Source organism: Paenibacillus puerhi, assembly GCF_009846885.1.
Taxonomy (GTDB): Bacteria; Bacillota; Bacilli; order Paenibacillales; family NBRC-103111; genus Paenibacillus_G; species Paenibacillus_G puerhi.
Window position 1 is genome coordinate 1 of sequence record NZ_WUWM01000022.1, and the last position, 57,671, is coordinate 57,671.

General features: G+C 55.3%; 40 protein-coding genes. 28 read left to right on the top strand and 12 right to left on the bottom strand.

The features are described 5' to 3' along the window. Positions 1–292 precede the first annotated feature (292 nt). Complete coding sequence (locus GSF01_RS19115) at positions 293–2,170, top strand: glycoside hydrolase family 97 protein (RefSeq protein WP_159886879.1); 1,878 nt, start codon at positions 293–295, stop codon at positions 2,168–2,170. A gap of 96 nt (positions 2,171–2,266) precedes the next feature. Here GSF01_RS19115 and GSF01_RS19120 read toward each other — a convergent pair whose 3' ends face one another. Both GSF01_RS19120 and GSF01_RS19125 read right to left on the bottom strand, forming a co-directional pair. Further along, complete coding sequence (locus tag GSF01_RS19120; RefSeq protein ID WP_159886881.1) at positions 2,267–3,022, bottom strand: alpha/beta hydrolase family protein; 756 nt, start codon at positions 3,020–3,022, stop codon at positions 2,267–2,269. An 80-nt stretch (positions 3,023–3,102) separates the two neighbouring features. Continuing rightward, positions 3,103–3,972 carry an AraC family transcriptional regulator gene (locus GSF01_RS19125; protein WP_159886883.1) on the bottom strand — a complete coding sequence of 290 codons (870 nt, stop codon included), beginning with the start codon at positions 3,970–3,972 and terminating at the stop codon, positions 3,103–3,105. An 87-nt stretch (positions 3,973–4,059) separates the two neighbouring features. Here GSF01_RS19125 and GSF01_RS19130 point away from each other — a divergent pair, with 87 nt between their 5' ends. The 10 genes from GSF01_RS19130 to GSF01_RS19175 all read left to right on the top strand — a co-directional run bounded on the left by GSF01_RS19130 (position 4,060) and on the right by GSF01_RS19175 (position 26,390). Then, positions 4,060–5,217: a glycoside hydrolase family 88 protein gene (locus GSF01_RS19130; protein WP_159886885.1), complete on the top strand. Its 1,158-nt coding sequence runs from the start codon at positions 4,060–4,062 to the stop codon at positions 5,215–5,217. A 48-nt stretch (positions 5,218–5,265) separates the two neighbouring features. Next, complete coding sequence (locus tag GSF01_RS19135; protein ID WP_201305434.1) at positions 5,266–7,191, top strand: beta-L-arabinofuranosidase domain-containing protein; 1,926 nt, start codon at positions 5,266–5,268, stop codon at positions 7,189–7,191. Positions 7,192–7,503: 312 nt separating this feature from the next. Then, positions 7,504–9,288, top strand: coding sequence for a cache domain-containing sensor histidine kinase (locus tag GSF01_RS19140; RefSeq protein ID WP_159886887.1), 1,785 nt, complete (start codon positions 7,504–7,506; stop codon positions 9,286–9,288). After that, positions 9,281–10,870 (top strand): response regulator, encoded by a 1,590-nt coding sequence (locus tag GSF01_RS19145; protein ID WP_159886889.1) that lies wholly within the window; start codon positions 9,281–9,283, stop codon positions 10,868–10,870. Before GSF01_RS19140 ends, GSF01_RS19145 begins: the two co-directional genes overlap by 8 nt. A 304-nt stretch (positions 10,871–11,174) precedes the next feature. Continuing rightward, on the top strand, positions 11,175–12,512 hold the full coding sequence (locus GSF01_RS19150; protein ID WP_159886890.1) for an ABC transporter substrate-binding protein: 1,338 nt from the start codon (positions 11,175–11,177) through the stop codon (positions 12,510–12,512). A gap of 79 nt (positions 12,513–12,591) precedes the next feature. Continuing rightward, on the top strand, positions 12,592–13,530 hold the full coding sequence (locus GSF01_RS19155) for a carbohydrate ABC transporter permease (protein WP_159886891.1): 939 nt from the start codon (positions 12,592–12,594) through the stop codon (positions 13,528–13,530). Position 13,531: 1 nt separating this feature from the next. After that, on the top strand, positions 13,532–14,362 hold the full coding sequence (locus tag GSF01_RS19160) for a carbohydrate ABC transporter permease (RefSeq protein ID WP_159886892.1): 831 nt from the start codon (positions 13,532–13,534) through the stop codon (positions 14,360–14,362). 118 nt (positions 14,363–14,480) lie between these two features. Further along, on the top strand, positions 14,481–16,091 hold the full coding sequence (locus GSF01_RS19165; protein WP_159886893.1) for a glycoside hydrolase family 43 protein: 1,611 nt from the start codon (positions 14,481–14,483) through the stop codon (positions 16,089–16,091). A gap of 181 nt (positions 16,092–16,272) precedes the next feature. After that, positions 16,273–24,306 carry a cohesin domain-containing protein gene (locus GSF01_RS19170; protein WP_159886894.1) on the top strand — a complete coding sequence of 2,678 codons (8,034 nt, stop codon included), beginning with the start codon at positions 16,273–16,275 and terminating at the stop codon, positions 24,304–24,306. Between the two features lie 92 nt (positions 24,307–24,398). Further along, positions 24,399–26,390 carry an S-layer homology domain-containing protein gene (locus GSF01_RS19175; protein WP_159886895.1) on the top strand — a complete coding sequence of 664 codons (1,992 nt, stop codon included), beginning with the start codon at positions 24,399–24,401 and terminating at the stop codon, positions 26,388–26,390. A gap of 4 nt (positions 26,391–26,394) precedes the next feature. Here GSF01_RS19175 and GSF01_RS19180 read toward each other — a convergent pair whose 3' ends face one another. After that, positions 26,395–27,009, bottom strand: coding sequence for a hypothetical protein (locus tag GSF01_RS19180; RefSeq protein ID WP_159886896.1), 615 nt, complete (start codon positions 27,007–27,009; stop codon positions 26,395–26,397). Between the two features lie 126 nt (positions 27,010–27,135). Then, complete coding sequence (locus GSF01_RS19185; protein WP_159886897.1) at positions 27,136–28,380, bottom strand: acyl-CoA dehydrogenase family protein; 1,245 nt, start codon at positions 28,378–28,380, stop codon at positions 27,136–27,138. Between the two features lie 133 nt (positions 28,381–28,513). On the opposite strand from GSF01_RS19185, the gene GSF01_RS19190 reads away from it, so the two are divergent. After that, a complete protein-coding gene (locus GSF01_RS19190) occupies positions 28,514–29,071 on the top strand; it encodes a TetR/AcrR family transcriptional regulator C-terminal domain-containing protein (protein ID WP_159886898.1) in 558 nt (185 codons plus the stop codon). 68 nt (positions 29,072–29,139) lie between these two features. On the opposite strand, the gene GSF01_RS19195 is transcribed toward GSF01_RS19190, so the two are convergent. The 6 genes from GSF01_RS19195 to GSF01_RS19220 all read right to left on the bottom strand — a co-directional run bounded on the left by GSF01_RS19195 (position 29,140) and on the right by GSF01_RS19220 (position 34,861). Next, on the bottom strand, positions 29,140–29,493 hold the full coding sequence (locus GSF01_RS19195) for a 4Fe-4S dicluster domain-containing protein (RefSeq protein ID WP_159886899.1): 354 nt from the start codon (positions 29,491–29,493) through the stop codon (positions 29,140–29,142). Next, positions 29,490–31,100, bottom strand: a complete 1,611-nt coding sequence (locus GSF01_RS19200; RefSeq protein WP_159886900.1) for an FAD-dependent oxidoreductase — start codon at positions 31,098–31,100, stop codon at positions 29,490–29,492. Before GSF01_RS19200 ends, GSF01_RS19195 begins: the two co-directional genes overlap by 4 nt. 60 nt (positions 31,101–31,160) lie before the next feature. After that, positions 31,161–32,201 carry an ABC transporter substrate-binding protein gene (locus GSF01_RS19205; RefSeq protein ID WP_235941617.1) on the bottom strand — a complete coding sequence of 347 codons (1,041 nt, stop codon included), beginning with the start codon at positions 32,199–32,201 and terminating at the stop codon, positions 31,161–31,163. Positions 32,202–32,251: 50 nt separating this feature from the next. Then, complete coding sequence (locus GSF01_RS19210) at positions 32,252–33,106, bottom strand: ABC transporter permease (protein ID WP_159886901.1); 855 nt, start codon at positions 33,104–33,106, stop codon at positions 32,252–32,254. A gap of 99 nt (positions 33,107–33,205) precedes the next feature. Further along, the gene (locus GSF01_RS19215) at positions 33,206–34,054 is read right to left on the bottom strand and encodes an ABC transporter permease (protein WP_159886902.1); all 849 of its coding nucleotides are present in this window, start codon (positions 34,052–34,054) and stop codon (positions 33,206–33,208) included. A gap of 30 nt (positions 34,055–34,084) precedes the next feature. Beyond that, a complete protein-coding gene (locus GSF01_RS19220; protein WP_159886903.1) occupies positions 34,085–34,861 on the bottom strand; it encodes an ABC transporter ATP-binding protein in 777 nt (258 codons plus the stop codon). 494 nt (positions 34,862–35,355) lie between these two features. Here GSF01_RS19220 and GSF01_RS19225 point away from each other — a divergent pair, with 494 nt between their 5' ends. The 10 genes from GSF01_RS19225 to GSF01_RS19270 all read left to right on the top strand — a co-directional run bounded on the left by GSF01_RS19225 (position 35,356) and on the right by GSF01_RS19270 (position 48,850). Further along, the gene (locus tag GSF01_RS19225; RefSeq protein WP_159886904.1) at positions 35,356–36,255 is read left to right on the top strand and encodes an SDR family oxidoreductase; all 900 of its coding nucleotides are present in this window, start codon (positions 35,356–35,358) and stop codon (positions 36,253–36,255) included. A 213-nt stretch (positions 36,256–36,468) separates the two neighbouring features. After that, positions 36,469–37,080 (top strand): SRPBCC domain-containing protein, encoded by a 612-nt coding sequence (locus GSF01_RS19230; protein ID WP_235941618.1) that lies wholly within the window; start codon positions 36,469–36,471, stop codon positions 37,078–37,080. A 338-nt stretch (positions 37,081–37,418) separates the two neighbouring features. Beyond that, complete coding sequence (locus GSF01_RS19235; RefSeq protein ID WP_159886905.1) at positions 37,419–39,134, top strand: sensor histidine kinase; 1,716 nt, start codon at positions 37,419–37,421, stop codon at positions 39,132–39,134. Continuing rightward, positions 39,131–40,564 carry a response regulator transcription factor gene (locus tag GSF01_RS19240; protein ID WP_159886906.1) on the top strand — a complete coding sequence of 478 codons (1,434 nt, stop codon included), beginning with the start codon at positions 39,131–39,133 and terminating at the stop codon, positions 40,562–40,564. The genes GSF01_RS19235 and GSF01_RS19240 overlap by 4 nt, the downstream gene beginning before the upstream one ends. Positions 40,565–40,791: 227 nt before the next feature. Continuing rightward, positions 40,792–42,438, top strand: a complete 1,647-nt coding sequence (locus GSF01_RS19245) for an extracellular solute-binding protein (protein ID WP_159886907.1) — start codon at positions 40,792–40,794, stop codon at positions 42,436–42,438. 27 nt (positions 42,439–42,465) lie between these two features. Next, positions 42,466–43,356, top strand: a complete 891-nt coding sequence (locus GSF01_RS19250) for an ABC transporter permease (protein ID WP_159886909.1) — start codon at positions 42,466–42,468, stop codon at positions 43,354–43,356. A gap of 17 nt (positions 43,357–43,373) precedes the next feature. Continuing rightward, the gene (locus tag GSF01_RS19255; protein ID WP_159886911.1) at positions 43,374–44,264 is read left to right on the top strand and encodes a carbohydrate ABC transporter permease; all 891 of its coding nucleotides are present in this window, start codon (positions 43,374–43,376) and stop codon (positions 44,262–44,264) included. A 118-nt stretch (positions 44,265–44,382) separates the two neighbouring features. Beyond that, complete coding sequence (locus GSF01_RS19260) at positions 44,383–45,267, top strand: SMP-30/gluconolactonase/LRE family protein (protein WP_159886913.1); 885 nt, start codon at positions 44,383–44,385, stop codon at positions 45,265–45,267. Between the two features lie 189 nt (positions 45,268–45,456). Continuing rightward, positions 45,457–47,259 carry a sensor histidine kinase gene (locus tag GSF01_RS19265; RefSeq protein ID WP_159886915.1) on the top strand — a complete coding sequence of 601 codons (1,803 nt, stop codon included), beginning with the start codon at positions 45,457–45,459 and terminating at the stop codon, positions 47,257–47,259. Beyond that, positions 47,252–48,850, top strand: coding sequence for a response regulator transcription factor (locus GSF01_RS19270; protein WP_159886917.1), 1,599 nt, complete (start codon positions 47,252–47,254; stop codon positions 48,848–48,850). The genes GSF01_RS19265 and GSF01_RS19270 overlap by 8 nt, the downstream gene beginning before the upstream one ends. Here GSF01_RS19270 and GSF01_RS19275 read toward each other — a convergent pair. Then, positions 48,804–49,820: a hypothetical protein gene (locus GSF01_RS19275; protein ID WP_159886919.1), complete on the bottom strand. Its 1,017-nt coding sequence runs from the start codon at positions 49,818–49,820 to the stop codon at positions 48,804–48,806. The genes GSF01_RS19270 and GSF01_RS19275 overlap by 47 nt on opposite strands. A 14-nt stretch (positions 49,821–49,834) precedes the next feature. Then, positions 49,835–50,596 carry an RNA polymerase sigma factor gene (locus tag GSF01_RS19280; protein ID WP_159886921.1) on the bottom strand — a complete coding sequence of 254 codons (762 nt, stop codon included), beginning with the start codon at positions 50,594–50,596 and terminating at the stop codon, positions 49,835–49,837. Between the two features lie 294 nt (positions 50,597–50,890). Here GSF01_RS19280 and GSF01_RS19285 point away from each other — a divergent pair, with 294 nt between their 5' ends. The 6 genes from GSF01_RS19285 (at position 50,891) to GSF01_RS19310 (ending at position 57,648) form a co-directional block, all read left to right on the top strand. Further along, positions 50,891–51,799 (top strand): carbohydrate ABC transporter permease, encoded by a 909-nt coding sequence (locus GSF01_RS19285; protein WP_159886923.1) that lies wholly within the window; start codon positions 50,891–50,893, stop codon positions 51,797–51,799. 13 nt (positions 51,800–51,812) lie between these two features. Further along, the gene (locus tag GSF01_RS19290; protein ID WP_159886925.1) at positions 51,813–52,700 is read left to right on the top strand and encodes a carbohydrate ABC transporter permease; all 888 of its coding nucleotides are present in this window, start codon (positions 51,813–51,815) and stop codon (positions 52,698–52,700) included. Positions 52,701–52,849: 149 nt separating this feature from the next. Continuing rightward, positions 52,850–54,205, top strand: a complete 1,356-nt coding sequence (locus tag GSF01_RS19295; protein ID WP_159886927.1) for an ABC transporter substrate-binding protein — start codon at positions 52,850–52,852, stop codon at positions 54,203–54,205. A 110-nt stretch (positions 54,206–54,315) separates the two neighbouring features. Continuing rightward, positions 54,316–55,971: an MGH1-like glycoside hydrolase domain-containing protein gene (locus tag GSF01_RS19300; protein ID WP_159886929.1), complete on the top strand. Its 1,656-nt coding sequence runs from the start codon at positions 54,316–54,318 to the stop codon at positions 55,969–55,971. Between the two features lie 44 nt (positions 55,972–56,015). Continuing rightward, positions 56,016–56,909, top strand: a complete 894-nt coding sequence (locus GSF01_RS19305; RefSeq protein WP_201305435.1) for a glycoside hydrolase family 43 protein — start codon at positions 56,016–56,018, stop codon at positions 56,907–56,909. A gap of 313 nt (positions 56,910–57,222) precedes the next feature. Further along, positions 57,223–57,648: a MarR family winged helix-turn-helix transcriptional regulator gene (locus GSF01_RS19310; RefSeq protein ID WP_159886930.1), complete on the top strand. Its 426-nt coding sequence runs from the start codon at positions 57,223–57,225 to the stop codon at positions 57,646–57,648. Positions 57,649–57,671 lie beyond the last annotated feature (23 nt).

Below are 57,671 nucleotides of genomic sequence, written 5' to 3' on the forward strand. Positions count from 1 at the left end.
TCCATAAGTTTTATGTGATTCGTTCTCATGTCGCTGCTTTCATGAAACGGATCAATAAATCGCCTCTTGAAGTCATAGACCGTCTGCTTGTTCAGGTATGAAGTTTTTCAGTTCAATCTATATAGTACTTTATTTTCTTTGGACAAAAAAACGCACATCGTCCTTAAAAAAACGCATTCCCCTCGGAGCGATCCTATGATATGAAGGAGTAGATGCCTCGAAGCAGTGGTTGCAGCCGTGCGAAAGGATGCGGCTATAGGGCGATTCTAACTTGGAAAAGAGTGAATGACGAGTGAAGGTATCTAAAGCCGTATCACCTAACGGGAGTATTGAGCTGGAGTTTTGGCTCACCGCCGACAATCGAAAGCCGTCCTATCGGGCAAGCTACAAGGGAAAAGCCTTGCTGCTTCCGTCCTCATTGGGACTCGAGCTTGAGGGGGACGAGCCGCTTCAGGAAGGGTTCAGCCTGCTGGACGCGGAAAGCTGGTCCTGCGATGAAGCATGGACGCCGGTCTACGGCGAGCGCGATCGCATCGTGGACCGGTTTCAAGCGTTGACGCTCAGGCTGCAGGAGAGAGAAGGACGGGAAAGGCAGCTCGTTGTGGAATTCAGAGTATACGACGAGGGCATTGCCTTCCGGTATGGGATACCCGTGCAGCCGCATGTAAGAGCTCTGGTCATAGCGGGCGAACGTTCGCAGTTTCACTTTCCGCAAGGCTGTGAAGCATACGAGGAGCATGGGGCAGAGGGAGAGTACCACTTGGTGCCGATCAAGGATATCCGGCCGAACTGCGAGCGTCCGCTGACCGTTGTGTACCCGGCTGGCATATATGCAGCCTTGACGGAGGCGGCTCTGCATGATTACTCCCGCATGCTGCTGTCCGTGAACGAGGACAATCCGTGGATCGTGGAAAGCACGCTGAGCGGGCTGCTCGGCGGATGGGTCGGCTATGGTCTGATGGCCGACAAGACGGAGGGCGATGAGAAGGTGTCGGGAACGGTGCCTTTCGCGACCCCGTGGCGGGTGCTTATCGTCGGCGACCGGCCGGGCGATCTGCTGGAGCGCAACTCGATCATCCTGAACCTCAATGAGCCATGTCGGATCGAGGAAACGTCCTGGATCGTTCCGGGCAAGCTGATTCGCGAGGTGACGCTTACCCCGGAGGGGGGACGGGCATGCGTTGATTTTGCGGCGGAGCACGGTCTTCAGTATGTGATGCTCGATTGGGGCTGGTACGGGGACCCGTTCGATTCGGCCTCGGTCTGCACGAATCCCGTCAACGAGGTGTGGTTCTACAACCAACAGGCAGGCGTTCGCACCCATACGCTGGATATTCCGGAGCTGGTGCGCTATGGCGAGTCCAAGGGAATCGGCATCATTCTGTATCTGGATCGCAGAGCGGTCGAGGAGCAGATCGACAGCTTCCTGCCCGTGTTCAAGGAATGGGGGATCAAGGGGCTGAAGTTCGGCTTTGTCAATACGGGCCCCCAGGCTTGGACAGCTTGGCTGCATGACTGCATACGCCGGTGCGCGGATTACGGGCTCCTCGTGAATGTACACGATGCGTACCGGACGACCGGCTATTCACGAACTTATCCGAATCTGCTTACCGTGGAAGGCATTCGCGGCAATGAGCATTTTCCGACAGCCCGGCATAATGCTACGCTGCCGTTTACCCGATTCATAGCCGGCTGCGGGGACTACACCATCTGTTATTACGACTCCCGCCTGAAGACGACTCATGCCCATCAGTTGGCCATGTCGATCCTTGTGTATAGTCCGCTGCAGTCGATTATGTGGTATGACAAGCCTTCGGCGTATCAGGGAGAGCCGGAGATCGAGCTCTTTGAGAGGCTGCCTACCGTTTGGAGCGAGACCAAGGTGCTGGACGGAGAGATCGGGGAATTCGCGGTTATTGCCCGTCGCCGCGGGGATGAGTGGTTTGTCGGCGCGATTACGAATGAGGAGCGGCGAGAGCTTGCGATCCGGCTTGATTTCCTGGACGCGGGGCTGGATTACGAGGCGCGCATCTATAGCGACGACAGCCCGGCAGCCGCTTCCCGCACAGGGGTAGCGGTGTCGATCCAGGAGGTCTACGCGGACAGCGAGCTGCGGGTTGCTATGTTGCCAAGCGGGGGCCAGGCGATGTGGATTCGGCCTGTACGCTGATTCCTGTCACGCGCCGCGGCAGGCACTGAAAGGCGAATAGCCTGACGGCAGGGGAGCCGTCAGGCTATTTGTCGTGGTACGCCCAGCATGGGCGAATTAAAGAAAAGTATGAAACCATCGGATGACCCGTTCGAACATTTCCTCCGTTATCTTGTGCTCCGCATCCTCGTACTCGATGTAGGCATATCGTTCTTCCATATCGGCGTACAGCTCTACCATCTTCTCATGAAGCCTTCTTGTGCCGGTGATCGGGATGATATCGTCCTTCACTCCATTCTGAACAAGCAGCGCGGCGGGTTTGAGCTTCTGGTAATTCAGCAGGGCGTCTTTAAGCGCCACCCGTTCATTGAAGGCCCGATCGTTCTGCAGCTCCTCGCTGGATGCCAGCACATCCCAGGCAGGAGAAGCGATCAAGGGAGCCAATGCCTTCACCCGCTTGTCCTCGCAAGCCAGCATAAAGCTGGTAAAGCCGCCCATGGAAATACCGGTGATGCCGATACGCTCCGGATCTATGCGCGGGTCCTCCTGAAGAGCATCCATAATCGTCCGGATATCCTCCACATTGCCGCATACCATCTCAAAGCAGCTTTTTTTAAAATTATCCCCCGGCTGGAAGATCTCATCGAACCGGTCGGGCTTTCTTTCGCCATGCATCCGAGCGTCAATCAATACGGCAAAAAAACCTTCTTCAGCCAGTCGAATGCCATAACCGACATCGCCCATCTTGGAGCCGGTAAAGCCATGCATAAAGAAGACGAGCGGGGCATTCCGAACGCCCGGGGGGTAGCAAAACAGGGTGGGAATATGCCGGTCGGTAATAGTTTCATGCTCAACGACGATCGTTTTTTTCAAAGCCGGTCAACTCCCGATTGGTTAGTCATAAAGCTAGTTTAACACAGCCAAGGATAAAACTTCCATGGGGGAGTGCTCGGCTACTTGCTACCGGACTTTCGGTACTGCAGCGGAGTGAGGCCGGTCGCTCTCTTGAAGCTGTGGATGAAATGAGAGGTATTCGCAAGCCCCACCTCGGCTCCGATCAGCTCGACCGGCAGGGTGGTAGTTTCCAGCAGGTGGCAGGCCTGTCGAATTCGCCGGGCGCTCAAATACTCGGTCATGCTGCTCCCGGTTTCTTCCCGAAAAAGTCGGGATACATAATATTTGGACAAGTGAAGCTCTTCCGCCAGCTGGTCGAGAACGAATGTGTCGGCATACCGGGCATCCAGCCAGGCCATGATCCGTTCCGAGTAGCGCCTGGGCATCATCCTTTGTCGGCCGTCTCCGAGCTGCCGCTCAACGGCCTTCATGGAGCTGAGGAGCTGCAGCAGGAGCAGGGAGATTTCTTCCCGGCGATCCCCGCCGCCCTGCATGACCGTTTCCTCGTACTGCAGACAAACGTCGTTCACGCGGCCGGCCTCCTGTCCCAAGTCAAAGCAGCGGGTGCCCTGCGGGGATTTCCACAGGCTCAGGAACAAGTCCCGTCTGCTCGGAAAAGCCTGGAGATCGTTAGCCAGAAGCTCCGGCTCCAGATGAATGACGGTACGTACATAGGGCCGGTCCCGGTCGATCTGAACATGAACCTTATGCAGCTCGAAAGGCGGGAAGAAAAACAGCCTCCCCCGCTCCAGCGTATAAGTATGGCTGTTGACGGAAACCATCCCGCTGCCTTCATGGACCAGCAGCAGCTCACAGCAAGGGTGCCAATGATAAAAGCCTGCGATCGGCTCCCGGGAAATTCCTTTATAGTTCCATACGATCGGGGTACCGCCGAAGCGGATGCGCTCGAAAAATAGTCTTTGCTGCATGGCGATGCCCTCCCTCCTGCCAAAAGCGCAATTGAACGGTATTTTCAGATATTGTAGCACAATTGCGAAGGGCGGGAGGACTTTATAATGAGGAGGACTAGGCAAGGGGGGACTGACTTGGAGCAAACTATCATCGAAGAAACATTATCCAGAATCGAAAGTAAAATCGAACGCCTGATCGAGCATGCCGGAAGCAGCTATCCGGATCATGCCGGGCCTGACGGCATCTATAAGTTCCGGCAAGCCGACTGGTGGACGAGCGGATTTTTCCCGGGCATGCTGTGGATCTTGTACGATCTGACCGGCAGGGAGCGCTTCAAAGCAGCGGCTTGGGGACGCGACGCGGATATCGCAGGCTGGTTCGGCAGGCCGACGGTAGAGCTTAACCATGATGTCGGGTTCCAGTTTCTGCCTACGGCTGTCATCAAGCACACGCTGACCGGGGATGGTGAAGCTCTGCGTCACGGCTTGACCGCTGCGAACTTCCTGGCCTCCCGCTTCCATCCGGCCGGAGGCTTCATCCGGGCCTGGAATCTCGGACCCGACGGTCAGCCGAGGCCTGGCTGGGCCATCGTCGATTGCCTGATGAACCTGCCCCTGCTGTTCTGGGCGTCTGGCGTAAGCGGGGACCCGCGCTATAAGCAGATGGCTGTCATCCATGCGGATACGATCCTGAAGCACGGCTTGCGGGAGGACGGCTCCGTGAGCCACATCTGCTCTTTCGATCCGGAGAGCGGCCATTTTATCGAAACGCTCGGCGGCCAGGGGGCCGCTCCGGATTCCGCCTGGAGCCGCGGGACGGCCTGGGCGCTGTACGGCTATGCGCTCGTCTACCGGGCTACCGGCGAGTCACGCTACCTGCATGCCGCCAAGCGGGCGGCTCACTATTTTCTCGCTGCGCTGCCGGAGGACGGCGTTCCTTATTGGGATTTCCGTCTGGTCCGCCGGGAAGGCGAGCCTCGCGATACGTCGGCTGCCGTGATCGCTGCTTCGGGATTGCTGGAGCTGGCGGAATCGGTGCCTGATCCGGAGCGGAGGCTGTACGAGGATGCGTCAAAGCGCTTGCTTCGCGTCTTGACCGGTGCTTGGACGACATGGAACGATGACTCCCATCAAGCGCTTCTTACCGGAGCGACCGGTAATCGTCCGCTTGGGCATCATGTGGACTTCTCGCTGATTTTCGGCGATTACTTCTATCTGGAAGCATTCGCCAAGCTGGCCGGCTGGAAGCACCGGATATTTTAAATTCCGATAGCATATTCGGATAAAACATCTATTAAAGGAGGCGCTGGCATGTTGGCGGAACGAGGGCCAAGGCGGGCGGTAGGGCTGCAGGAGTACGATTACGGAAAGGTGAGGCTGTCCCCCGGACCGCTGCAGGCAAGGTTTGAGGTGAACAAGCAGTATGTCATGAGTTTGACGAACGCGAATTTGCTGCGCAGCTTCTATCTCGAAGCGGGGCTGTGGAGCTATAGCGGCAATGGAGGAACGACCAGCGCATCGACGACGAGCATGGACGCTCCCGAGCACTGGCACTGGGGCTGGGAATCGGTCACCTGCGAGCTGCGCGGCCACATGATGGGCCACTGGTTGTCGGCCGCTGCCCGCATCTACGCCCATACAGGTGATGAGATGGTGAAGGCCAAGGCGGACCATATTGTGGCGGAGCTGGCCAAGTGCCAGGAAGCGAGTGGAGGCGAGTGGCTTGCAGCATTCCCGCAATCCTACATGCATCGGATTGTTCAGGGGAAGTGGGTATGGGCGCCGCATTATACGATTCATAAGTTGTTCATGGGTTTGCTGGATATGCATACGGCAGCAGGCAACGGCCAGGCGCTCGGGATCATCAAGCGAATGGCGGACTGGTTCACCCGCTGGACGGGCGAATTCAGCCGGGAGCAGATGGACGAGCTGCTTGATCTTGAAACCGGCGGCATGCTGGAAGTCTGGGCGGACCTGTACGGAATAACCGGCGATGAGCAGCATCGAGAGCTTATTCGCCGCTATGACCGCCGCCGGTTTTTCGATGCTTTGCTTGCCGGAGAGGATGTATTGACCAACAAGCATGCGAACACTCAGATTCCCGAAATACTGGGCGCGGCCCGAGCATGGGAAGTGACGGGCGAGGAGCGATACCGGCGTATTGTGGAGGCTTTCTGGCGCTGTGCCGTTTCGGATCGCGGCTATCTGGCGACGGGGGCGGGGGATGACTCGGAGCTTTGGATGCCCGCGGGCGGGATGGCTTCCCGGCTGAACACGGGCCAGGAGCATTGCTGCAACTACAATATGATGCGCCTGGCCCAGGTGCTGCTTCGATGGACGGGAGATGCCGCCTACGCCGATTATCTGGAGCGCCGCTTCGTGAATGGCGCGCTGGCCCATCAGCATGGAGACACCGGCATGATCTCCTATTTTCTTGGTCTGGGGGCAGGCAGCCAGAAGAAATGGGGATCGCCTACCGGGCATTTCTGGTGCTGTCACGGCACGCTGGTTCAGGCACATTCCGACTATGAACAGCTGATTTATCTGGAGGAGCCGGAGGCCGGGGCGATAACGGTCAGCCAGTGGCTTCCCTCCGAGCTGTCCACCCGGATCGGGGACGTGGGGATCAACATCCGCTTGGCCCAGGAAGGGCAGCACGGCGTATATCCGCTGAACGGCTGGTCGGTGGACGGCATGATAGCCATCACGAAGGTAGATATGGCGCCGATCCCGACCCATCGCCCGGACCGGTTCGTCTACAGCCTGACCGTAACCTGCTCGGAAGAGAAGGAGCTTGCTCTGAAGCTCCGACTCCCCTGGTGGATAAAGGGGAAGCCGCAAATCAGCGTGAACGGCGTGGTAGAAGCAGGGCCGTTCACATCTTCGACGTTCTATGAGATCAGACGGACATGGCAGAACGGCGATATCGTGCGCGCGGAGCTGCCCAAAGGGCTGACTGCCGAACCGCTGCCGGGCGATTCGGATACGGTGGCATTCCTGGATGGTCCGGTAGTGCTTGCCGGACTCGTGGAGGAAGAACGGAGGCTGTACGGCGACCCCCAGGAGCCGGAGCTTCTCCTCGTGCCGGACCGCGAGAGGCAGCACAGCTGGTGGAACACGGGATATTACCGGACTCGTGGTCAGGAACGGGGCATTCGATTCATTCCGCTGTACGAAGTGAAGGACGAGCTCTACACGGTGTATTTCCCGGTTGCCAACGGCATATCCAGGACATAGCAAAACCCTCAAGACCCTGCTGGACAAGGTCTTGAGGGTTTTTGGCATGTTGAAAGGACCCCGGGCAATGGGGGGACGGCTGAAGCGGCCCGATGGCGCGTTTCATGCACGCTCCTTGCGCTCTTTTTACCAAGTGCTGAAAAAAATGCTTATATTGCTTAAAAAACCTCCATCCCTATCCGGCGAAAGTATGATACAAAGAAGGTAACGCCTGGGGCAGCGGCAGGAACCTTGTAAGAATTTGACAAGTGTAGATAAGAGCGGGGAGACTCTGCTAAGATTAGATGTAATCGTTTGCTGAGGGGGATTCGTATGAGCAGGACCGGCTTTCTCTGGTTGCGCAAAAGTATTTTCGCCAAGTTCTCCTTATCGTTCATAAGTGTCGGCCTGGTCCCGCTATTGATCTTGAGCTACTTTTCCCTCAACACCTTCAGCAGTTATCTGGAGCGGCATACGATCAATAATTTTGAACAGATGCTGCTGTTCGCGGGGAAGAACGTCGATGATCTGGTCCATAAATACAACGAAATGACTAAGCTCATGTATGCTTACAGTGTGGACGGAAAATATCTTCAGCTGGGCGAGGCGATCATAGACCAGTCTTTCAACAAGGATATTCGGCTAACGGCAACCGTGGACGACTTTTTGAAAAATGTGCTCTATACGGATACGCATATGAAAAATACGATGTTTGTTTTCCCTGACGGAAGCTATCAGGCGGCTAATAAGGAAGGCAAGCTTTTTGACAGCAGCTATGCCTATCCCCCGGAGGAGTGGAAGCAGCAGTTATACCGGAACCGTAAGGAGCTGGCAATATTCCCCACGCATCCTGAAGACTATTACGTCGGCTCCCGCAACCTGGTGATGACCTTTGGCCGCAATCTGATCGATATTCAGAGCACGGGAAAAAGAGATCAGGATCTGGTCGGCAGCCTTTATATCGATGTCAGCGTCAGTGCTTTCGACGAGATTTTCCAGCAGCTGCTGCTTAATCCGCAGGATGCCGTTTACTTAACGGACGAACAGGGCAACATTCTGTATGCCAGCAACAAGGAAATGATAGGAACAACCTATCAAGGAAAGCCATCGAAGGATTATATTCATCTGTCTCATCCCCTGAGCCGCGCGGGCTGGAATGTCGTAGGGGAGGTTTATCAGGATGAGATGTTCAGTAAGATCAAGCAGATCAAAAATACGATCGCTTCGGTAATCGCTCTATGCATAGCCTCGCTTGTGGCGGTGGCGATCTGGTTTTCCAGGCGATTTTCTTATCCGATCCGCAGCATTATGAAGCAGATGACTTTAGTAGAATCGGGGAAGTTCGATTCGAGCGTGGAAGTCCGCACCTCCGATGAAATCGGGATGCTGGCCCGCGGCTTCAACCGGATGACCAACAGGCTGCAAAGCTATATCGACGAGGTGTACGTAGCCCAGATCAAGCAGAAGCACGCGGAGCTCCATGCGCTGAAAAGTCAAATCCGGCCGCATTATTTGTACAACACGCTGGAGGTCATCCGCATGAGCGCCGTTGCCAACGACGATAACGAGGTAGCCGATATGATCCTGTCCTTGTCCCATCAGCTTAAGTATGTGCTGGATTACGGTCAGGAATCGGTGGCGCTGCTGGAAGAGAAGGCGAACCTTGAACAATATTTCCGGCTGATGCAATTCCGCTACGGGGAGCATCGGCTGGCGATGGACCTTCGTATGGAAGGGGACGTGCTGGGATGCCTGGTGCCTAAGCTGTCCCTGCAGCCGCTTGTTGAGAATGCGATCTACCATGGCATCATGCCGAAGTCCGGCAAGGGAACGATCCGGATTATAGCGGAAAAAGGCCACGCCGGTCAGCTGCTCATCACGGTTGACGACGATGGGGTGGGCATGACCGCCGACAAGCTGGAGCTGCTGCGCGGCCGATTAAGCGGCCAAGTCCCGGGCGACGGAGGAGGCGGAGGGATCGGTGTGAAAAATGTACATGACCGAATCGTCGCTCTATACGGCCAGGAATTCGGGATCGGGATCAGCAGTACTCCGTTGATCGGTACATCCGTCCGGATGATTATACCTTACATGAAAGAGGTGGACTCGGATGATTAACACCATACTTGCTGACGACGAGCCGATCATCATACGGGGCCTGAGGAAGCTTATTCCCTGGGAAGAGCTAGGTATCACCATCGTCGGGGAGGCCTGGACGGGCAAAGGCTTGCTTGAGCTCATCGAGAAGGAGAGACCGGGGCTTGTCGTAACGGATATCAGCATGCCCGACGGGACCGGCATCGACGTCATCAAGGAGATTGAAAAACGCGGGCTGAACACGAAGGTTATTTTTATTAGCGCCTACCAGGAATTTTCCTATGCGAAGGATGCGCTCGCTTTTGGAGCGCTGGATTATCTGGTGAAGCCGGTGGAGAAGAAGCTGCTGCTGACCGCGGTCAAGCGGGCCGTGACGGAGCTGCAGGTGGAATCCGAGGAGCAGACCTTCAAGAGCAAGCTGGCCGCTTATGAGAATAAGGATAAGAAAACGCAGCTGGAGGAGCTGTTCGATCGTCTGATCGAAGGCGATATTCGCATCGAGGAAGCGAGCCGCAGACTGCAGTCCCTGGAGACGGGTCACAAACATTCGCATTATTCCATCCTGCTGATCGAGCCGGAGGAGCTGGAAAACGATAACCGCTGGGGCGAGCATGAGAAGCGGCTGCTGTTGTTTGCCGTGTCTAATCTAAGCGAGGAGCTGATCCAGAGGCATGCCGCCGGGCTTGTTTTTCGGAGGGCGGATCAGTTATGTGCGATAGTCAATCATCCTCCTTTGCTGGATTCGCTCGGACTGGCGGATGAGATCATCGATAATGTACAGGTGTACTTAAAAATCCCTCTGACGATCGGCGTCAGCCGTCCCGAGGAGGGGCTCGCAGGGATCAGAACCGCGTACCGTACCGCGGCAGAGGCCTTGAGAAGAACCTTTTTTCTGGGCGGAGGCGTCCCGGTTCTCTGGTCGGAGGAGCCGGGAGAAGCGGCGGTCTCGGAGCGCGAGCTGGATGAGAGCCGCCAGGTCGTCCTCCAGGCTCTGCTGGGCAAGGACCGGCATAGGCTCTCCCAAGGGCTGGAAGCTTTCTTCGATCGGGTCAGCAGCTTTGCCCGCGGAAGCAAGGACTCTGCTGTCACGTCCTGCTACTCGTCGGTCACCGGCTGGTCGGAAGGGCTGCGGGAGGTCGGCATCACACCGGTCGAGCCTTGGCAGGAGCAGCAGGAGCTGTTGTTCACGATGCAGGGCTTCCGTCATTTTGGAGAGCTCAAGCGATATGTTGAAGCGCTCACTGCCGACTATCTTCACCAGCTGGAAGCGGGGGGAGCCGGCAAGGAAGGGCAAGAGCTTCAGAAGGTGAAGGAATATATCGAGCAGCACTACAACGAAAACATAACGCTGGAGAGCATGGCAGCCATTCTATATATGAACCCGTATTATTTCAGCAGCTTCTTCAAGAAGCATACGAAAATGAACTTCAAGCAGTATTTGACGGAGGTCCGTATGAAGCAAGCTCTGAAGCTGCTGCTCCAAACCGATCTGATGGTTTATGAAATCGCGGAGCAGGTTGGGTATAATAATGCCCGGCAGTTCAGCGACATGTTCAAAAAGCACTTCGGCAAGCTGCCTCAGGAATACAAACTTCCTAAGTAATTCATCTTACATGGCGCGGGAGCAAGCAGAACCTTCTATCCCTTCGAGCGGATTCGAATGGAGAGAAGGTTTTTCAGATTCTCGAATGCCAGCCAGTACCCATACGTTTGCCTTATTTCCCCAACGATTTCGAAGGTGTTGATGCAAACACGGCTCTCCTTAAAATACTGCATATAGATCTATAAAAACCGCATTCTCTTGTTTTTAGAGGTATGTTAGTCTAGGTACACAGAGAGGGAACGCACCGAATACGTGCTGATTCTTCCAGGCTTTTGTCATGATTGATATAGGGAGGGTTTACTAGATGACCAAGAAGAAAGTGTCTACGATTGTGGCTAGTGCCATGGCGATGTCTCTTATGCTTAGCGCATGCGGAGGCGGCAATTCGGGCTCCGCTCCGGCGGACAACGCGGGAGCTGGCGGAACCGAGCAGAAGAAGCCGGTCTCCTTCACCATCGGATACGCAACCGGCGATCCGGCGGGGAAGCAAGCGATGGTTGAAGCTATTGCCGCTTTCACGAAAGCTAACCCGCATATTAAGATTACGGATTTGAGCGAAGGCGGCTCGCAGGCCTACCTCGATTGGCTAAAGACCAAGGACGCCGTGAATGAGTTTCCTGATCTGGTTGAAATGCGTGATACGCAGCTGTTTGCCGATGCCGGAAAGATTGCCGAGATGCCGAGCGAGATCCTGGAGCTGTTCAAGGATGCTCCGAAGATCAACGGCAAAAACTATACGGCTCCGATCTACGGCACGTCCCCTCAGGGCATTATTTACAGCAAAAAGGCTTACACGGATGCGGGGATCACAGCGGAGCCGAAAACCTATGACGAATTTCTCGCCATTCAGGAGAAGCTGAAGGCAAGCGGTATTACACCGATCACCTTCGGTGGCAAGGATATTTTCCACTGGGGCTTCTGGGTGAACAAATTCCTCATTGACGAAGTGTTCGCGGATGATCCGAACTGGAACTCTAAGCGGACCAAGGGGCAAGCAAGCTTTACAGACGCAGGTCCGAAAAAGGCGATGGAGAGCTTGAATGAGCTGTTCACCAAGGGCTACGTCGATAAGGGCTATCTCAGCACCGCGGATAATCAAACCGCTTCCATGCTCGTAACGGGCAAAGCAGCGCAATTGTTCTCCGGACCGTGGATGTTCGGGCAAATCGCTCAAGCCGATCCGAAATTCGAATTCGGCTGGTATCCGCTTCCGGACCGTAAGGGCCGAATCGTTGTCCACGGGATGAACAGTCCTCAAGGCTGGGCGCTCTCGACAAAAGCTGCGGCGGATCCGGGCAAGAAGGCTGCGATCGTGGAGTACCTGAAATTCTTCTTCTCCAAGGAGCAGTACGCCAAGTCACTGAAGATCGGCAGCGCCATTCCTTCTACGAAGGAAGCGATCACGTACGAATCCAGTCCGCAAATGCAGCGGGTGCTGGAGGTTATGAACGATCCGAAGACGATCAAATCGCTGCAAATCAACGTGTACTGGGGCGAAAATCAAATGCCTTCGCAATGGCGCAACTGGTATTACAAGCTGATCCAGGAGTGGCTGGCAAAAGGCGACTTCAGCGATGAATATTTGAAGAAAATGGATGCGGAATGGGATGCCAATATTAAGGCCAACGCAGCCGCGAAATAAATAGAAAGAGTCAAGGATGGACCTTTGCTCCGATATGGGCAAAGGTCTCCTCCTTACTGTGTCGGGAGGAGAGAAACTTATGAAAACTGTACATGCTGCAAACGGCTATGACGCTTCGGGAACAAAGACTGCGGCGAAAAAGAAAAAAATTGGGTTATCCTTTTCCGTCCTGTTCATCCTTCCTTCCTTTCTTTTGTACTCCTTGTTCGTTATTTATCCTACCTTAAACAGTGTGAATTTAAGCTTTACCTCATGGGACGGGGTAAGCACGCAGATCAAGTACATCGGATTCGACAATTTTATTGAAATGTGGCACAGCGAGCGGGTGCACAATGCGCTGAAGAATACGCTGATCTTGTCCGTTTCACTGGTCGTATTGGAAAACGTCGCAGCCATTGTGCTGGCGATGCTGGTAGATCAGGTACGCTGGTTCAAAAATTTGTTTCGCAGCATCTTTTATTTCCCTGTTCTACTGAGCGGGATTGTCATGGGCTTTGTCTGGACCATTATTTTCAATTATAACTTCGGCGTCATTTCTCAATTACTCGAACGCATCGGTCTTGGCGTATTCAAAATCGACTGGCTTGGCAATCCGGACTATGCCATGCTGGCCATCATTATTACAACCGTATGGAAGAGCTCCGGGTATTACATGATTATTTACTTGGCCGGGCTGCAAGGCATTCCGGCGGAATTAAACGAAGCGGCCTCCATGGACGGCGCTAGCCGATGGCAGCAATTCCGTCACATTACGTTCCCCTTGTTAGCCGGTGCGATGACCGTCAGCGTCATGCTGTCGATGATCAGCGCGCTCAAAATCTTTGACCAAATTGCGGTAATGACCGATGGAGGTCCAGGCTTCGCAACGGAAACCATGACCTACATCGTTTATAAAGTCGGCTTCGGAGAGCTCAGACAGGGCTACGGTACGGCGCTATCCCTCGTGCTCTTCCTCCTCATCCTGATCGTTTCTCTCATTCAAGTAAAATTGCTTCGCAAACGGGAGGTGCAGATGTAACATGCACAAGTCGAATAGATGGATCGAGCTCGGAATGGTCAGCATTACCTTCGTTTTGGCGGTCTTGTTCTGCTTTCCGATCTACTTCAGCGTCATATCCGCGTTTAAAACGAACGGAGAAATATTAAGAGATGCGGTTGCCTTCCCGAGCAGCTTCTATGTGGACAGCTTTGTGTACCTCTGGACCAAAACCAGATTCCCGGCAGCGATGATGAACAGCGCGATCCTAACGCTGAGCTCCATAGTCTTTATGGTGCTCCTCATACCGATGGCCGCCTATGCGATCGAGCGCACCGGGAAGAAGTGGACGAATGCGGTTTACGTGTACTATTTGGCTGGAATGATGATTCCGTTCCAGGTGTACATGATTCCATTATTTAAGCAAATGAAGACGCTTGGCTTGTACGGCACGCTAACGGCGCCGGTGCTTATCTACATTTCGGGCTCGGTCGGGATGGGCGTCCTGCTCTACACAAGCTTCATTAAGGGCATCCCGATTGAGATTGAGGAAGCGGCCGCAATTGACGGCTGCTCGAAGGTGCGCACCTTCTGGCAGATCGTATTTCCGCTGCTCGGCCCTTGCACGGCCAGTATGGTCGTATTACAAGGACTTGGAATTTGGAACGACTTCCTGATGCCAAGCCTGATCCTTCCGTCGGATAAGGCGAAGACGATGATTGTGGAAATCTTCAAATTCGTCGGCGAGCTGGCCTCCCAGTGGGATATGGTGTTCGCCGGTACGGTGATCTCGATCATCCCGGTATTGATTGCTTTCCTCTTCCTGCAGAAATATTTCGTCAAGGGAATTGCAGCAGGCGCTACGAAGGGTTAATCGCGATCACACGGTTGCTCTGCGCCCAAAGCCGCTTCAGGCAGCAGCCTGGGCGGTTTTAGTGCGATTGGACATATCGGCAAGAGCTTTATCTATATCCGGACAAGGAGTTTGACTCATGACGCAGCTTATTCAAAACCCGGTCCTGACCGGCTTTAGTCCTGACGCTTCGATAATCAGAGTCGGGGATGATTATTATATGGCAACCTCGACCTTCGAGTGGTTTCCTGGCGTGCAGATTCACCATTCCCGGGATATGGTGCATTGGCGCCTGCTCGCCTATCCGCTGACCCGGACCTCCCAGCTTGACCTGCGAGGCATCCCCAGCTCTGGCGGTATCTGGGCTCCGGCCTTATCTTACGATCAGGGCGTATTCTATCTGATCTATACGGTTATGGCCGGCCGCAAGGGCGTATTTAAAGATCTGCGCAACTTCCTCGTCACGGCAACGGACATCCAGGGTCCTTGGTCGGAGCCGGTCTTCTTAAACGGCAGCGGCTTCGATCCGTTCTTGTTCCACGATACGGACGGCAGGAAGTGGCTGTTCAATATGCAGTGGGATTTTCGCAAAAACCATACCCGCTTCGGCGGCATTGTGATGCAGGAGTATGACCCGGCCGAGGAGCGCCTGACCGGACCGATCCGCAGCATCTACAAGGGTACCGCCATCGGTGTGACGGAAGCCCCGATGGTGTACAAGCGGAACGGCTATTATTATTTGCTGGTCGCTGAAGGCGGGACAGGCATTAACCATGCGGCAACGCTGGCGCGCTCCCGACATCTGGAGGGACCTTATGAGACAGACCCGAATTATCCGCTGCTGACGACGCATCCGTATCTGGATCATCCGCTCCAGCAGTCGGGGCACAGCTCCCTCGTGGAGACGCAGCAGGGGGAGTGGTATATGGCGCATATTTGCGCACGCATGCTGCCGGGTACCCGCATGAATCCGCTCGGGCGGGAGACGTCTATTCAGGCGTGCCGCTGGACCGAGGAGGGCTGGCTGGAGCTCGCCCACGGAAGCAAGCTGCCTGCGCTTACGGTTCCGGCCCCGGCTCTTGAGCCGCATCCGTTCTCGCCGATGCCGGCCAAGGATGATTTTGATGCTGCCGAGCTGGGCCTACAGTATCAAACGCTTCGCGTGCCTGCCGAGGAGTCCTGGCTCAGCCTGCGGGAGCGTCCCGGCTATCTGCGGATGCGGGGGCGGGAGTCGCTCGTATCCTGGCATCGCCAGAGTCTGGTAGCGCGGCGTATCCAGCATTTTCAATGCGTGACGGAAACCTGCGTGGAGTTCGAGCCGGAGCATTTCATGCAAATGGCCGGGATCGTCTGCTACTACGACGAAGCCGACTACTACTACCTGCGCATCACGCATGACGAGCTGCGCGGCAAGTGCATAGGCGTCGTCCGAAGCCAGCAGGGACAGTATGACGAGTATATTGCTCATGAGATATCCGCTGCCGGCTGGGAGCAGCACTACCTGCGGGCGGTCATCGATGACAGGAGCCTGAACTTCTACGCTTCCCCGGACGGCCGGGAGTGGAAGGTCATCGGACCGACGCTCGATATGGGCGCGCTGTCTGATGAATATGGCGGCAAGCTCGGCTTTACCGGGGGCATGGTCGGGTTGTGCGCCCAGGATTTGAACGGTACGGACAAGCATGCGGATTTCGATTATTTTCTCTATGAAGAGACGAAAGAAAAGACGAAAGAAAAGACGAAAGGCTAAGGGCAGAGAACACCTCCCGACGACGCGGAGGTGTTTTTTTTTGCGTGCAAGAAAAGCAGCTCCTCCTTAAAAAAATGCAGTTTTCACTTAAAAAAGCGCATTCAATCCATATATTTCCTCTGTTATGCTCATAGGGAAATGATAGCGGTTTCAAATTGTTGAGCTTAGGAGGCAAAGAGTCATGTTGGGAAGCTTGAGAAAAGGATTCGCTTATATGCTTGCGATGCTGCTCATCCTCAGTACGTTTCATGGAGGGTGGCTTCTGTACCATCCCGCTGAGGCGCTGGCTGCGGAAGCGGGGGGATACGACGGGCGTTACGACGCATATGGCGTCACGGATGTGATCGATCTGGGGGATCCCGCCAGCGAGCAGGCACATAAGCTGATCGCCTCGGACAGCCAGGCTGTCGTCGGGGAGGAAGGGGAGACGGCAAGGGTATCCCTGCCCAAAAGCACGCCGGATTATTTCGGCGGGGATATTACCTTTACGGTCAAGGTCGATCCTAATGACCAAAACTATTTTACCTTGAAGCTGTGGGGCTCGGACAAGACGGAGTACAGAGCTTTTCTGGCTATCGACAACCAGGTGTTCTACCCGGCACCGCTGGTAATCGCCAAGATGGCGGAGGAACCGCCGATCGAGAATCGGTTCTACTTCAGCACCGTTCCGATCCCGCTCGAGAAGTCCAAGGGCAAGAGCGAGCTGACGATTACGATCCGTACGGCCTCTACATATTATCCGTACAGTGCCGGCACGTTCAGCAAGGCGTATCAGGAGAAGGTCGTCACGCCTTCGAACAAGTATTATACCGGTTATGTACATACGACGGCTTCGCTAGCGACGGAAGTGATCAAGCAGAGCGGCAAGCTGACCTCCTATATCCCGCCGGTGCGCAGCAATGGTGCGAACGGCTCCGATCTGGACCCGGGCTCTATCGTCGCCGGTAATATGCGGAACAAGCTGCTGAACGATGTGAAGGCAGTTATGCAGGGAGTGATCGACCGCAACGCTTCGACGAACAACTTCACGACGGCGACCTGGAATCATTCGGAGAATGCGCATGGTAACGGGACGATGCTCCTGCCCTACTCGCAGAACGATGTCAATCTATACAATTTGAAATATGTGACTGAGGTTTTGCTCGACCAGGACAGTCCTGAATATGATGCTCTTCTGAAGCAGCTAGGTGTGGATCAGCTGCTGGATGCCGTGCTCGGCGCGATGGACCGGCTCGTCATCAACTATCTGAACCGCCCGGGTACGATTCAGACCGGAGGCCATCAATCCTCGTGGGGCGGCTACTATCAGGGCCTTGGGGAGGCGCTGTGGAATGTGAGCAAGCTGTTCGAGAACGGCCGTTACGAGCAGCTCGGCGGTACGAAGTATACGGGCTTCGACGCCTGGTATAGGGGAGCGGAGAAAGTGAACTGGCTGGACAAGTTCCGTTCGGTAGCCCGCTTCTATCATCAGCCCGAGGCCGGGACAGCCTTTCCTTTCTTGATCGAGAAGGCTGCGGAGGACCTTGGTGCCGAGCCGTACATCACGACCAGACGTGCCGCTTACGAGGAGATTCTGTGGCTGAACTTCAACTATGCAAGAACTCATGCGTATACGCTGACGCCGCTCACGAACCAAGTCATGTTCCAGATGTTCGGTGCCTGGAGAAGCAATGCCGGCCTGCTTGCGATCCAATCAGCTTATGCGGAGAACTATAAGTCTTCCTTGCGTCAGCTGTATCGTTCGACGGGAATCCTGCCCTATTACGATATCGACATGGTGAACGGGCTTGTAGAAGCGGAGACGAAGAACGGCGGCGATTATTCGGGCAAGCTGATCGTGAATAATCTGGCTGCCTTTAATGACAGTACCCAATATGATGCCGACCGCAATTATATCGGTCCCTACCGCAAGGCATGGGGCGAGGAATATTACATGACGACCGAGTTCGGGCTAACGCGCGAGACGACCTATGTAGCCGGGTACGGCGAGCATAGCGACTATCTCGTACATGCCTGGCGTCTCGTCCGTGATACGCCGGAGGCGTTCCAGCAAGCGCCCGGCATCAAGCTTAAGGAGGAGAATGAGCTGCTGCGCAAGGCGCTGCTGGTATCGAATGCAAGAGCCCATATGAAGTATGCCGATGTGGACGACGGATACCGCTCCATGCGACTCGAAGCGACGATTGAGGCTCGAGGGCCTTTCTATCCTTACGACGCAGGCTACCATGTCCACATGAAATCAGGCGGTACGACCACGATTAATCCGTTTATTTTTGCCTATTTGAAAGCGGAGCTGGAGAAGGATCCGGGCAAATATCAAGCTTATTTCGGCCCGGAGTATAGCAAGTTCTTCGGATATGCGGTCGACGCCGTCGGATATACGCAGCAGATGCTCGCGGATAACCATCTGACACCGTTCATCGGCAGCAGCTTCGCTTCCGATCTGAAGTCGCTCGCAGGCTACAAGTATGTGACGAATCATCCGCGCGTGGCCAAACTGATTCCTTCCACGAATCTGAGCTGGTTCTCGGCGGAGGAGCTGGCGGCAGTCAAACATGCCGGATTTGACGAGAATGCCCTCTATGGCAGCTCGTTCTATGATATCGAGGATTCCATCGTTTATTTCCGCGACAAGGACTCGGTATATCTGTTGGCCTTCGAGTACAAGTCGGATTCGGGCTTGAACGGGGTCAGCCGTATGCACGCGGTCAGCTCGGATTACGACCGGATCGCCATGGTGGATCATGAGGTCCAGTACACGCCGTCAGGCTTCTGGAACTTCGGAGCGCCGGATACGACGGTCGCTTACAATACTACCTATGACCCGGTAACCGGCATGCCGGACGGCTCCACCAATATGAATCAGGGCGAGATCTATCCGGTAGCAGCTTGGCATGGCTATGACGACAGAATCGCGCTTACGCCTTACAAGGCCGGATCGCCTTACGGCGGCTATGGCGAATTTTACTCGGTGCAGTATGGCCCGTATATCATTGCTATGAATACGACAAGGGATAGCTATCGCAATTCCAAGCCGTATGAGATCACGCTGCCGTCTGGATATACCAAAGACATGATCTACGATAAACTATCACATCAATCGCTCCCGGTAACGGGCGGAAAGGTGACGGTACCGGCATTCTCCGCTGTTGTGCTTGATCTGGAGAGCGAGTTAATCGTCAATGATATTCCGAGCGCTCCTATCTTCGCTACCGGCACGGCTGCGAACGGGAAGGCGGCGCTGACCTGGACCCATAGCGCAGGCGTGGATGCAGGCTATCAGATTCTTCGTTCTACGTCCAAGGACGGTGCCTACGCGGTTATCGCGACGGTCGATGCGAATACGAATCTTTACTTGGACGACACGGTGGCGAATGGAAGCACTTATTACTACAAAGTGCGGGGAGTGAATGCCCATGGCCGAGCAGGCAGCGACTCTCCGTATGCCAAGGTTCCCGTCAGTGCGAATGCCTTGATCGAGAACTGGTCCTTCGATACGACAGCGTGGTCGTTGGATAAGCAAATTACAACGGTCCAAGGGCTGCAGGCGGCAATGAAAAGCGGAACGATCACGTTCACAGGGAGCAAGGATACAAGCGGTAACCTGTTGTTTGCCTATACGAGCAATCTTCTAACCGGCGCTGCGGATTCGACGGCTGCACCGAAGAGCGGCAGCTTCGAGATGGTAGCGGAGATCCAATCCGGCGAAGACATCGGAATCTTATTTAAGGAATCGCTCGACGTGAAGTCGAGAGGCGGGCTCCTGACCATCGACAGCGAAGGAAATTACAAGTTTGTTTATAGGCAGCAGCCGAATATCGTGAAGGATTTCGATATGCGCGTTGACGGCTATTCTATCTTCAATAACCTTAATCCCGTAGCCGTAACTGGAAGGGTCGAAGGAGCCAAGTGGCTTAAGGTAGCACGCAAAGGCCTGTACGTCTACGCCTATGTGTCCAAAGACGGGGTCGACTGGCAGCCCATCGGACATATTGGCTACCCGTTGTACCCGGAAGTCAGCGCAACCGGCGAGTACTACTTTATGGATAATAACTGGCATCATATGAAGACGCCTGGCGAGTTCTATCTGCCTATGGCCGATACGATCTATGTGGGCGTGGCTTCGTCCGGCCCGGGTACGGCAGCGCATGTATCGTTGACTGCCCTGGATGCCGACAACAGTTTGCCGGGACAAGTAACTCCGACGATTCTCTCGGACAGCGTCAACGGACGGATTACGATCGGGTGGAAGCATGTGCTGAAGGCCAGCTATTACCAGGTGTACCGGACCCGGGATGCGCTGACCGCAGACCATGACCCGACCGCCGTCGGGACCGGCTGGGAGCTGGTGGGCAGCCGGGTGAAGGATATCGTGTTTGCCGATACGGACTTCAAGACCGGAAGCGGCGGTCCTGTGTACTACAAAGTCGTGGCCTTCAACGAGCAAGACTTGGCCGGGCCGGCCTCTCAGGTGCTCATCGGAGAAATTCAACTTGACGGCGTGGAGTATCCGGCAAGCGTCTGGTCCTCGGTTGATATCAATACGCCTTCGGCCGGCTACGATCTGATGAGCGGCTCCCAGCTTAGCATTTATACGGACGGCAAGCGCTTCTGGAATACGGATGGCAACTCCTTCCGGTTCGTATACCAGGAGATTCCGGCCAAGACGGCGGGCACCTTTATTACCCGCGTCGATAAGTCTTCGATCATCGGGGAGCATCTCGGAGAAGCGCTGATCGTCAAGAATAATGTGAATAAGTCCTATGACAGCGGAACGTACCATCGTTCCATTCGCATGAATACGACCCGCGGTTTGTTCGCGAGCGGTCAGCAATCCGGATGGTCCTCCAACTTCGGCACGAATAATACCGTAGATAATCAGGATGCATGGCTCCGGCTGGATACGAATCAAGGGAGCGAAAACATTGACGTCTACTATGCTCCGGTAACGGATAAAACGAAGTATCCGTCCGCAGATCAGTGGATCAAGCTGTTGACGTTCAGTCCGGATTCCCCGGTTACAGGCAACAGCTTCTGGAGAAACATGGACACCGGCACCAATGGCAAATGGTACGTGGGCTTGGCGCTGGCTACCGGCGGCAACATGGGAGGCTCCAGCTTCTATAATGTGGCTCCACTCTTTAATCTGCCTGCCGTCACGATCCAGGGCAAAGACGTCACGCCGACGAAGCAGATCACAGTTCAAAAGGGTACTCCGATCAAGTTGAAGCTTTCGGCCAAGGATGCATTCGGCTCCGGCGATCTGCCGGTTACCGATATCGAAGCGATCGGGACGCTGCCGGACGGTGCGGTCTATCAGCCGGCCACCGGTGAGCTGACCTGGACGCCTTCGATGGCGGGAGCGTATAAGCTGCCCTTCCGCATCCAGGATAAAGCCAGCCTGAATGACTTCTATGGCGGGTTGGATGTCCACATAACGGTTATGGACAGCACGATCGTCCCCGTCTTCGATCCAATAGCGGATAAATCCTACAGCGCTGGCAAGACGATCGCCTTGACGGCCAAAGCAACCGTCAAAAATATTGCGACAGGCGCGGACGGCACGCCTTCCCCGGCTGCAGTCGCTTATCGGTTGAAGTCGGTGAAGGACAGCTACGGCAACGAGCTCGATGCTGCAGAGCTGGGCATTACGCTCGATAGCGCGACCGGTGCGTTCAACTGGACGCCGACCCGTTTGCACACGGGGGTGTATGATCTGGTATTTAGCGCCGAGGCTGAAGGGTCTGTCTCGGACAAATCGGTGAAGTTCATCATTATGGGCGCACCGCTGTTCGAAATCGCCGAGCCTTACCGGACGGCCATCGCCAACGGAGAGACGATCGAGGTCACGGGAACCGAGAAGCTGCTTCTCCCGATCGTCATTAAAGATCCGACGGGTACGGCTTTCTATTCCTACAAGGAAGAGATTCCGGCTGGTGCGGTGTACAGCGAGAACCTGTTCGATTGGACGCCTACCTATGCTCAGAGCCTTGCTCCAGACCCGACCTATACCCTGAAGCTGGTGGCGTACAATGCGGGCTTCAAAAATGAGGTCGCCGTCAAGTTCAAAGTGAAGACGCCGGCGCCTACCGCTCCATTGCTGACTCAGAACTGGCAGGCTGGCGCTTTGTCGCAGGACAGCCTCAGCAAGATGAAGGTCAGCTACGGCGGTCTCGGTAACAGCGAGGTGACGATCAATAACGCCTCGCACTACGTCAGCCCTAACTACAATCAGGGGACGGGACGCAGCACCTTTGTCTACCAGCCATTGACCTCCAATGCAGAGATCGTGGCCCGTATCACGAGCTACGGCGCGCCGAGCAAGTTTGCAGGCGTTATGATCAGCGACTACTATGCGCCGAATCCGGCTGAGACGGGGATTAACAAGCTGGCGGATACGACCTTCATGGCCTTGTCGGCGAGCGAGTATTCCCTCAGCAACACGCAATCCGGCCGGTTCAAGACGGACTCGGTGCTGGCCTTCGCTCGCAACAGCAATCCGGCCAATGGCGACTGGCCGAATCTCGGCTTTGCTACAGGCGAGAAGGATTTGACGGCAACGTACTGGGTCAGGCTGACGTATAAGGTCAACCCGGACGGCAGCGCTACGGTTCGCGGGTCTTATCGGATCGATGGGGATACAGCTTGGATCGAGAACGAGAACTGGATGTTCACCTATACGGCCGCCCAGGTTGCCAAGGGGCTGTATGGAGGTTTGATGGCTTCTCCGGCCAATAAGGAAGTCAAGTTCGACCATGCCAGAATGACGTTCGAAGCTCCGCTGACCAAGACGAACGTCGGGGCCTTGACGAGTATCAAGGTAAAGTCGGAGCATGCTTACGATCAGGTTGTGTACACCTACAGCCTGACGAAGGACGGCAAGTCTTACACGGATGCCACCATCAGCTCGGGCGGCGTCTTCAACTGGGGGCCGGTCGAAGGAGGAGCTACCTACTATCTGACCGTTACGGCGACGGCTAAGGAAACCAATCAGGCTACCATTCAAAATTATGTGATCGAGGTAGCGCACATCGACAAAGCCTACCTACAGCAGGCGATTAGCGAAGCGAAAGCCTACACCAACGCGGAAGGGAAATACTCCGCCCGTTCGTTCCAGAAGCTGACACAGGCGATCGCCCAGGCGGAAGCGGCTATGCCGGACATCCAAACGTACGCTGCGCTCGATGCCGAGGTCGCAGCCCTCAACGGCGCTGTGAGCGCGCTGGTTGACGTCACGCCGCTGAAGACCAAGCTCGCTTCAGCCAAGGCCATCAGCAATGATGCCGGGCAGTATACTCAAGCCTCATACGCCCGTCTGCTGCAGGCGATCGCTGCCGGGGACAATATGGTCGATTCCGCCGACACGCTGCAGCAGCTGCAAGCTGCACTGGCCGAATTGAATGAAGCGGTCGATGGGCTCCGGACGCCAGGCGTCAGTCTGAGCGGCCCAAGCGTGGCTGCGGCCGGCAAGGAGATCGTTCTGATCTACAGTCTGAACGAAGTCACGAGCCAGGTATATGCCAAGTCCATGACGGTACATTATAATCCGGAGCTCCTCGAATACGTAAAGGCCGTATCGCTAGTGAATGAGTTCACGGTGATCGCATCCACATATGGCGGCGGGAAGGTAACGTTCGTCGAAGCGGGACTGGGCAAGGCGGTGACGGGAACGATGGATCTGCTCGAGCTGCATTTCCGCGCATTGCCTGGCTCCTCAGCCTCGGCTGTCACCACCGTGTACTTGACGGGCGTGCTCGCAGCGAATGAATCAGGGCAGGAGATGACGCTTAACGCCGGTCAACCGCACGAGGTCGAGATCACCAATCCGGACGCTGCCCCGTTGCTGGCCGAGATCGACAAGGCGCAGGCGGCGGTGAACGCTGCAAGGGTCGATGAACGACTATGGGGGCACTTTAAGGAGCCGGTGATACAGGCCTTGAAGGAGGCCATCCAGGCTGCGCAAGCCGTAGCGGAACAGGCTGTCCGGCAGCCTGAGCTGGACCAGGCGATGACGGATTTAAGCAAAGCGCTGGAAACGTTCAAGGGCTCCGTGAATGCTAGAAGGGGAATCGGGGACGTCGCCTGGATGGCCCGCTATTATGGCACGCTCCGCTCGGATAGCGACTGGACCTTCATTTACATGTATGATTTGGATGAAAACGGGAAGATAGACATTGCTGATCTAGCGGCCTTTGCCCGGGATATGCTGCACTAACGAAGGGGAAGGAGCGCTGGCGTGCAGGGAGAGGTGCGGAGACCGTACTCTCCCCGCACCAGTGTCAGTTACAGGAAGGAAGGGTACTTCTGATGATGCGCAAAACCTGGATTTTTATGCTTACCTTGCTTCTAGGCATAAGCATGCTGCCCTCCGTCTCGATAGGGGCAACCGAAGCCAAGCTTTCCTTGCATGCCAGTAGCGAGTCGGCCAAGCTTGGGGAGACGGTGACGATCACCTTGCAAGCAGAGAGCTTGATCGACTTATTCGCGAGCGATATCCGGTTAAGCTACGATCCGGATCTGCTGGAGTACAAGGAGTCGATATCCGAATTTACGGCTGGCTTTCCCTTTTCCAAGGAATCGGACGGCAGTCTGCTGCTCGGGCATACCTTTACAAGCAAGGTGCCCGGATTGTCGGGCGATCACAAGCTGTATACGATCACCTTCGTGGCCAAATCCGAAGGAACCGCATCCATCCGCTTGAGCGATGCGACGCTCATCTCGTACGAGAATGAGAAGCAGGTGACCCGAAGCTGGACGGCTGCCCATGCCACGGTCGAGCTCGGTTCTAAGGATCAACCGGAGCCGCAGCCCGAGATTCGGGTCACAGGGGTTACCCTGGATCACGGCGGCCTGCAGCTCAAGATAGGCGATAGCGCTTCGCTGGTCGCGACGGTTGCGCCTGCGGATGCGACGAACAAGGCTGTGAACTGGACTTCCAGCCGCAGCGACGTGGCGACTGTCTCGGCATCCGGCGTCGTGACGGCCGTGGCGGCGGGCGCCTCTACGATTACCGCAACGACGGTGGACGGAGGCAAGACGGCGTCCAGCACCGTGTCCGTCACTTCGGGCACGACGGAAACAGCTTCTCCGTCAGACGGGACAGGCAGTGGCCAGGGCCCAGTCGACCCGGGCCAAGCACTGGTCCCGGCCGATGCTCATATCCGGGCCGAGGCGAAGCTGAATCCCGACGGTTCGGCAGTCGCTGTGATATCGTCCGAACGGCTGGGGATGGCGATCGCGGGCTCGAAGGACCGATCCATTTCCATTGCAGTCGTTCCTCTGGAAGGAGCCGCAAACCTGAAGGTGCGGCTTCCGGCCGGACCGCTGTTTGCTCACGGCAAGCCGGTCATGGATCTGATCCACATCGATACCGGTCATGCCAAGCTATGGATTCAGACGAAGCTGCTGCTGAAGGCAGGCCGGAAGACGGATGGGGCCCTGTTGGAGCTGGCAGTCGCTCGCGCGGATGGCTCTGAGCTACCGGCCGATGTACGGACTAAGCCGGGGGGACGTCCGGTGTATGAGTTCGGCTTGACTCTCGATAGCCAAAGCTTATCCTTGTTTGCCGATCAGGAGATTGCTGTAGAGCTTCCCTACGTACTTGGTGCAGGAGAGAAGCCGGGGCAGGTTGTTGTGTACTTTCTGCCCGAGGGTAATGAGCTGGAGGTCGTCAAAAATGGCCGGTACCATGCCAAGCCGGGTCGTGTGGCATTTAAGCCGAAGCACTTCAGCCGGTACGCGGCCGCTTATGCGCAGGCTGACTTCATCGATCTGGCCGGCGTCCCTTGGGCGCAGGATGCTATCCAAGCCTTGGCCGCACGGCAGGTGGTGCAGGGCATGGGCGACGGACTATTCCAGCCGGACGGCAGCGTAACCCGAGCGGAATTCGTGACGATGCTGGTGAATGCTCTCGATCTTGCGGAGGACCAGGCCGTGACAAGCTTCTCCGACGTGGAGCAGGGCGCCTGGTATTACCGCTCCGTAGCAAGCGCCCAGAAGCTCGGTATCGTTAACGGCAAGACTGACGCCTTGTTCGGCGTGTCGGATACCATCACGCGTCAAGATATGGCCGTTATGATGCACCGGGCGGTCCAAGCCTTGAGCCTCCGACTGTCATCGGTCAAGCCGGGGGCGACGTTTGCCGATCAGGCTGCGATCAGCAGCTATGCCGAAGAGGCGGTAACGGCTATGCGGCAAGCCGGTATTGTGGAGGGAATGGAGCAGGGCTTGTTTGCTCCGCTCCAGCACACAACGCGGGCGCAGGCGGCGATGATGATCTTCCGGCTTATGGACGTGTAGACGCCTAATTGAATAGGATTAAAGTAACGATTAGCGCGATCAAAACGATGACCGCGGATCTAACCGTTTTTATCCAGCGCGGGGTTGTATAAGGCTCCGTGCTGCTTTTGATTTCCAGCTGCTTACGCCATCCATACCTAGTCATACCTTTTGGCTTGTACACCGACAAGACTGTTGCCACAAGCACGATCAACAATCCTCCGCTCGGGTGTACGATATGAATCGAATCCTTCAACATACTTAGCTCGGTGCTCGACCATGTACTTTTTGATGCTATGGATGCCGCATGGTTCAGTTCTAGTATGTATGCGACCAACATAAATACCGCTATAACGGTAAACAAAAGCTTAAAAAGGATCCAATAATGACGGAACAACCCCCACTTAGTGCCAAGTGATAACGCAACTCCGGTGAGCAGCGATGCGAAAGCCACGGGGACAACAATAAAATTAGCAACCAAGGACATGATTTGGATAGCGGATCGTATCATATCGGCATCTTGATTGTTTAGGAGATAGACGGCTATGGGGATATAAGCGGCTGCGGAGCCGAGCCATCCCATGGTAGTTATCACGTGTATAGTGAGTACTAGCTTACGGAGAGAGGGAGAAAGAGTCATGTATCCTTCCCCCTTATCCCATATACCGTACTTCGTATTAATGCCATATTTTCTTCCACTACAATATCCTCCTGTGCTTCAAAAACATGATGGGGACAAGTCTAGCTATGCTGAGATGTAACGCTGTTAGCTTTTTAATAAAGCTGCGGCACTTAATGTCATGAGATGCTGCGGAGGCAAGCCCATCAGTACTCTTCCGTATAGCTCTAGTCCAGTCGATGCGGTAGTCAGCGCATGATTGGAACCGCCTCGAATGTCCCGGAATATTTGAGACAAGCGATTGGAATCGGCAATGACACTTCCACCGCTCTCCGCCATGAGCAGATCTACGGCTTCCCAGCACAACATGGCTGCATAGGTCATATCTGTCTGCAGCTGTGCCATTTCCTTTAAAGTAAATGGTTCTGTGTTTTGCACGTGGCGCTCCAGATTGTCAATGGTTCGACTGATATGAAGATGAGCGGACTCGACCTTCATAGCCGCAAGTCCTACTTTATACTGAATATGACCCACGGCCGCTTGAGAAGTATGGACTGTCATTGAAATTCCCTTGTGAGGCGCTTTCTCCACAAAATACTCGAGAGCCCCTCTGGCGAGTCCGAGAATCGCGCTTATACCCGTGGTGAGGATGATAATAAGCTGTCCGTAAGGTCTGTATCTGTCACGTCCTTTCAACGGGGCAGGCATTGCGCCTCCCTGATGCATATCTTGAGTGATGACGTATTTGTCCGGGACAAATAAATGTTTGATTGCCAGACTATTACTTGCGGATCCCCTTAAACTCATCGTATACCAATCGTCAACAATCGTGACTTCACTCATCGGAATGACGGCCAGCATCATCCCCATAGCCTTGTCTTCCTGCATGGACTTTCTGTCCTTCAAGCTTAACAAAGCATGGGTTGCATGCGTTGAACCTGAACCGAACCCCCAAAAGCCTTCCTCTATCCAATACCCTCCGTCCACTTTTTTCACAACCGCTTTATTTGCCAGCAACACCGAACAAAAGCGTATCTCTTCTGCCTGGTTAAAGATCGAATCCAATACGTCGGAAGGTAAAGATAGTGCTGCATTATAGTTATTTCCATTGATGATTTGAACGACCCAGCCCACCGAACCATTCCCCTTGGCCACCTCGGAAATAATCTCGACCATGGCACGGATACTCACATCATGACCCCCGTACTCTTTCGGTGTGCCAAGCTTAAAAAAACCGGCATCCGAAATGGTTTGAATCACTTCATCAGGAATATGTCGTTCTTCATCAATAATCGTTCCGAACTTCTGCAGATAGGGAACTAACTCGGCAGCATGGTTTAGCAGTTGCTGTTCAAGAGCAGTAAGTTGACGTTCCGTACTTAAGTTGGCCATTAACCTTCACTCCTTAATCTACACGTGTATATTTAAATTATACTTGTCGATTAAATGATATAATGTATAATTGGTTTCAACAACCGATAAAATCGCAGATCTGTCGAAAACGATACAGAGAGAGGAATCTGTCATGAACCCAAAACCAACCGAAGACCTTCGAGTCAAAAGAACCCATAAGCTTTTATTCAATGCTCTGTTGGATTTAATGGAAAAACACCCGTTTGAGCAAATAACGGTGAAGCAGATCTGCGATCTAGCGATGGTGCATCGAACTACGTTCTACACTCATTTTCAAGATAAATTCGATTTACTTTCACGTGCTATGCAACAAATTGCCGATGAAGAATTTAAAGACCTTGACGATGTATCCTTTTCTCCAGCCGATAATTTTAGGGAATTACTTTCTTTAGCAATCAAACACAAGAAATTGTTTTCCATTCTTTTAGCTGAAGAGAGGGATTCCTTGAGAAATCTGTTGCGAAGAGAGATGGGGAGGGGGATGAGGGATTACTTGGCCCACCATCATTTGATGGAGGAGAGGTCCATCGATATGCAAATTAAAATAGAGGCCTACATCGGTGCCGTGCTTGGTGTGGTAACTTGGTGGATTGAGAGCAATATGCCTATCGATCACGAAGAATTATTTTCAAAAATGAATATCTTTTCAGAAGGGAAATTTGCAGAATAACTCCGGCGGGGCATAGGATGAACATAAAGCACCGGGATTTCCAGGCTTGGAAATTCCGGTGCTTTAGTTTAGGAGGAGGCGGCTTTGCGCGTCGGCAAGATGCGGTCGATGAACGGCGTCGTGTCCAGCTCGGCAAGCCTGGTCCGGCCCTTGCCCCAGCCGATCGTCTCACGCCAGCTGCCCAGCACGTTCGTCTCGATCAGCTGCTCCTGCGTGGGAGGGGCGTCGAGCGGTTCGGCATAGGGAGCGACATACAGTGCATCGACCGGGCAATATGCCTCGCAAATGAAGCAGGTTTGGCAGTCTTCCTGTCTGGCAATGATCGGAATCCCGTTATCCCCCTGGTCAAATACATGGGTCGGGCATACGCGTACGCACATGTTGCAGGAAACGCACCGATCCGGGCTGACTAATTCAATCATGGGACAACGACCTCCTGCCTGGCTTGTAGTACTTCCTGTCTAACCCGGATCTCATCGATGCCGGAAACAATGAGGCGATGCTGCTGGGCAGGGTCCGTGTCGGGGTATTCCGTCAGCATGTGCAGGCCGCGCGTTTCCTTGCGCTCCAATGCGGCGGTATACATCCAGCGGGCCGTGGCTGCCATGGCAGCGGCTTCGCGTGTGCGGACCCGGCCCTGTACGGTCGGGCGGACCGTTCCGCTCAGTCCTTCGGTCCAGACGGCGCGCAGACGCTCAAGGGACTGCTGCAGCACCGGTACGCTGCGGAAGTAATTGATATCTAGCGGGAACACCTCCTGCTGGACAGCTTGAACGACCGCGCCGGCATCGATCTCCTCCGCAACCGCCGCCGAGCCGGAGCGTTCCCCGAGGCCGTACCGGCCGGCCGGCTTCAGGCTCCTTGCCGACACGCTGCCGCTCTGGGCGAGCGCGTGCCGGGCAGCCCCGGCACCGGCCCAGCTGCCGGAGCTGATCGCCCAGGAGGCGTTGAACGCGCCTCCGCCTGACTTGGCCCCCGTGACGCGTTCCCGGGTAGCCGCATCTCCGGCGGCGTACAAGCCGGGAACGGTCGAAGCGCAGTCGTCGCCGGTCAGCCGGATGCCGCCCGTGCCGCGAACGGTACCTTCGTATCGGAGGGTAAGCGGGAACCGCTCGGTGAACGGATCGATACCCGCGCGATCGAGGGGAAGGAAAAATATCGCATGCGACTTGCGGAGGATCTGGCGTTTTTCCTCCGTATCTGCATGGTTCAGCACGGCATAGACCGGCCCTTGGCTGAGCATGCGGGGAAGGAAGTCACCCGCACGCGGGCCGCCTCCCTGCAGGACGGTGCCATCCTCGGAGGTGTAGGTCGCCCAGTTCAGCAGCCGTCCGCGGGTATTGGTGGCGAAGGCCGCGCTCGGGGCGTACTGCCGGGTGAATTCCATCCCTGAGAGCTCCGCACCGAGCTCTGCCGCCATCAGCAGTCCGTCTCCGGTGAGCACGTTGCAGCCGAGACCTTTGCTGAGAAAGGCGCAGCCGCCGGTAGCGATGACTACGGCGTGGGCGCGAACCTCCCATTCGCCTCCGTCCAGGCGGGATACTCCGCGCGCGCCGCCGACGCCATGCTCATCGACAAGCAGCTCGAGCGCGGGAGACTGATCCAGGATTTTCACGCCGGCGCGCGCCACCTGGCGGCGCATCAGCTTCATATATTCGGGACCCTGCAGATGGTCCCGGAGCGGCACGCCGTCCTCGTCACGGCGGAACGGGTATCCCCAGCTTTCCACCAGCTCCAGGCTTTCGTATACCTGATCCAGCACGCGGTGTATCCATGCCGGCTCCGCCAGGTAGCCGCTCTCTCGGTAACGCTGCTGGACGGCTTGCTCCCGCAGCTCGGGGTCGGGAGGTAGATAGAGCAGATTGGTCCCTCCCGGAGCCGTAGCCCCGCTGGAGCCAAGGTATCCTTTGTCGACTAGAACGACGCGGGCGTTGTGACGAGCTGCGCTCCAGGCGGCCCAGGCTCCGGCCGGTCCGCCTCCGATGACGAGCACATCCGCTTCAAGCTTCATGATGCCGGTTGAACTCATATGCTTACCCCCTATGAATGGCTCCATGCCGGTAGGCCTGACGACCTCCGGGGAGAAGGATTACTTCAAGATCCATTGACTGATGTCGAAATCCTTCTCGGCCAGCTTCTCGTCGACCAGAAATTTCTTGGTGCCTTCGAGCAGCTTGAGCCCTTCGTCGGTGAACGGAACCTCCTTGATTCCGCTGATCGGGCTGACCTTCTCGATAAGCTCCGGCGTGGAGTTATTCAAGTCGGCCAGAAACTTGTAATATTCGGCAGGATTCGCCTTGACATCGCTCAGTGCCTTCAGGCGAGCTTCGTTCCAAATTTTAGGGAAATCCGGATTTTTGCTTAAATACTCCTCGCTTACGACGGTTGCGTTCGTACCCAGCAGATGCGGATGCTTCGTAGCGTCATCGATCAGCGGGTAGCCTTGGTCGATCTGCTTCAAGGCGAATACGCCGGTCGTCGTCATCGCGTCGATCTCGCCTCGGGCGAGCGCAGCCTCGGCATCGACGCGAAGCATGTGTACAATTTTCACGTCGGTAATATTCGAATCCTTCAGAAGACCGGCGAGATAGCGGTGATGGAAGGAGCCCTTCTGGGTGGATATGGTTTTGCCCTTAAGCTCGGCAAGAGTGGTGGGGCCGTTCTTCTTCCCGATCAGATAGCCGATGTTATCGATGGTTCCCTGTGTAATAAATCTTGTTTTGGCGCCGGTCGATTTGGCCAGGATGGCCGGCGTGTCGCCCAGGCTGCCGAAGTCGAGCCGTCCGCTGATCAGCGATTCGCTAAGGTCTGGCCCGTTCGGGAAGGCGGTCAGCTTGACCTCGGTGATGCCGTGCTTCTTCAGCTCTTCCTGAATGATGCCTTTGTAAAGTCCCCAGCCTTCGGCGCTTCCAGGGAAATTCAGCTTACTGGTGCCGATATAGCCGTAGTTCAGCGTGACGGGAACTTGGGCTTTGGCCGCTCCGCCCGCCGCAGAGCCCGTACTTGGCGCTGCGTTTTTATCGGTAGCCGTTCCGCACGCCTGCGTTACCAGCATAGTAAGAGCGAGGGTAAGGATACCTGTGGTCAAACGAACTTTGCGCGAACCGGATTTGACAGATGATGATTGCATGGATGAGCTCCCCTTTTCTTGGATCATGGATGTGGATGGCCGGATGGCCGTTAGCCTTGAAAGCTGTCTCTCCAGCTTAGCAGCCTCTTTTCAAGCAGGCGGACCAGCGAATCGACGAGTTTGCCGATGACGGCGAAGATGATAACCCCTACAAAGATGAGCTCGGTAGTCGAGGTCTGTTTGCCAAAGTTGATCAGGAAGCCGATCCCCGCCTGCGAGCCGATCAGCTCCGCCACCACGAGCCCCAGCCAGGAGATGGCGACAGACAGGCGCAGGCCGAGCAGGATGCCGGGCAGGGCGGCAGGTAGAACAAGGCGAAAGATTTGCTTGGTTTTAGTGAAATTCAGCACCCTGGCCACATCAAATAGCTTCTGATCGACGCTGCGGATTCCCAGAAAGGTATGAATGTACATCGGGAAGAAGGAGCCGCTGGCGATAATAACGATCTTGGATGTTTCCCCGAAGCCGAACCACAGGATGATCAGCGGGGCGATAGCCAGATGGGGGATGACGCGCAGCATCTGGAAGGACGGGTCGAGCATAAACTCGAGCCGCTGCACGAATCCGACCAGAAACCCGAACAGCAATCCGAGCGAGCCTCCGATGAGGAAGCCGATGCCGGCCCGCTGGAGCGAGATGGACAGATGCTGCGCGAGCTCCCCGGAAGCGATCAGCGTCCGGAATTCCGCTGCGATATGCAGCGGGGTCGGTAGAAATTCACGGGTGAACAAGCCGAGGTCTCCCGCCACCTGCCAGGCAACCAGGATCAGCACGGGCAGCAGAGAGCCGATCACAGCATCGTTCAGCTTTTCCTTGAGCCATCTCGTACGCTGCACGGCGAGCTCGGAGCTGCCCTTTCTCTCGAGGCGCGGGGATTGCTCCAGCGCCTTTATTGCGTTGCTCATTGGATAACCTCCTCCAAGTTTTCCGAAGGAAAACTACTTCGTAAGCATAAGCTCCAAGTTTTCCAGAGGAAAACAGCTTCGTAAGCTAACGGCACGGACTCAGCCGCCCTTGTAGCTGTCGCGCCAGCTCAGCCACTTGCGTTCAAGCAGCCTGACCAGCAGGTCGGACAGGATGCCGAACGAGGCGAAGATCAGAATGCCGACGAAGACAACGGGCGTCTTGGAAAACTGCCTGGCATCCGACATCAGATAGCCGATCCCCTCCGTCGAGCCCATCAGCTCGGCGACAACCAGACCTAGCCAGGAAACGCCCAGCGAGATGCGGATACCGAGCAATATATTCGGCAGCGCCGCCGGCAGGATCAGTCTCACAATTTGCTTCCATCTGCTGAAGCCGAGGACCCTCGTCACATCGAACAGCTTATTGTCCGCGCCTCGGATACCCATAAACGTATTAATGTATAGCGGAAAAAAGGCGCCCTTGGCAATCAGCAAAATCTTCGAGGTTTCGCCGATGCCGAACCACAGAATAAATAACGGCGCTATGGCCAGATGCGGCACCATGCGGATCATCTGGACCGTAGGGTCGAGCGCTCTCTCCGTCCTGCGGAACAAGCCGACCAGGATGCCTAGTGCGAGTCCGAGACTTGCGCCCAGGGCAAAGCCGCCAAGGACCCGCAGTATGCTGATCCTGAGGTTGCTCGCCAGCTCGCCCGTCTGCGCCAGCCGGATAGCGGCTTGGGCAATCCGCAGCGGAGTAGGGAAGAGAAGCGGAGAGATCAGGCCCAGGTCGCCGAAAACCTGCCAGGCGGCGAGCAGCAGAAGCGGGAGCAGCGAGCCAAGCAAAATTCGGGCGAGTCGTTGTCTAATCCGTACTTCACGGTCCGATAAGAGAGGCTTCTGGACATATTCGGTTGGTGCTGATGCTACAGGCCCGCGTGGGCTCATGGCGATTCCTCCCTGCGATCGAACGCTATATTAGATCCCGGAGCTGTCGATCAGCTCGAGCTCTTCAATCTTCTCCAGCTCGCCCAGCACCTTCAGGCGGAGCTCCTGGAACGAGGTGGTCGTCTTCCTGCGCGGCACGGGCAGATCAATCGGAACGATGCTGCGGATAGCGCCCGGCCGGGGCTTCAGGACCACTACGCGATTAGCCAAGTAGATCGCTTCATCGATGTCGTGGGTCACAAAGATCATCGTCGTCCTGTTTTTCTGCCAAATATCGATGAGAACTTCCTGCATATGCGTACGGGTAAAGGCGTCCAGCGCGCCAAATGGCTCGTCAAGCAGCAGCACCTTGGGATTGCGGAGCAGCGCTCTTGCGATGGCCACCCGCTGGGCCATCCCGCCCGACAGCTCGCGGGGGAAAGCCTTCTCGAAGCCCTCCAGCCGCACGAGACCGATTAACTCGTTTACCTTCCGGCGCACCTCGTGATCCCTCAGCGACAGATCGGCGGCGATGTTTTTTTCGACCGTCAGCCAGGGGAACAGGCGAGGCTCCTGGAAGATGAAGCCTTTATCGATGCCGGGCCCCACTATTGGCTGCCCCCCGAGCCGCACATCACCCGTGAACTGGACGTCGAGCCCGGCGATAATTTTCAACAGCGTGCTTTTGCCGCAGCCGCTCGGCCCGATTACAGTCAGGAACTCCCCTTCTTTTACGTGAAGCACAATGTCATTCAGCGCTTGTACGGACCCCTTGCTCGTATGAAATATTTTGCCCACATGCTCGATGCTCAATAACGGTACGGACATGTCTCATCATCTCCTTCAGCTCCACAACAAAACGGAGCCCATTCCAAATAACAAGCATTCAGAATGTCTCCGTTCGGTAAGGTAGACAAGTATTCGTTTAATTCATAGTTTTCGGGTATGAATTAAATGTTTTGATTATCTTATCAATCAGATGTTCTTCTGTCAACGAAAAATTAACGCTTATCCCGCTTTTTTTAATCGCCTCGGTCCAACCCTTGCAAGACGACCGTCTGGGGGGCCGTCGGCACCTTGGCTCGACATAAAAAAGGAGGCGTTCTTCATGGAATAATAGAAGAAGCGCCTCCGTTGATACGGTCGTCACTTTAAATCAAAGTTAAATAAGTGGAATTATGGGATATACGAGAAATATCGATTATCATATCACCATCCTTTATAACTCGTCAACGCTGAATTTACGGTCAACGGGCAGGGAAGAACCAATCGCCCATGGGCGAATATCCTAACATATCACTTCATCTTCAGGAGGGAATACCATGTACCCGCACTATCCCCCTATCGGGACGGAAACGTACTGCCAAGTAAAGCCCGTGTTTTTCCCTGCTCAGCATCAGAACCGCCAGCCGGGCTTCGAGTATCCGATGCAGCCGCAGCCGATCTCGGATAATCCGCACTATGTCGGCAGCGGCAAGCTAAGGGGCAAGGTTGCGATCATCACGGGGGGCGACAGCGGCATCGGGCGGGCTATCGCCCTTGCCTTTGCCAAAGAAGGAGCGGATCTGGCGATCGCTTATCTCGATGAGCATAAGGATGCCGAAGCGACCGCGGCGATGGTAGCAGGGCTCGGGCAGCGCTGTCTGCTGCTGCCGGGCGATCTGCGCGATGAGTCGTGGTGCCGCGAGGTCGTTAGGCGGACGGTGGCCTGCTACGGGCGGCTGAACGTACTCGTCATCAATCAGGGCGTACAGTTTCCCCAGTCGAATATTATGAACATTACAAGGCAGCAGCTGGAGGATACGTTCCGAACGAATATATTTCCGAGCTTCTTTCTCACGCAGGAGGCGCTGCGCCACTTAAAGCCGGGGAGCTCGATCATCAGCACGACCTCGGTGACCGCCTATGCCGGGGCGCCCCTGCTGATCGACTATTCGTCGACGAAGGGGGCTATGGTGTCCTTCACGCGGTCGCTATCGCTGCAGCTGGCCCGCTCCGGCATACGAGTCAATGCGGTCGCGCCCGGTCCGATCTGGACACCGCTGCAGGTATCCAGCTACTCGGCCGATTATATTCGAACGATAGGCTGGGATACGCCGATGGGCCGTCCCGGCCAACCGTTCGAGCTGGCGCCGACTTACGTATATCTGGCCTCCGACGATTCGGGTTACGTCACCGGCCAGGTGCTGCACGTCAACGGAGGGACCATGACCGAATCGTAGCGGAAGCAAGCGTGCCGAAGGCAGGAGAAAGAAATTGAGGGGATTTGGACGCAATAAGAAGGCTCCGGCAGGCGCGGACTGGCGCGTGACGGGACCGGCTTCCCTTGGGTCACAGTGAAATACATGCACGGAATCGAAAACGCCGGCCTTCCTCGTCCGTCTTTATACGTTATAATGGTAACGTATACTCGAAGTTTACGGAGGAATGAAACGATGCCGGGTCAAGTGTTCAGGCGGGACATCGAAAGAGAAACGGGAGCCCCATGGGAGCAATGGCTGCAATGGTTGGAGGAGGATGCCGCACAGCGGTATTCCTATGACGAATTGACCGGCTACCTCCAGGAGGTTCGCGGAGCCGGGCTCCGATGGGCGCCGATTATCGCCGATATGTATAGGCAGCAGCAGGGACACAAGCCGGTCGGGCAAACGATCGCCGTCGGCTTCAATATCGGCGTGCGCAAGACCGCCGCACTGTCGAGAGAGCAGCTTTGGCATTATTTGATTTCGCCGGATGGCTTGAAGCTGTGGATCGGGGAAGTAGAGCCGTTCAACCTGGAAGCCGGTACGGTCTTCGAATCGAAGGAAGGCGTATCAGGCAAGCTCAGTGTGGTGAAGCCGTATGAAAAGCTGCGTCTGTCCTGGCAGCGGCCAGATTGGGAGCATCCCTCGACGCTTCAGATTTATCTGCTGCCCACCAAGACGGGGAAGACTACGATCAGCTTTAATCAGGAGAAGCTGGACGATCTGTATATGAGGCATATCATGAAGCGGCATTGGGAAGAAGCGGCGGAACGAATGCTTCAGGAAGCGGGGCAGACGCGATAAGCCCAGCTGAGAAGGTGGATATAGCGGAGCCGGATCTGTCCGATATGGAAGGTCAAGCAAGGCTATCGGCCATCCCTTGGCTAACGAACGCGAGGAGGTAAGCCCGTCCCAAGTAGATAAAGGTGCGAATGATGGACTGCTTTTCTCGCAGCAAATCAATCAGGAGGCCCGATGCCGGGCACGACAAGAAGCTCCCTTCTCTATTTAGAGGCGGGAGCTTCTTGTCGTGCCCCCATGCGGATTATTCTTGACGATTGACTGTAAGCTGATGCCGGAAGTATACTCAAACTTACTTGTTTCGGTTAGCTGGGAATACCATCAAGGGGAGAGTAGCGACCATGACGTTGAAGCAAAGAATTTTTATGTTATTTTTACTAAGCTCGATCATTCCTTTTCTAAGTGTGTTCGTCATTTCCTACTTCACGATTGATTCTATTTTCGACAACAAGATAGAAAGTGGAATCCGCAGCAACCTGAGGCAGGTGGAGCTTTCCTTAGCCGGCTCGATCAGCAACTTAAATCATATCTCCCAGCAGCTGGCCTATGGCGGGACGATTGGAAAGCAGCTGGATGAGGTGCTGCATGAGACGGAGGGCCCCTTCGAGAAAATGCAATCCAAAGCCCAGCTAAAAAACGAGCTGAATCTGATTACCTTTACAAACCCGAGTATCGGGTTGACGACCTATTATTTTGAGAAGGACGGCTCCATCCAATTTGAGAACTTCCCCGTAAAAAGCAGCTTTTCGCCGGACCAGCTGCCCCTGCTGGCCAAGTATTACGGCATCACTTATTACGGCCCCCATGTGAGTATGAACGAGTTCGACGATCAGTTTGTCTTGTCTGCTTTAAGGCAAGTGGAGCTTCCCGACCGCGATGATGTATACGTATACATCGAGAACGGGTTCAGCTTGACGCAAAGTATTTTGGATAACGATCAGTACGGAGGTGCCTTATCTCACCTGGTGCTGGATGGCCAAGGCCGGGTTGCGTACAGCGAGGTTCCCGATATATTTGCATACGGAACTCAATTTTCCCAATTTTCCAGAGGAGAGGGCAAGGGCTTATTTCGGGGCTATCATTGGTTCAAGCAGACCTCCAGCCAAGATTGGAGCGTCGTTTCCGTCATCTCCCAGGCCGATTATAACAGTGAAAAAAATCGCTGGATGATGCAGATCCTTTTGGTGGCGTTACTATTTCTTGTCGTTACTTGCGTGCTGGCCTGGCTGCTGTGGAAAATGGTGTATATCCCTCTGAACTTATTTCATAGAGAAATTAAGGGGATGTCTGTGTCTCATAATCGCTCCGCGCCCAAACCGGTGGAACGAACCCGCATCCCGGAATATGACCGCTTACTCATCCAATTTGCCGACATGAGAGAACAAATCTGGGAGTTGTTTAGAGAAGTGGAGCAGAAAGAGAAAAATCGGGCGGACCTCGAAGTGGAGAAGCTGCTCTATCAGATTAATCCCCACTTCCTGATGAATACCCTGGATACGGTGCATTGGCTGGCTCTGATGAACGGACAGGATGAAATCGACCGGCTTGTTCAGTCGCTTAATAAACTGCTGTACTATAACCTGGGCAAGCTCGGTCAAGCCTCCACGATCGAGGAAGAGATCGATGCGCTCAAACAGTATTTGGTGCTTCAGCAGATCCGCTATGATTTTGAGTTCGACGTGCGCATCGAGGTGGACGAGAACGTCCTGAAGATCCCCGTCCCCCGATTTATTCTTCAGCCCTTGGTGGAGAACTCCCTTTATCACGGGCTGAACGATGACGGGTATATTGAGGTTAACGTCTCGCTGGATAAGGATATTCATATTACCATCCAGGATAACGGAGCCGGTATGTCCGAGGAAGCGATCCGGGAGCTGCTGAATAACCGAACAATAGAACAAAATAAGGTCGGGATGGGGATCGGGATGAACTACGTGAAGCGTATGCTGGAAGCGCGGTATGAGGACAAGGCTAGGCTTGAAATAAAAAGTGAAGTAGGGGAAGGGACGAGCGTTGTGTTAACCTTGCCCGCCTGGGAGGAGGAGGTCCGATCATGATTAAGGTACTTGTTGTGGATGACGATAAATTAGTCCGCAAGGGCTTGATATCGGCCATGCCCTGGAACGATTTCGGCATGCAGGTCACAGGGGAGGCCAACAATGGCCAGAAGGCACTGGAATTTCTGGAATCGCAGCCTGTCGATTTATTGCTCACAGATTTGGCTATGCCCGTGATGTCCGGGGTTGAATTACTGAGGATAGCCCGCAAGCGTTATCCCCGTCTTCATATGGTCGTCCTGACCCTCCATCAAGATTTTGAATACATCCAGGAAGCTCTCAGGCTGGGAGCTATCGATTACATAGCTAAGGTCCAATTGGAACGGGAACGCTTCGACGAGGTTCTGGGACGGATAGCGGCCCGCATCAACGAACAACGGGAGCAGCGCCGCAAGCCCCTTCCTTCCGATGAAACGGTATTCGAGCTTGATCATGGGTTCGTGCTGATGTCCCTGGAGCGGGACCCCGACCGGAATTGGCCTCAGGAATGGGGAATGCCTGCGGACGAAACTATGCTGGAGGTGGAGCGCAACTGCTGGCTCTGGCTGGCCGCCGGGGGAGAACAGCGTCAGTGGCCAGACATCCTGCCGGACCATGCGGGCAAGAAGCCGAGGGGAATGCTGCTGGCTGTGTCCGGACTTGCACAGCGTTCCTGGAAGGAGATACAGCGATGGATCAGGGGCTATATGGAGAATGTTATATTTTATGAATATCGGCCGGATCGCAAGATGCTTCCCGTATCGATGAAAGAGCCCTATGAAACGCTGACCGCGCCGGATGAAGCCGAGCTGAACCGGGTCAAGGAAAGCTGGCTGCTATCTTCCTGGGTTCATCATGACCGCAATTTCGAGAAGCTTCTGGCCGATATGAAATCGCTAAGGCTGCGTGAAACTCAGCTGATGGGGCTCTTATATTCGCTGGTGATGGAGTGGAACCGTTTCTTCGACCAAACCCAGTTAGGTAAAATCCAAATGATCGATTCCATCCACTGCTGGTATGATGTTGAGCAATGGTTAGGGGGCCTCCGCCAAAGCATCCGGGAATCGTCCGGGCAAGCGGCCTGCCCGCAAGACATTACCGATTGTATGGCAAAGGCTGTTCGGATGCTTCATACGGAGATCGACAAGCAATTGACGGCCGCCGAATTGGCGCAGCGTTTGAATTTGAGCCGGAGCTACTTCAGCCAATGCTTCAAGGAAATGACCGGCAAAACATTTAACGACTATTCGCGCTCCATACGGATCGAGAAGGCGAAAGACTATTTGCAGAATACGAATAAAACGATTCTATGGGTCGCGGAGCAAACGGGCTATTCGGACGAAAAGTATTTCAGCCGCATCTTCCGTGAATTTACCGGCGTGCTTCCAAGCGAATACCGGCAAACCCGGCGCAAAAGCCCGAAGGGCAAAGAAGCCGCAGATTCCCCCTGAGCAAGAAGGCGCCTGCTTATGCACGGCGTCTTTTCACTAGACACAGGTAGAGAAATGTAAGCTGAACGGGGGACATATGTGTACAAAAAGGACGGGAAGCCGGTTCAAGCTCATGCAAATTGCCATCATTTCTCTAACCGAAGAGGCACTCGATACCTATCTCATGGATTCGCCATCATCCTTTATACTGGCAATGAAGCAACAATCATAGGAAAGAAGGGGAAAACATGTCCAAAAAACTAGGCATTGTGTTACTTGCCGCTTCTATGGTTACTATTGCAGCCTGCTCCGGGAAACCCGGCAAGCCTGCGGCGAGCGAGGAGGCGAGCTCCCAGTTGGGATCGGCGGCAGAGCCATTCGGCAAATATCAGAACACGGTTACGCTTGGTATCCCGTACAGTGTAGATCCGAGCTTCAAGTCGAGCAAAGGGGAAACGCCGGAGAACAACGTTTGGAAAACGGCCATTAAAGAAAACCTGAATATCGATTTGGTCATCGATTGGCAGGTGGCTAAAGATAATTTTGACCAAAAAATGAATCTGGCTATCGCCAGCAATGATTTGCCGGATGCGATGATTGTCAATCAGGTTCAGCTGAATCGGATGGTGAAGGCGGGTGAAATCGAGGATCTGACCGCTGCCTACAATCAATATGCATCCCCTGCGGTGAAGAGAATCATCGACAGTACGGACGGGCTTGCGATGAGTCAAGCGACGTTCGACGGGAAAATAATGGGGATCCCATCCGTAACGGCCGAAGACTTTAGCTGGCTATGGATCCGAAAGGACTGGCTCGATAAGCTTGGACTGCAGCCGCCAAAGACGATCGAAGAGCTTGAGAAGGTGGCCAAAGCGTTCGTGGAGCAGGACCCGGACGGTAACGGCAAGGCCGACACGATCGGCATGGCGGTCGGCAATGGATTATTCAACGATTTTACCCAAGGGCCACCTACCTTTGACCTGGGCGGCATCTTCTCAGCCTATAACGCGTATCCCGGGTTCTGGGTGAAGGGCGCTGACGGGAAGCCTGTATACGGTTCCACGATGCCAGAGACCAAAACGGCGCTTGCCAAGCTGCGCGACATGTATGCTCAAGGCTTGCTGGATAAGGAAATCGGCATTCGCAAGGCGGCCGAAGAGGTCGTGATCAGCGGCAAGGCAGGCATGTTCTTTTGCGGGTTCTTTGGCGGGTATTGGCCGCTGCCGAGCGCCTGGAAGAACGATCCGCAAGCCAACTGGCAGGCGTACGCGCTGCCGCTGGATGCGACGGGCAAGTACAATGTGATGAGAACGAACCCGACCAATACCTTTCTCGTGGTGCGCAAAGGATATGCCCATCCGGAAGCGCCGATCAAGATGAATAATTTTTACCTGAGAGACGAGTCCAAGTACGGGAATGAATTTATGCTGGCGCGCAATTTCTTTGCTCCCCTGGATGAAATCGGATTTGAAGTGAAAGCCGCCCAGGAGGTGCTCGCAGGGACCAAGAAGCCGGAGGACTTTCCGGACAGCAGCGAGTATAAGCTGTTGAACAATACCGTAAAAACGATCTCGAAGTCGAAGCTGAAGCCTTACGATCAGGTTGATATCCAATATTGGAACCAAGAGGATCCGGATTTCATGCGCGCCTATTCGCTGCTCGTGGGCGGAAGGACGCATGCGGATCCGAACCTGAACAAACTGACGAGCTTGTCGTATAACCGCACCAAGACGATGGAAAACAAATGGAGCAACCTGTCCAAACTGGAAAAGGAATCCTTCCTGAAAATTATTATGGGCGCCGCTCCGATCGATTCCTTCGACCAATTTGTCCAAGACTGGAAGAAACAGGGCGGGGATCAAGTGACGGCTGAAATCGCAGAGACGATGAAATAAGATCATGGTCTGTTGGGAGGCGGCAATGTGAAAAACAAAGGCTTCGTCATGCATTATTATCTGATGCTGCTTCCGGGATATGTGTGGCTGGTTATGTTCAGCATCGTTCCCATCTTCGGAGTTCTCATTGCTTTCCAGGATTATCATCCCGTCCGGGGCATCTGGGACTCGGAGTGGATCGGCTTTGAAAATTTCGAGTATATGTTTACGCTCAACGATAGCAAGGTTATTTTTTTTAATACGATTTTTATCGCCGTGATGAAGATTGCCGCTAATCTCATCGTGCCGATCGCCTTTGCTCTCCTGCTGCATGAACTGCGGAATGCGATCTTCAAAAGATGGGTGCAGACGCTGGTGTATTTGCCCCATTTCCTTTCCTGGGTCATTCTCAGCGGAATTTTGATCGATGTTTTCTCCTATACGGGACCGATCAACAACCTGTTGTCGAGGCTCGGAGCCGAGCCGGTGCTGTTCATGGGCAAGCCTGATTTGTTTCCGTTCCTTGTTGTCGGCAGTGATGTTTGGAAGGAATTCGGATTCAATACGATTATTTACTTGGCGGCTCTGACCGGAATTAATCCCTCTCTGTACGAGGCCGCAGCCTTGGATGGGGCCGGACGCTGGAAGCGTCTCAAGCACGTAACCTTTCCAGGCATTACGCCTACGATTTCCTTATTGCTTATTCTCAGCCTCGGCAATGTGCTGAATGCAGGCTTCGATCAGATCTTTAACCTGTATAATCCGCTGGTGTATTCCACTGGCGATATCATCGATACGTGGGTATACCGGGAAGGCCTGCTGAACTTGCAGTATGGACTTGCTACGACGGTAGGGCTGCTGAAGTCCGGGGTCGGGTTTATTCTGATCACCTTGTCCTATTATCTGGCAAGCCGGTTTTCGAATTACCGGATTTTTTAACCGAAGGAGCGATACCCATGGTTCGAGAAACAACAGCCGCCTCCAAAGCATTCGATGTCGGATTGGCGGTCTTGCTGGGAGCTATAGCGCTTTCCTGCATACTTCCGCTTTGGTATACGCTGATGGTCTCTCTGAGCGAAAAGTCGGCGGCCGCCGCAGGCATCGTCCGAATGTGGCCCGTCGGTTTGAACATCGCCTCTTATCAGCAGATTATGGGGGACGGTAAATTTTTTCAATCATTCTGGGTTTCGATTCAACGGGTCGTGTTGGCCGCTTCCCTCAGCTTTATCGTGACGGTATTGATGGCGTATCCGTTGTCGAAGAGCACGCGTGAGCTTCGCTTTAGAAATATTTTGATGTGGGTATTAGTATTTACGCTGCTGTTCAACGGCGGGCTGATCCCCCTCTACCAAACGGTAAAGGCATACGGGCTGATTGACAGCATCTGGGTGCTGGTGCTGGCCGGCGGGGTGCCGATCTTCAACGTCATCCTGGTCGTTAACTTTTTCCGGAACCTGCCCAAAGAGCTGGAGGAGGCCGCCTTGGTAGACGGCGCGGGACCTTGGTATACGTTGTTTGGATTGTTCGTGCCCCTCTCCGTGCCGGTCCTTGCGACCATTACGCTGTTCAGCATCGTCGGTCACTGGAATGAGTTTTTCCATGGGCTTGTCTTTATGACATCGCCTGACAATTACCCGCTGCAGACTTATATCCGGCAGATGGTGGTCCAGATCGACACATCTACGATAGGCAATGATCCGGAGCAGTTGAAACGGTTGGGCGAAATCTCCAATCAGACCTTGAACGCCGCCAAAATTTTTATTGCCATGCTTCCGATCCTCGTCGTATATCCGTTCCTCCAACGTTTTTTTATTCACGGAATTACGCTGGGGTCAGTTAAGGAATAGTCCTTCTCTCCCTGGCGGTCAGCCGGACCCAAGCGCTGCTGCCGTTGCAAAAAGATCCGAATGGTGTAATAGTCATAGAAGAACCTTGACCCGCAAGGGCGAATGGAGGAAAAAGCAGATGAACGGTAATCTATGGCAGCCGGAAGCAGTCGTGAATGCAAGCGCAGTACTTGGGGAAGGCCCCTCCTGGGATGAGCGGGAGCAAATCTTATATTGGGTCGATATTATGGGCAAACGCATACATAGCTATGACCCCGTCGGAGGCCGATCGGACGTTGTTCAGCTGGAGGAATACGTCGGAGCGGTCGTCAAGCGTGAAGGCGGCGGACTGATCTACGCCGGTCATCAGCGCATCGCAGCCTATGATCCTGCCACGGGTACGACAAATACGATCGCAGAGCTGTCGCCGGGAGACCCGGATCTCCGCTTCAATGACGGCAAGTGCGATCCGGCCGGACGCTTCTGGGTCGGTACCTTGTCGCTGACAGGAAGGAAACACGCTTGCGCGCTGTATCTGCTGGAAGGCGACAAGCTCCGCCCTGTGCTGGAAGGGGTAAGCCTGTCCAACGGACTGGGCTGGAGCTCCGATGGCCGAACCATGTATTATATCGACACCCCGACGAGGCAGGTGGACGCTTATGCTTACGATCCGGACAGCGGCGAGCTGGGCGAGAAGCGGACGGCGGTTGATTTCTCCGGCGAGGAGGGCTGGCCCGACGGGATGACCGTGGATGAGGCCGGGATGCTCTGGATCGCTCATTATGGCGGGAGTCAGGTCAGCCGCTGGAACCCCGCGACGGGAGACAAGCTGTCCTCCGTGGAGCTCCCGGCTCCGAACGTCACCTCCTGCGTTTTCGCGGGGAAGGACCGCAGCGAGTTGTACGTCACGACGGCCACTCAAGGCATGAGCGGGGAGGAGAGGACCCAGTACCCGCAGGCAGGCGCGTTGTTCCGAATACGGACCGACATCAAGGGAGCGGCGACCTACGGCTGCCGGCTGTGAAAAAGTAAATACAAGGAAGAAGAACCCGGACGCCATGCTGCGTGCCGGGTTCTTCCGGTTGACAAAACGAGTCCGCTCCTTTTAGATGAAGGTAGAACTAGACGCACATGCTGCCTTGCCGCCATTTCGCTTGACCGCATGCTGGAGCGTCGTTTTTTCGATCCCGACATCTTAAAGAGGTGGTCTATCATGCTGTACTCCCTAAAGCGGCGTCTGATCGTTTTTTTCGTAGCGCTGCTGCTCGTTTCGTTCGGCACCATGTCCGTGCTCTTCTTCACCGAATCGCGCTCGATTATCGCTTCTTATATCGAATCATCCGCTTACGAGAAAATGGAGGAATACGGATCGTTCATTAACATGGCGCTTGTGCAGATGTACGATCTTTCCTCCATCGTGTTCAACAGCGATACGACCAAGACCTGGGATAACGCCCTCTCCGATCCGGGCTTGTCCGAGGGGGAGGGAGCGCTTGCGAACATTCAGCTAAGCCAGTTTTTGACCCGGACGACGAACAGCTACTCGATCGTCTCTTCCGTAGCGATATACCGCAAGGATGGCTTGTCGGTTACGGCGGATAATCAGATTATGACGGACCCGTCGTTCAAGCAGGCTGCCTGGTACCAACGCTTCTACAGCCACGGCGAGCGGTTCGTGCCCGCTCATCAGGACCCGCTGGAAGTGAGGCGCTCCAAGCCGTTCGACGTGGTCAGCCTGCTGCTGCCGATCGGTACGTTCGAGCCCTCCCAGGCCAGGAGCTTGATGAAGGTTAACGTGCGCGCCGACTTCTTCCTGGCCCCGCTGAACCGGATTCATCTGGGGGAGGCCGGGACGATCTTTCTGCTGGACCAGCAGGGCCAGTCTATTCTGAACCAGCAAGAATACGCTTCCTACCCGGAGGCGGCGGAGCAGGTCGAGCAGATCCGCGCGGGGAGCGGGCAGCAGGGCGTCCTGCATATCAAGAACGCTCAAGGGAGCCAGGATATCCTCGTCTACAAGAAGCTGAAGCCGAACGGCTGGCTGCTCGTCGGTCTTGTTCCCGAGGCCGATCTGTACGGCAAGCTGTACAAGCTGCGCACGACGATGCTGCTGCTAGGCACCCTGCTGCTGATCGGAGCTATCGCGGCAGCGACCTGGCTGTCCTACGGGATATCCCGGCCATTGTCCCGCCTGGCCTCGGCGATGCGGTATGTGCAGATGGGGGATTTTGACGGGGCGGAGAGCCGTATTTCTTCGGAAGGACAGGTCCGCAACGAGGTCGGCTATGTGACGGCGACGTTCCGAAACATGGTGAGCCGGCTCAGGCAGCATATCCAGACGGAGTTCGAGCTCAAGCTTCTTCGGCAGCAGGCCGAGTATAAGGCGCTGCTGATGCAGATCAATCCGCACTTCCTGTTCAATACGCTGGAGCTGCTCAGCAGCCTGGCGATGCAGCAGCGCACGTCGGATACGGTGAGCGTTATCGAGTCGCTCGGCAAAATGATGCGCTACTCACTCCGCAGCAGCGACGACCTGATCCGGCTTGAGGAGGAGCTGACGTATGTGCGCCATTATGTGTCGATCCTGCAAATTCGCTTCGGCGAGAGACTGGACATCCGTCTGGAAGAGGATGACGAGGCTGGAAGTCTCGCTATTCCGAAGTTTATCCTGCAGCCGCTGATCGAGAATGCGGTCAAGTACAGCTTCCGTCAGCAAGCGGAAGCCCGGGTAGGCATCCGGGTATGGCGCAGCAAGGAAGGGCTGCATCTGGCCGTGTCCGATAATGGAACGGGCCTCGACCCTGAGCTTGTCCAGCGCCTGCAGTCGGAGGCGCGCTCTACGCAATTCGCGCATATTCTGGACAGCCGCTCCGAGCAGATCGGCCTGCGGAATGTGCTTGCACGCTGTCAGCTGTACTATGGCTCGCTGTTTGCCTTTCATATCCGATCGGTGCCCGGAGAGGGCGCTTGTATCGAGCTTATATTGCCTGCGCAAGGGAGGAACACCGATGTATAAGGTATTGATCGTGGACGACGAGCCGGAGATCCGGCAAGGACTGCGGCTTAAGGCCGATTGGGAAGCGCTGGGACTCACCATCGCGGGGGAGGCGGGCAACGGCCTGGAGGCGATGGAGTGGCTGTCCAACCACCCTGTCGAGCTCGTGGTTATGGATATGAATATGCCGGTAATGAATGGCGTTTCTTTTCTGGAGGCATGTCATGAGCATCACCCGGCTCTTCGGCTGCTCGTCATCACAGGCTACGAGGATTTCAACTATGCCAAGGCGGCTATTCGGCATCAGGCTAAGGATTATCTGCTGAAGCCGGTCTCCCGCGAGGAGCTGACCGAGTCGCTGGCGAAGATCGTCCGGGAGCTGGACGCGGAGCGGCAGGAGGTGGACCAGCAGGCCGTCCTGCAGTGGCGGCTGTCGGAGTATTACAAGGAGATGAAGGAGCATTTCCTCGTTCATCTGGTCAAGGAGGAACCTGGCCCTGGCTCCCAGGTCATGGAAAGGGCGAAGCGGTTCCAGCTGGATGGCTGGGAGGGGCTGACGGTTCGGTTTCTGACGGCAGGCTTTCAGGAGCGTTCGAAGGGGGAGGGAGCGCGGGAGCAGGAACGTTCCCCGGATAAGCTGAGGCTGCCCTTCGAGCTGGTATGCCGGGAGGTGGCGGCCGAATTCCCCGGCCAGCCGCAAGCGTTCCGCGACGCAGGCTATCCCGGACTTATGCAGTTTGCCTTCCAGGGGACGGAGACGGAAGCAGCCGGTTTTGCCGAGACGCTCGGCACGATGGTGGCCGAGCATCTGGGCTTCCGGCCAGTCGTTGGAATCGGGCAGCCCGTTACCCGGCTTATGCAGTGGAAGGACGGCTATTTGTCGGCGCTGCTGGATTGGAATCTCCACAGCCAGCAGGACCGTGGGGACGGAACGGTCCCGCTCGGGGGAGGCGAGGCCGCGCTGAGCGAGGATGCCTCCCGGCTGCTGCAGCGCTGCTTGACCCGTGGCGATCTGACCGGGTTCGAGCAGGCGCTGCAGAAGGAGCTGGCCGAGGCCTTCGACACTTCGCAGGCGCGCTTCGTCAAGCTCATCTTCCAGCTGTATCTGCTGCTGGACGGGATGGCGTATACGGCCGGGGTGACGCTGGAGAGCGGGGAGCAGCTGTGGATTCGACCGGAGCAGGTATGGGGCTTCGATACGGTGGACAAGGCCCGCCAGTTCCTGGTCAGGCTGGCCCGCAAGGCGGTACGGAGCGCGGCGGACGAAACGGCTGATGCCGAGCATACCCTGATACAAGCCGCCGAGCAGTTTATCCGGGATAACTATATGGCCGACATCAACCTGACGATGCTGGCCGAGCGGTTTAATTACAACCCTTCGTATTTCTCCGAGATGTTCAAGGCCAAGGCGGGTAAAACGTTCATCCACTATCTGACTGACGTCCGCATGGCCAAGGCCGTCCAGCTGCTGGAGGAAACGATGCTCGGCCTGTGGGACATCGCGGAGCTGACCGGCTTCTCCAACGCTAGCTACTTTAGCTCCAAGTTCAAGAAGGTGTACGGGATTACGCCGTCGGAATACCGGAGCCAGCGTCAGAAGCGGGAGCATTGACCGCTTCCAACTGTTTGTGCAACCGTTCGAGTACGGCAACGCCTAACGTTTCGTTCTCCTTGGCGCGCTCCAGCAAAGCAATCGCGGCTTCGGCATTCTTGGTGTCGTTGGGCTCGCCCCCATGCGGATGAGGGAACAGGCATTGAAACACGCGGAACGCTTCCGCAACCTCTTCGTAATGATTGGCCGCTTCCTCGGCCAGCGCATCCATCTGGCTGCTTAGGCCTGTCTCCCCAGACCAGGTGCCGGGCAAGGAGCGTAGAAACTGAACGGCAAATTCCCGGGCATCGCCAACGACTTCGGCGTTGTAGGCGTTGCCGAACGGATTTACCGTACGATTGCGGAAAGCCTCGATCCAGGCGTCATAGCCGGCCAGCCCGTGACGGAATTCCTTGGACAAGGTTGGAGCTTCTTCATGGGCGAAGCTCACAATGTTTTTAAGCGCGGTTTGCAAGGCTTGCATCCGGTCGACAGGGATGGAATCCCGCACGCGGAGCATGAAGACGAAGTTCAACGGCAGCTCATTTAATTTCGAATAAGGCAGGGGCCCGTCTTGAGACGGGTCTTTGCAGTGAAGCTCCTGCTTCTCGTCGTCATAGCCGTAAATAACCCCGAATTCCGGAATAAACAGGCTCCAGCCAATAGCCGGTATGCCCCGGTCGATCGTCTCTTGGGCGAATTTGACGGCTTCCTCCAGCTTTTCAGGCGGGGCTGGCGTCCGGAAGCCATGCAGCTGCTCGCTGGTCAAGGCGAGAATACGGAGTCCTTTCTCCAGCAGCTCTGTCGGTGAGAACATCGTAGGTCCGGCAGGACTTACATCCTGCGGATGAATGTTAATGCGGAACGCATGGCCCGACAAGCCCATCAAATCGACTAGCGTGTACGCATCTTTCTTGTCCGTGTATTGCAGGATGGCATACATGGATTGCGCTGCGGCGGTAAATGTTTTTTCCCAAGAACGTGCAGTCATCTCTGATCGTCTCCTCACATAGGTATCGGCGGCGCAAGAATACGGCGGGTGCAGGAGCCGTTTTTTTTCTTTTCTAGCGCAAACCCTTGAAAATAAACACGAATTCGTTGCCTTTGCAGCTTGGTGCGCGAACGAGAGATGGACGTATGTACGGAGCCGACTGATACGCCCAGCGCATCCGCTATTTCCGCAGGGGATAACTGGCGGAAGACGTGGGACTCAATAATCGCACGCTCTCTCGGCGTCAGGCATCGAAGCAGGCTATAGAGGTCCTCGTACAGCTCTTTGCGGATGATGAGCGCCTGCGGGTCCTGATGGGTGTGGCGTTCCTCGTTCAATCTGGCCGTCATCCGAAACAGCAGATGTTCCAGAAAGGAGCCTTCGCCCTGGCTCTGGTACGTGTTATGACGGGCCTCCAACACCGACAGGGAGCACTCCCTTCCGTTCGGTCCGCCCCTTCGCAGTTTCGTCAGCGCCTGATTGCGGACGATCCGCTGCAGCCAATATTTGAACTTCCCGGGCTCCATTAGCGTATCGATCCGCAAAAAAGCGGAAACCAGCGCTTCCTGCACAATATCCTCCGCCAGCTGTCCGTCCTGCGCGATGGATGACGCCCAGCCGAGCGCCCGTTCCCTGTGCCTGCGCACCAGTTCGCCGAACGCCTCCCGATTGCCATAGCGAGCGCTTTCGGCAAGCTGGTCGTCCTTCATCGTCATGACCGTTTCTGATTGTGTTGCCGTTGACTCGGAATGCTGGAACAGCTCTTGCGTATACACAGGTTCGCTCCTTCGCGCACGTTGTAGGGGGCTTTTCTTCGTGTCTTCTATATAGATGCCTGTCATAGAAAAAAACTTACAGCGCGTCATGATTTTTTTGGATTTGTCTTCTATCCAACAATTAGCCAATAATGGCAAGCTTGTCAAGAGACTCTGCCCCAAACCTACCTGAAAAAATGAAAAGCGAAGACCCGAAGAAATAGCATTCCAAGCGGCGCCTGAGCTCGCTATGATTAGGTTACAGCTTATACAAGCTAGCTCGTAACGGATCATGGAAGAGGAGGGGCGTTCGTCATGTCAACTTTGCGCAAAGCCGCCCTTGGGCGGCAGAACAGAACCGCTTATTTATTTCTGCTGCCCTGGCTGATCGGATTTTTCGGGCTCACCCTGGGCCCTATGCTGGGCTCCCTGTACTTGTCGATGACCAAGTTCAATCTGTTGAATCCGCCTAGATGGCTGGGTTTGGAAAACTATAAGCAAATTTTCACCGAGGACACTACTTTTCTCCATTCCATGGGATTGACCTTTCAGTTCGCGCTGGTTTCCGTGCCGCTTCGCCTCGCCTTCGCCCTGTTCATCGCGATGGCGCTGAATAAGGGGATTCGGGCGCTCGGTCTTTATCGCACCGTTTACTATATTCCCTCCTTGCTCGGAGGCAGTGTGGCGATTGCCATCGTCTGGCGGAAAATATTTGACGGGGACGGATTGTTCAACCAGTTTCTGGGCATCTTCGGTATCGAGGGCCCGGCCTGGGTGGCGCATCCGGATTATATTCTTTCCACGATCATTACGCTGTCCGTCTGGCAGTTCGGCTCGGCGATGGTCATCTTCCTGGCCGGTCTGAAGCAGGTGCCGGCCGATCTGTACGAAGCCTCGCAGGTGGATGGCGCGGGGAAGGTAAGGCAATTTTTCAGTATCACGCTTCCGCTGCTGTCGCCGGTTATTTTCTTCAACCTGGTCATGAGCATTATCAATTCCTTCCAGGTGTTTACGCCGGGCTTCGTCATCGGGGACGGAAGAGGCGGACCGGTCGACTCGACGATGTTCTACACGCTGTATCTGTACCTGAAGGGCTTCTCGTTCTTCGATATGGGGTATGCTGCGGCGCTCGCCTGGATTATGCTCGTGGTAATCGGCACGATGACAGCCGTCGTGTTCCTGACCTCCAAGTACTGGGTATTCTACGGAGACGGAAAACAATGAGAGGGGTGATCACATGTCCGTTCAACTAAACTCTGCGGCGCTGAAGGCCGCAGCCAAGCCGCAGCCAGCCCGTCCTGTGCCGGGGAAGCTGGTGAAGCATCTGCTGATCATCGCCTTCGGACTGTTGATGCTGTATCCGGTGCTGTGGCTGCTGAGCAGCTCGTTTAAGCCGAATCAGCTGATATTCTCCGATACGAGCTTATGGCCCAAGCAGGTCACGCTGGAGAATTACGCCAAAGGCTGGCAAGGGCTGCAGGGAACGTCGTTCGGACGTTTTTTCCTCAACTCGGCGCACATATCGGTTATGTCGGTGCTCGGCAATATCATCACGTGCTCGCTTGCCGCGTACGCGTTCGCCAGACTCGACTTCCGGTTCAAGAAGCTGTGGTTCAGCCTCATGCTGGTCACGATCATGCTGCCTTATCATGTGACGCTCGTCCCGCAGTATGTCATCTTCAACAAGTTCGAATGGATCAATACGTATTTGCCGCTGATCGTACCGAAGTGGCTGGCCCATGATTCCTTCTTCATCCTGCTGATGGTGCAGTTCATCCGCGGCATTCCGAAGGAGCTGGATGAAAGCGCGACGATCGACGGCTGCGGCCAGGGACAGATCTATCTCCGCATCATGCTGCCGCTGCTCGTGCCAGCGCTCATCACGACGGCCATCTTTACCTTTATCTGGACATGGGACGACTTCTTCTCCCAGATGATCTACCTGAACAACATCAAGCTGTTCACGGTTCAGCTGGGCATCCGGTCCCTGTTCGATCCGTCCGGCGAGTCGGATTGGGGCGCGCTGCTCGCGATGTCCGTGCTGTCGCTGGTGCCGATCATGACGATCTTCCTGACCTTCCAGAAATATTTCCTGGAGGGGATCGCGACGACCGGTCTCAAGTAACGAACGCCGCTGGATCGAACCCGAAAAAAACGATAAGCAACAGCCGAAGAAAAGATATGTTAACGGAGCTGGAGATGCTTTACGATCTACATGTAAGCGAATAGGAATAGAGAGCCAGTACAACTTTGAACTCAAAGGGGAGATTGGGTATGAAAAAAACAGGTGCGGTTAAACAAGGGATTGCCGTTTCGACGCTGGCCTTGCTGATGGCCTTTACGACGGCTTGCGGGGGAGGAACGGGCACAGGCAGCGGATCGACTCCATCGACGGGTACGGATGGCGCTTCGAAGGATGGAGCGAAGACGGAGCCGGTCGAGCTGAGAATTATGTGGTGGGGCGATCAGAAGCGTGCCGACCGGACCAATGAGGCCCTGCGCAAATTCGAGGAGAAACACCCGAACATCAAAATCGTCGGCGAATTCGCGCCGAGCTCCGGCTACTTCGACAAGCTGAACACGCAGCTCGCTTCCGGAACGGCTCCCGATCTGTTCTTCCTCGGCGGCAACGTCGTCGACTATGCCAATAAGGGCGTGCTTCTGGAGCTGGATCCGTACGTCGGCAAAGAGCTGGATCTCTCCGATATGGACAAGTCGATGATCCAGTACGGGACGCTGAAGGGCAAGCTGCTCCATGTCTCGGCAGGCGCCAACGCACGGGGAATCGCCGTCAATACCGAGCTGTTCAAGAAGGCCGGCATGCCTGTTCCGCAGGATGGCTGGACCTGGGAGGACTTCGGCCGGATCAGCAAGGAAATTTCCGGGAAGCTGGGCAAGGATGTGTTCGGCACCTATAATTTCACCGTGGACGGCATGGATATTTACTTGAAGCAAAGAGGCAAGCAGCTCTATGATATGGATAATGCGAAGCTGGGCTTCGAGCAGAAGGATGCGGAGGAATGGTTCGGTCTGTGGGACAGCATGACCAAGGCCGGCGGCGTCGTAACGCCTGCGCTGCAGGTATCCAATCCGCCGTCCGATACGAGCAAGTCGCTGGTCGTTACAAGCAAGGTCGCGATGAGTCTGATGGCCTCCAACCAGCTTGGCGCTCATCAGAATCTGACCCAGGATAAGCTGGAGCTCGTCCAGCTGCCGCGCGGTCCGAAAGGCACCGGCGTCGTCTTCGAATCCAGCCAAGGCTTGTCAGGCTACAACAAAACCAAGTATCCTAAGGAAGTCGCGATGCTGATGAACTACTGGATCAACGATCCCGATGCGGCCAAAATTCTCGGCAACGACCGCGGCGTGCCTGTTACGTCCAAGATGCGCGAGCTACTGAAGCAGAATGCCACGGATGTGGAGAAGGTCATCTACGATTACACGAGCCGCGTCTCGGCAGCGACCAACAAGGAGCCGTTCGCGATCAGCTACAACCCGCCAGGGTTTACCGAGTACAACAAGCTGTTCGAAACGACGGTGCAGGAGATCGGCTTCGGCAAGAAGGACGTCAAGAAGGGCGTGGAGGATTTCTATAACGGCACGGTCAAAATTTTCAACAACAACAAGTAGACCGGGCGTTGATTGGGAAGCAGCAGGCTGCCGGCGGCAGCCTGCTTTCGCTTAGGGAGAAAAAGGCTGATGCAGCCGACTTACAGAGCTGAGGGGAGAAGAATCAAAAAATGAGAGAAGACTTGTTGCGCAAGCTGCGCCAAACGGACCCGGCGGAGAAGGTCGGCGCGCTGAAGAAGGAATCCGATGGGCCGGTGCTGAACCAATGGCTTCAGTCGGGAGTTAAATTCGCGGCTTCCTCCGACAAGATCGTGGAGGTATACGACTCGGCGCTGCGGAAGCTGCTCGATTGCATCGTGCCGACTGGAGGAGAGCGGCCGGTTCTGCATGAAGGCGGCGTGTATCTGGGCTGCTGGCTGGAGAGCACGGGTACGATCAATGCGGAGCTGCTGTCGCGCTTTATGCCGGACGTTTCGCAGGCGACCTACGAGCTGTTCGCGGATTATCAGCGTGAGGACGGACTGATGCCTTATAAGCTGACCGCCGCGGGCCCGTCTTACCGGCAGATTCAGCTGGTATCCCCGCTCGCCCGCAGCGTATGGGGCCACTATATGCTGAACGGCCGGGACCGGGCCTTCCTGAGCAAGATGTATGGCGCGATGCAGCGCTATGACGAGTGGCTGGCCACGTACCGGAACACGCGGGGGACGGGCGGCGTAGAGGCGTTCTGCACGTTCGATACGGGCCATGACCTGTCTCCGCGCTTCTGGCATGTGCCGGATACGCCGCATCGCGGCGATTCGCGGGTGTGCTATCCCGACTCGCCGGTGCTGCCTTTCGTCGCGCCGGATCTGACGGCGAACGTCTACGTTCAGCGGCTGTATCTCGCACGGATCGCGGAGGAGCTGGGAGAGAGCGAAGACGTATGGCGCGAGAAGGCTGCGCAAAGCCTGGACAGCCTGTTCCGCTGCTGCTTCGATGAATCCGAGCATTTCTTCTATGACTTGGCTAAGAACGACGACCATGTGCGGGTACAATCCGACGTGCTGCTGCGGGTTCTGGCCTGCGAGGTGGGGGATCGCGAATTCTTCGATGAGGCGCTGCGCCGGTATTTGCTGAATACGAGCAAGTTTTTCGCCAAATTTCCGTTCACGTCTATCGCGATGGACGATCCGCGGTTCGATCCATTCTCCAGCTACAACAGCTGGGGCGGCCCGTCGAATTTCTTGAGCCTGATCCGGGCGCCGCACGCGTTCGAGCATCATGGCCGCTACGTGGAATTGACCTGGGTGCTGCAGCCTCTGATGGCCGCTTTCCATAAAATGACCCGCTTCGCCCAATGCATCAGCCCGTGGACAGGGGATGAGGGCTTCACGGAAACGTATTCGCCCGCGATCCTGTGCATGCTGGATTACGTCGAGCGGCTGTGCGGGATTATGCCGCGGCCGGAGGGCGAGCTCTGGTTTACGGGTCTGCTGCCGTATCCGTTCGACCATGGCGAGACGATAGCAGACGGCACGGCATACAGCCGGATCGTGGATGGAGTCGCGTATGAGCTGGTCAATACGGAGGAAGGCTCTGCCGTTTATCGCAACGGCGAGCTGCATCTTGAATTCCCGCATGGCCTCCGGGCGGTGACGGATCGCGGCGGGGAGCTGATATCGCTGATCGGGATGAAATCCGGGACGGTGACCGGGACGGTCCGCTGTGCAGGCCGTGAGCTGGCGGTCGAAGTTAGCGGGAACGAACAGGTCGACGTATCGGCCGGACTCGCCTCGGCGCATTCGGTCCGCCGGATCGGCGTAGTCGCCCCGACCTACCGCTAACGCGCCTGGATCGGCGGAACATCCATAAGAGAGGAGCCCGAAGCATGATCACGAACAACAATCTGCAAATTCGCGATCCGTTTGTACTGCCGGTGGAAGCGGAAGGGAACTATTATTTATTCGGAAGTACGGATAAAAATATTTGGGGGAAAGGAACCGGCTTCGACCTGTATATAGGCGAGGATCTGGAACGATGGGAGGGCCCTTACCCGGTCTTCCGTCCAGACGAGCATTTCTATTCGGATACGAACTTCTGGGCGCCAGAGGTGTACGCCTACGAAGGACGGTATTACATGTTTGCCACCTTCCGGCGGAAGGACAACGGTCTTCTCGGCACGGCCGTGCTGGCTGCCGATTCGCTGAATGGCCCCTTCAAGCCGCACAGTGACGGGCCGGTCACTCCGGCAGACTGGAGCTCGCTTGACGGAACGCTCTTCGTGGACGAGGCGGGCGAGCCCTGGATGGTGTTTTGCCATGAATGGCAGCAGGTTGCAGACGGCCAGGTGTGCGCGGTCCGGCTGGCTTCCGATCTAAGCGGGGCGATTGGCGAACCGGTCGTGCTCTTCAGCGCTTCGGAAGCGCCATGGACCACTTCATTTGTTTCCGAGCGATACCCGGATCAGCAAAATTATGTGACGGACGGGCCTTTCCTGTTCCACGGGGAGGACGGCGGGCTGCTGATGCTGTGGGCCAGCTTCATCGACAACCGCTACGCGCTGGGCGTAGCCCGGTCGGCCAGCGGCAGCGTGCTCGGACCGTGGGAGCACGAGCCGGAGGCATTATACCGCAATGACGGCGGCCATGCGATGGTGTTCCGGGCATTCGACGGGCGTCTCATGTTGGCCATCCATACGCCCAACCAGACGCCGCATGAGCGGCCGCTGTTTCTGGAGCTGACATCCGGCCCCGGGGGCAAGTGGAAGATCGCTAATTCCTAAACAACAAGAAGCTAGGCGTCTCTTCTAGACGTGTACCGTATGGAGGGGATGAGGAGGCGGCATGTAAGACCTGTTAAGTGTTAATTGAAAATAGAGTTTTAGACTGAAAAATATCAACTCCTTGGTCGAGACATTGTATAAAATAAAGGGATTTACATATTACGCATAACTAATATGTAGGTCCTTTTATTTTCCGGACTAAAGGGAAAGCATTACTTTCTCCTATGGCACGAGTGCTAGTTGACTGCTGAATACAATCGTGATATATTTAGCTTGCTAAATAAATTCCATGATAAAGGCTGAGAAAAGCAAAATGGAGAAAAAGGTTGACTGTGAGATTCGTGAGTTGTTCGATAAACTTTCGGCTAGAATGAGACGAGATTACAGCGAAAGTCTAAGAGAACTAAACCTATATGTCGGACAAGATAATTTACTCTATCGTTTATGGTCAGGTGATGGAATAACACAAATGCAGCTAAGCGAACATTTGAATTGTGAACCTCCAACTATAACCAATATGGTTAAATCACTCGAGCAAAACGGATTTATTTATCGTAAGCGTGATGAGAAAGATGCACGAGTTATGCGTATTTTTCTAACCGACAAAGGTAAAGAACTTGAAGAGCCAATTGGTATCATATGGAAACAGCATCAAGATAAGTTGCTAAAATCGATTTCAACTGAAGAACGGCTATTTTTAAGGCGGCTTATGAAACAAATGGAGGGTAATTTGTTTTAAATCTCTCTCCTTTTTCCGAATTT

Coding starts and splice junctions, on each gene's coding strand:
- GSF01_RS19125 (WP_159886883.1), bottom strand. CDS start 3,972: ATGCAGCAAAGACTATTTTTCGAGCGCATCCGCTTCGGCGGTACCCCG.
- GSF01_RS19130 (WP_159886885.1), top strand. CDS start 4,060: ATGAGGAGGACTAGGCAAGGGGGGACTGACTTGGAGCAAACTATCATC.
- GSF01_RS19135 (WP_201305434.1), top strand. CDS start 5,266: ATGTTGGCGGAACGAGGGCCAAGGCGGGCGGTAGGGCTGCAGGAGTAC.
- GSF01_RS19140 (WP_159886887.1), top strand. CDS start 7,504: ATGAGCAGGACCGGCTTTCTCTGGTTGCGCAAAAGTATTTTCGCCAAG.
- GSF01_RS19145 (WP_159886889.1), top strand. CDS start 9,281: ATGATTAACACCATACTTGCTGACGACGAGCCGATCATCATACGGGGC.
- GSF01_RS19150 (WP_159886890.1), top strand. CDS start 11,175: ATGACCAAGAAGAAAGTGTCTACGATTGTGGCTAGTGCCATGGCGATG.
- GSF01_RS19155 (WP_159886891.1), top strand. CDS start 12,592: ATGAAAACTGTACATGCTGCAAACGGCTATGACGCTTCGGGAACAAAG.
- GSF01_RS19160 (WP_159886892.1), top strand. CDS start 13,532: ATGCACAAGTCGAATAGATGGATCGAGCTCGGAATGGTCAGCATTACC.
- GSF01_RS19165 (WP_159886893.1), top strand. CDS start 14,481: ATGACGCAGCTTATTCAAAACCCGGTCCTGACCGGCTTTAGTCCTGAC.
- GSF01_RS19170 (WP_159886894.1), top strand. CDS start 16,273: ATGTTGGGAAGCTTGAGAAAAGGATTCGCTTATATGCTTGCGATGCTG.
- GSF01_RS19175 (WP_159886895.1), top strand. CDS start 24,399: ATGATGCGCAAAACCTGGATTTTTATGCTTACCTTGCTTCTAGGCATA.
- GSF01_RS19180 (WP_159886896.1), bottom strand. CDS start 27,009: ATGACTCTTTCTCCCTCTCTCCGTAAGCTAGTACTCACTATACACGTG.
- GSF01_RS19185 (WP_159886897.1), bottom strand. CDS start 28,380: ATGGCCAACTTAAGTACGGAACGTCAACTTACTGCTCTTGAACAGCAA.
- GSF01_RS19190 (WP_159886898.1), top strand. CDS start 28,514: ATGAACCCAAAACCAACCGAAGACCTTCGAGTCAAAAGAACCCATAAG.
- GSF01_RS19195 (WP_159886899.1), bottom strand. CDS start 29,493: ATGATTGAATTAGTCAGCCCGGATCGGTGCGTTTCCTGCAACATGTGC.
- GSF01_RS19200 (WP_159886900.1), bottom strand. CDS start 31,100: ATGAGTTCAACCGGCATCATGAAGCTTGAAGCGGATGTGCTCGTCATC.
- GSF01_RS19205 (WP_235941617.1), bottom strand. CDS start 32,201: ATGCAATCATCATCTGTCAAATCCGGTTCGCGCAAAGTTCGTTTGACC.
- GSF01_RS19210 (WP_159886901.1), bottom strand. CDS start 33,106: ATGAGCAACGCAATAAAGGCGCTGGAGCAATCCCCGCGCCTCGAGAGA.
- GSF01_RS19215 (WP_159886902.1), bottom strand. CDS start 34,054: ATGAGCCCACGCGGGCCTGTAGCATCAGCACCAACCGAATATGTCCAG.
- GSF01_RS19220 (WP_159886903.1), bottom strand. CDS start 34,861: ATGTCCGTACCGTTATTGAGCATCGAGCATGTGGGCAAAATATTTCAT.
- GSF01_RS19225 (WP_159886904.1), top strand. CDS start 35,356: ATGTACCCGCACTATCCCCCTATCGGGACGGAAACGTACTGCCAAGTA.
- GSF01_RS19230 (WP_235941618.1), top strand. CDS start 36,469: ATGCCGGGTCAAGTGTTCAGGCGGGACATCGAAAGAGAAACGGGAGCC.
- GSF01_RS19235 (WP_159886905.1), top strand. CDS start 37,419: ATGACGTTGAAGCAAAGAATTTTTATGTTATTTTTACTAAGCTCGATC.
- GSF01_RS19240 (WP_159886906.1), top strand. CDS start 39,131: ATGATTAAGGTACTTGTTGTGGATGACGATAAATTAGTCCGCAAGGGC.
- GSF01_RS19245 (WP_159886907.1), top strand. CDS start 40,792: ATGTCCAAAAAACTAGGCATTGTGTTACTTGCCGCTTCTATGGTTACT.
- GSF01_RS19255 (WP_159886911.1), top strand. CDS start 43,374: ATGGTTCGAGAAACAACAGCCGCCTCCAAAGCATTCGATGTCGGATTG.
- GSF01_RS19260 (WP_159886913.1), top strand. CDS start 44,383: ATGAACGGTAATCTATGGCAGCCGGAAGCAGTCGTGAATGCAAGCGCA.
- GSF01_RS19265 (WP_159886915.1), top strand. CDS start 45,457: ATGCTGTACTCCCTAAAGCGGCGTCTGATCGTTTTTTTCGTAGCGCTG.
- GSF01_RS19270 (WP_159886917.1), top strand. CDS start 47,252: ATGTATAAGGTATTGATCGTGGACGACGAGCCGGAGATCCGGCAAGGA.
- GSF01_RS19275 (WP_159886919.1), bottom strand. CDS start 49,820: ATGACTGCACGTTCTTGGGAAAAAACATTTACCGCCGCAGCGCAATCC.
- GSF01_RS19285 (WP_159886923.1), top strand. CDS start 50,891: ATGTCAACTTTGCGCAAAGCCGCCCTTGGGCGGCAGAACAGAACCGCT.
- GSF01_RS19290 (WP_159886925.1), top strand. CDS start 51,813: ATGTCCGTTCAACTAAACTCTGCGGCGCTGAAGGCCGCAGCCAAGCCG.
- GSF01_RS19295 (WP_159886927.1), top strand. CDS start 52,850: ATGAAAAAAACAGGTGCGGTTAAACAAGGGATTGCCGTTTCGACGCTG.
- GSF01_RS19300 (WP_159886929.1), top strand. CDS start 54,316: ATGAGAGAAGACTTGTTGCGCAAGCTGCGCCAAACGGACCCGGCGGAG.
- GSF01_RS19305 (WP_201305435.1), top strand. CDS start 56,016: ATGATCACGAACAACAATCTGCAAATTCGCGATCCGTTTGTACTGCCG.
- GSF01_RS19310 (WP_159886930.1), top strand. CDS start 57,223: ATGGAGAAAAAGGTTGACTGTGAGATTCGTGAGTTGTTCGATAAACTT.